Genomic DNA, 55587 nt, shown 5'->3' with positions numbered 1-55587 from the left:
CGCCGACATCGAGGCCGAAAGCAGCACCTGCTGCAACGCCGGAAAGCCGGAATAGCCCAGCGTCCGCGCCAGCCGGGTCAGGGTCGAGGGGTTCACCCGCAGCGCCTCGGCCAGGGTGGTGATCGACAAAAGCGCCGGATCGCCCACCATCTCGAGCAATTGCGACAGCGCGGCAGCGGCCTTGGCGCCCAGCGAGACCGGCGCGCTGCCGCGCGCGATCTCGAGCGCAAGGCCGCGCAGCCCGATCAGCGTGTCAGGCGGTGCCGCAATAGGCCGGTTCGCCGTCGGCGCGGTCATGGATGCTCCAGTTCAGCCGGCCTTCGGCCAGCGCCAGAATGGCAGTGCCCAGAGTGTTTTCCTCGTCCGGATCATCCGAAGTGTCGCGCCGGATCGGCAGGCCGGTGGGGGCCACGTCGCGCAGGATGTCCAGCGGCGCGACACGCTGGGCCACCAGCGCGTCGCCGCGCAGCTGGCGGTCGCCCGAGGATTGGGTGATGATCTGCGCCGCCAGCCCGCGCGGCAGGTGCAGCGCGTGGTTGGCATGCGCGGTGTCGCTGGTGATCTCGCGCACCGACCGCTCACCGCCGCCGAATTCGACCGATACGATGCGCGGGTCGCGCCGATGCATCAGCGCGAAATGAAAGCCGCCCGAGGGCGCATCGGCCAGCACCGCCAGCGCCTGATCCAGCGTGTCCGTGCCCAGCACCGCACGGCCCAGGACCATGCGCGGGATCTCGGCCTCGACCCCGGTCAGGCGCATGTTGTTGACGGTCTGCGCCAGCCCCGCCTCGGTAAAGGCAAAGGTATGGCCGGGGATCGAGCCTGGATAGCAGAAGGCGTGAAAGCCCGGGCCGTCCTGCGGCGCGGCCTCGGCGATGAAACAGGCGCCGCGAAAGAACGGCAGCCCGTCCTCGTTATGGGCCAGCAGCGGGTTCTTGCCGGGCACCATCACCGTGGTGCAGCCGTCGGGAACCGAGGCCAGCAGGTCGCCCCGGCAGTTCCAGGCAAAGACCGCCATCTCGGGCAGATCGAGGCCCAGCGCCAGCCCCTGGATTTCCGCCCAGATCGCCGGGAACCGCGCCTGCGTCGCCTGCGCCATGCGCGCCACGCGGGCGGCGTGGCGGGCCGAGGTGAGTTCGGCCCAAAGCGGATGCGCGATCAGGTGGCGGTGCACCGCCTCGCGCCCCGCCTGCCCGATGGCAAGGCCCATCTCGCGCGGGGCGCCCGAGACGCGCCGCCAGCCCAGATCGTGGTACATGCGGTCATTCGACATGTTGCAGAAAGTCCTTCAGCCGGTCGTTGGGTGGATTGGCGATCATCTCGCGCGGGTCGCCGTCCACCGAGATCTTGCCATGTTCCATGAAGATCAGCCGCGTGCCGACCTGGCGGGCAAAGCCCATCTCATGCGTGACGACGACCATGGTCATGCCCTCTTGCGCCACGGCGCGCATGACCGAGAGCACCTCCTGCTTCAGCTCGGGGTCAAGCGCCGAGGTCGGCTCATCGAACAGCATCACCTTGGGCCGGATGGCCAGGGCGCGGGCGATCGCCACGCGCTGCTGCTGCCCGCCCGACAGGGCCGAGGGCAGGTGGTGCGCCCGCTCCTTCAGGCCGACCTTGTCGAGCAGGTCCATCGCCTGCGCCTCGGCCTCGGCACGCGAGGCGCCGCGCACCTTGCGCGGACCGAAGGCCACGTTCTGCAAGGCGGTCATCTGCGGAAACAGGTTGAACTGCTGAAACACCATGCCGGCCTCCTGCCGGATGCGGCGCAATTGCCGCCCCCCGGCGGTGACCGAGATGCCATCGACGATCAGATCGCCGCCCGAGATCTCCTCGAGCCCGTTGATGCAGCGCAAGAGCGTCGACTTGCCCGAGCCAGAGGGCCCGATCAGCACCACGACCTCGCCCGCGTCGATGGACAGATCGACCTGGTCCAGCACCTTCAGATCGCCGAAATGCTTCGAGGTCTGGCGGAATTCGATGATGCTCACAGGATCCTCATGCGTTTTTCAAGCAGCCGCAGGGCCAGCGACAGCGCGCCGGTCATGACGAGATAGATCACCGCGACGGCGGTCCAGGTTTCCACGGCGCGAAAGCTCGAAGCCATGATCTCTTGCCCGGTGCGGGTCAGCTCGCCCACCCCGATGACGATGAAAAGCGAGGTGTCCTTGAGCGAGACGATGAACTGGTTGCCCAGGGGCGGGATCAGCCGGCGAAAGGCCAGAGGGCCGACGATATGGGTCAGCACCTTCCAGTGTGGCAGGCCCATGGCCAACCCCGCCTCGGTCAGCCCGCGCGGGATCGACAGGAAGGCGCCGCGCACGATCTCGGCGATATAGGCGCCGGCGTTCACGACGATCGCCAGGCAGGCGGCGCTCATCGGGTCCATGCGGATGCCCAGCAGCACCGGCATGGCGAAATACAGAAACATCACCTGCACCACGATCGGCGTGCCGCGGATCAGCTCGATATAGATCAGCGCGATCCCGTTCAGCACCGGCCCGCCATAGGCCCGCATCAAGCCGGCGATCAGGCCCAGAAGGGTGCCGCCGATCAGCCCGACCAGGGCGATGAAGATGGTGACCCGCGCACCCGCAAGCAGTTGCGGCATGATGCCGGGGATGATGGACCAGTCGATTTCCACGGGCGATCCTCTGATGGTTCGGAAAGGGGAAGGGCGCGGGTCAACTTGCCCGCGCCGGCAGTCGTTCAGCCGGGGATCACTTCGCCGGCTTGGTGCCGAACCATTTCTCGTAGATGGCGTCGTAGCGGCCGTCTTCCTTCATCTTGGCCAGCGCGGCATTGACCCTGGCGGTCAGCTCGCTGCCCTTGGGAAAGCCGATGCCGTATTGGTGGCCCATCATCTGTTCGCCCACCGCCTTGACCTGGCCGTTGCCGGCGGTCTTGATGTAGTAAAGCACGTTCGGCGTGTCATGCATCGCCGCCTCGACGCCGCCGGTGCGCAATTCCAGATAGGCGTTGTCGATATTGGGGAACTTGCGCAGCGTGGTTTCCTTGAAATTCTCCTCGGCATAGTCCGAGGACGAGGTGCCGGTCTTGACCGCCAGCGTCTTGCCCTTCAGATCGTCCGGGCCCTGGATCTCGCTGTCGGTGGGCACCATCAGCAGCAGGCCGCTGTCGTAATATCCGTCCGAGAAGTCGATGGCCTGCTGGCGCTCGGGCTTGATGGTGATGCCGGCCAGCGCCACATCGACCTGATTGGTCTGCAGGGCCGGGATGATGCCGGCGAAATCCATCGGGCGCAGCTCATAGCTCACGCCCAGATCCTTGGCGATGGCGTCCCACATGTCGATGTCGAAGCCGACGTATTTGTCGCCCTCCTTGAACTCGAAGGGCACGAAGGCGGTGTCGGTCGCAACGATCAGATCCTCGGCCCAGGCGGCAGCGGCGCAAGGCAAAGGGCGGGTTTTCCGGGCATGCCCCCCTGCCCGCCCGCAACCCGGACCGGTCAGAGCGGCTTGCGCGCCATTTCCGCCGCGACATCGGGATCCAGCGGCGTGTCATAGGTCATCAGCAGATAGCCCAGCACGGAATAGAAGCCGACCGTGGCGATCAGGTCAAAGACCGCCTCGCGGCCCAGCGCCCCGGCCAGCGCCTGCTCCAAACCCGGGCTCAGCCGGCGCTGGTCGAACAGCTCGTCCACCGCCCGGGCGATCAGCCCGTCCTCGCCCCCGGGCGTGCCGCGCATGGACAGGATGCGCGCGTCATCCATGCCCAGCGCCCGCGCCCGGCTGACATGATGCGCCCATTCATAGGCCGAGCCCATGCGATGCGCCGCCCGCAGGATCACGATTTCCGAGCGGACCTGCCCCAGCGCGCTGTCCTTGACCACATGCTGACGCAGTGGCGCCCAGGCGCGCAGCAGCGCCGGGTGATGCGCCATGGTGCGATAGACGTTCAGCGCGCCGGCAAATCCGTCCCGCAGATCGGCGATCCCGGGCGGCCATTCGGCGTCGGACAGCGGTGGGCAGGGCGAGATCATGGCAGGCTCCGGTCAGGGGAAATGTGTCGCAGGGGCTTTGAACGCCGCCCGGCCATCCCGCCCGTCAAGCGTGACGGACCTGGCCCGCGGTCGCGGCGACGATGGCGCCGGCCAGGCGTTCGGTGATCTGGTCGATCTCGGCGGGTTCGATGATATAGGGCGGCGCCAGCAGCACATGGTCGCCGCGCACCCCGTCGATGGTGCCGCCCATCGGATAGCACATCAGGCCGCGCGCCATCGCCTCGCGCTTGATGCGGGCGTGCAGGCGCAGGCCGGGGTCGAAGGGTTCCTTGCTGTCGCGGTCGGCGACCAGTTCGATGCCGCGAAACAGGCCGCGCCCCCGGATGTCACCGACGAAGGGCGACGCACCCAGGGCGAATTCCAGCCCGGCCTGCAGCCGCTCGCCCATCGCCACGACATGCTCCATCATCCCGGGGCGCGCGAGGATCTCGACCACCTTGCCGGCGGCAGCGGCGGCAACCGGATGGCAGATATAGGTATGGCCGTGCTGAAAAAGGCCCGAGCCCTGCGCAAAGGCCTGATAGATCGCATCCGACAGCATCACCGCGCCGATGGGCTGATAGCCGCCGCCCAGACCCTTGGCGATGGTCAGCAGATCGGGGCGCACCCCCTCGGCGGCGCAGGCGAACAGCGACCCCGTCCGCCCCATGCCGCACATCACCTCGTCGAGGATCAGCAGTACGCCATGGCGGTCGCAGACCTCGCGGATGCGGCGGAAATAGGCCGGCACCGCGGGCACCGCCCCCATGGTCGCGCCGACCACCGGCTCGGCCACGAAGGCGATGACCTGATCGGCACCCAGTTCGCGGATCTTCGCGTCCAGTTCATCGGCCAGACGCTGGGCATAGTCGTCGGCGGATTCGTCCGGGCGCTGGTCGCGATAGGCATAGCACGGAGAGACGTGATGCGTTTCCGGCAGGATCGGCTGGAACTGCGCCCGCCGCCAGGCATTGCCGCCGGTCGCCAGCGCGCCGATGGTATTGCCGTGATAGCTTTGCCGCCGGGCGATGATATGGCGCCGCTGCGGCTGGCCGATCTCGACGAAATACTGCCGCGCCATCTTCAGCGCCGCCTCGACCGCCTCGGACCCGCCCGAGACCAGATAGACATAATCCAGCCCCTCGGGCGCCAGATCCACCAGCCGGGTGGCCAGATCCTCGGCCGCCTCGGTGGTGAAAAACGACGTATGCGCATAGGCGATGCGGTCCATCTGCGCCCGCATCGCATCCAGCACCTCGGCATTGCCATGCCCCAGACAGCTGACCGCGGCGCCGCCCGAGCCGTCGATATAGCTGCGACCTTCGGCGTCCTGGATGTGGACGCCCTGCCCGCCGACGGCATAGGGCAGCGTCGCCGCGATCGAGCGGTGGAGGATTCTGGTCATTGGCTTGCCCCGCGCTGATGAAGGGGAATCATTTTCCCCCGCTTGCGATCCGTTTGTGCCATAAAATTGCTATAAGTGCAACATTTGTTTCTTCCGTGCCGGAATGAAACACTTGTGCCGCTGCGCCGGCCATTGCATCTTCGGGGTGATCTGCCGATCCTGGCTGCGCATGATCCAGAGGTCTGAAACGGATGTCTCATCAGGATGCCCTGCGTGCCCGGCTGGTCGCCGCCCTGGATGGCATGGCGCCGCAACTGCAGCAGGCGGCGCGCCATATCCTGGCGCATCCCGATGAGGTGGCGCTGGTCTCGATGCGGCAACTGGCGCGCAGCGCCGGGGTGCAGCCCTCGACCATGACGCGACTGGCGAAATCTCTTGGCCTGGCGGGCTACGAGGAAATTCGCGCCCATCACGCCCAGGCGATCCGGCTGCGGGTCGAGGGCTTTGCCGCCCAGCAGGAACGGGCAACCGCCAGCGACGAGGGGCTGGCGCAGCAGATGCTGCGCAACCTTTCCCTGCAGATCACCCGGCTGGGCGAGCCGGACTCGATCGCCCGGCTCAAGGCTGCAGCCGAACGGCTGGCGCGGGCGCGGCGGATCTATGTGCTGGGCCTGCGCTCATGCCATCTGGTAGCCTGGCATTTTCACTATGTGATGACGCTGCTGGGCGAGCGGACCGAGCATCTCGACGGGCCTGCCGGCACGGCGGGCGACGGGCTGATGCACGCCGGCAAGGACGATGTGCTGCTGGCCATCTCGATCAGCCCCTATGCCCGGCACAGCCTGGAACTGGCCCGGCTGGCGCGCGCAAAGGCCATGGGCATCGTCGCGATCACCGACAGCGAGCTCTCGCCGCTGAACGCCCTTGCCGATGCGGTCATCCTTTGCCCGACGGAAAGCCCGACCTTCTTTCACACTCTCGCGCCGGCGCTGGCGGTATCCGAGGCGCTTTGCGGCCTGCTGGCGAGCCGCGACCGCGAGGCGGCGCTTGCGGCGCTGCAAAAGGCCGATCATCATCTGCTGGGGCTGAACACCTATTGCGCCGCCCCCGACCGCCGCCCGCCGGCCGCAACCCCGGACCCGGGCGTATCCGACCGGTCAGATCGCGCGGCATCAGCTGATGGCAAGTCCCCTCGGCGCATTCGGCGGCATGACCCGCAAACCCGCGGCACACCGCCTGCGACAAAGTGACCAGACCGGGCGAATTGTCCGAATCGCCGGCACGCAGCTAGGCTTGATATATCTTGCCCCTGCCCCGCAGCGCCGTCGCGCAGGCAGCCTTGCCACCCCGTGGCGGATCGCCCTGCCGGGCTGACAAAGAGTTGCGACATGACCCACCTACCCAGCACCAACTGGTGCAAGGCAGTGGCCAATCTGGCGGCAGCGCTGTGCCTGACCGCCCTGACCGTCCTGCCTGCATCCGCCCAGACCCCGCCGCCAGCCCGGCCGCCCGATAGCGCCCAGGGCGCGCCGGCGGATATGATGGTCCCTGCCGATCGCGTGCCCTTCCTGCATGACTGGCTGGCCTCGCCACACGCAAAGGCGGACGCGCCGGCCTTCAACAACTGGAACGCCGAGGGCGAGATCCCCAAGACCTGCGCCCGTTGTCACTCGGCGCCGGGCTTTCTGGACTATATCGGCGCCGATGGCAGCGCCGCGGGCGTGGTGGACCGGCCCGCGCCCACCGGCTCGCTGATCGGCTGCACGACCTGCCACAACCCGACCACCCGGCAGATGAGCGGCGTCACCTTCCCATCGGGCCTGCGCGTCGAGGGCTTGGGCGCCGAGGCGCGCTGCATGACCTGCCATCAGGGCCGCGAATCGGGCGCCAGCGTCGATCGCGCCGTGGCCGGGCGCGACGAGGATGCCGTCGATCCGGCGCTGGAATTCATCAACATCCACTACCGCCAGGCCGGGGCGACCCTGATGGGCATGCTGGCCGGCGGCGGCTATCAGTATCCGGGCCGCGCCTATGCCTCGCAGCGCCGCCATGCCGCGCCCTTCAACCGCTGCACCACCTGCCACGATTTGCACACCGTCGCGCCGCAGACCGAGCCCTGCGCCGCCTGCCATCAGGGCGTCACCGACCGCGATTCCCTGCGCCTGATCCGCAAGAGCCCGGTCGATTTCGACGGCAATGGCAACGTGACCGAGGGCATCGCCGCCGAGATCGCCAGCCTGCATGGCCGGCTGCTGCAAAGGATGCAGGCCTATTCCCGCGACGTGGCAGGAAATCCCTTCGGCTATGCGCCGCGCTTTCCCTATTTCTTCAACGACACGGATGGCGACGGCAGCATCGGCGACAGCGAGGCCACGATGCCCAACAAGTTCGCCGCCTGGACGCCGCGGCTGCTGAAGGCGGCCTACAACTATCAGTTCGCGGCCGAGGATCCCGGCGCCTATGCCCATAACGCGCCCTATGTCCTGCAATTGCTGCATGATTCGCTGGCCGACCTGTCGCAGGCCAATGTCGAGGGGCTGACCCGGCCCTGAGCCGTATCGCCGGCGTTTGACGCAAGCCCCGGGGCGGCGTATAAGTTGGTGACCAATCACTAACTGATGAACCAGCCGATGCGCAAACCCGCCGACCTGCGCAAGGCCGAGATCATCGAGACGGTTCTCGACCTTGCCGACAGGATCGGGCCGGACCGGGTGACGACCGGGGCGGTGGCCGCGGTGATCGGGCTGACCCAGGCGGCGCTGTTTCGGCATTTCCCGAGCAAGGCCGCGCTTTGGCAGGCGGTGGCCGGGCATGTGGCCGAGGCGATGGACGCGGCCTGGGACAAGGCCCTGGGCGACAGCGGCGACCCGCTTGCCCGGCTGCGGGCGCTGATTGCGGCGCAATTTGGCCAGATCAACGCCACGCCGGCGCTGCCGATGCTGCTTTTCTCGCGCGAGTTGAATGTGAGCGACCCGGACCTGCGCGCGGCGTTCCACGACCGGCTGACGGCGTTTCGCGCCCTGCTGGCGCGCGAGGTCGGCGCCGGGCAGCAGGCCGGGCTTTTGCGCGGCGATGTCGCGTCGGCCGATGCGGCGGTGCTGCTGGCGGCGCTGGTGCAGGGGGTGGCGATCCGCTGGGCGCTGGGCGCGCGCGATTTCGACCTGCCGGGCGAAGGGTTGCGGCCTTATGACGTGCAATTGCGGCTGCTGGCGGCGAAAGGGGACTAGGCGATGCGGCGCATCTGGCTCTCCGTGGCGTTTCTGGCGGTGCTGGCCGGCACCGCCTTCCTGTTCCTGACCGAGCGCCCGCTGACGGTCGCGGTCGTTCAGCCCGAAGCGGACGTGGCCTTACGAATCTACGGGTTGGGCACGGTCGAGGCGCGCATCCTCAGCCGCGTGGGCTTCGAGGTGGGCGCGGCGCTGACCGGGCTGGCCGCGGATGCCGGGGACCGCGTGGGCAAGGGCCAGGAACTTGCCAGCCTGCACGCGGCCGAGCAGGAGGCGCGCGTCGCCCGCATCGGTCTGGAAAGCGACCGCGTGAACGAGGAGCGCCGCGTCTGGTTGGCCTGCGCCGACTGCCCGACCGAGATGTTCCTTGGCGAACAGGCCGAAGTGCGCATCCTGACCGGGACGCGCGCGCAGGCGCTGATGGTGCCGGAACTGGCGATCACCGGCTTTGACGGGCATCGCGGCACGGTCTGGACGCTTGCGGAGGGCCGGCTTGCCCGCGCCGACCTGACCTTCGGCGCCCGCGACGACCGCGGCCGGGTCGAAGTCACGGGCGGCTTGCCGGACGGCGCCGCGATCGTGGCCAGGGTGCCGAAAGGCGCGGCCGAGGGACGGCGGGCGCGCATCGGGGCCGGACCATGAACCTTGCGCTGAGGGACATTCGCCACGGGTTGTTTCGCTTCGTGCTGACCTGCCTCGGGCTGGGGCTGCTGATGACCGTCGTGCTGGCGATGATCGGCATCTATAACGGCCTCGTCTCGGATGCGCTGGCGGTGGTGAAGGCTCCGGCTGCCGATGTCTGGGTGGTCGAGGCTGGCACCAAGGGCCCCTTCGCCGAAGCCTCCAGCATTCCCACTGACACCCGCGACGCGGTGGCGCGCATGCCCGGCGTCACCGAGGCCGGCGCGGTCAATTACCAGAATATCGAGGCCGCGCATGGCGGGCGCACCTTGCGGCTTTACGTCATCGGCTCGGAACCGGGGCGTCCGGGCGGGCCGCAGACCATCGCCGAGGGGCGCGGCATCGGCGCCAGCCATTTCGAACTGGTCGCCGACCGCAAGACCGGCCTTCAGCCCGGCGAGACCATCCGGCTTGGCCGCAACCGCTTTACCGTCGTCGGGCTGGTCGAGGGGGCGATGAATTCGGGCGGCGATCCAGCGGTGCATGTGACGCTCTCTGACGCGATGGCGCTGCAGACCGAGCTTGACCCCGCCGCGCAGCGGGTGCAGGCGGCGCGCGGGGCAGTTTCGGTCAAGTCGGCCTCGGTCGCCGCCGTCATCGCCCGCATGGCGCCGGGGGCGGATGTGGAACTGCTGACCGCGACCGTGCGCCAGTGGAAGCACCTCGCCGCGATGACCCAGGGCGAACAGGAGGAGTTGCTGCTGGCCTCGGTGGTGGACAAGGCGCGGCGCCAGATCGGGCTGTTCCTTGGCATCCTGCTTTCCGTCAGCGCCGTGGTGATCGCCCTGATCATCTACACGATGACCATGGAAAAGCTGAAACAGATCGCCACCTTGAAGCTGATCGGCGCGCCTGACCGGACCATCATCGGGCTGATCGTGCAGCAGGCGTTGATCCTCGGCGCCGCGGGCTGGGGGATCGGGCTGGCGCTGATCCTGACGGTGAAGGATTATTTCCCCCGCCGCGTGGTGCTGGAGCCGTTCAACGTCATGGTGCTGGCCGGGATTGTCGCCGTGGTCTGCCTGCTTGCCTCGGCGCTTGGCGTGCGGGCGGCGATGCGGGTCGATCCGGCGACCGCCTTGGGAAGCTGACATGGCGACGGGCGATCTGCTCATCGAAGTCTCGGGCGTGGCCAGGCATTTCGGCGAGGGGCCGACCCGCGTCGATGCCCTGCGCGAGATCGACCTGAGCGTGCACGCCGGCGAGGTCATCGCGCTGCTTGGCCCCTCCGGCTCGGGCAAGACCACGCTTCTCAACATCATCGGCTGCATCCTTGCGCCCTCGGCGGGGCGGGTGGCGCTGGAGGGCGAGGCAGTCTTTGACGGCAGATGGCTGCGCCGCGACCTGCGGCGGCTGCGGCTGGACAAGATCGGCTTCATCTTTCAGGCGCATAACCTGCTGCCTTTCCTGACAGCGCAGGAAAACGTCGCCCTCGTGCCGGATCTGGCCGGCTGGCCGCAGGGCAAGGGCCGGGCGCGGGCGCGCGAATTGCTGGACTATCTGGAGGTCGGCCACCGCGCTGCGGTCAAGCCGGCGCTACTCTCGGGCGGCGAGGCGCAGCGCGTGGCCATCGCCCGCGCGCTCGCCAACCGGCCACGCATCATCCTGGCGGACGAACCCACCGCGGCGCTGGACGGCGCCCGCGCCGGGCTGGTGATGGACCTGTTGCGCAAGCTTGCCGTCGAGCAGGAAGCCTGCATCGTCACCGTCACCCATGACGAGAAGATCTTCGACCGTTTCGACCGCCTGATCCATCTGCGCGACGGCCGCCTTGCCGACGCCTGACCCCAAAGCCATGCGGGCGGCAGGGCGGGGCTTGCGCCAGGACCTGACTGACCGGGACTCGGCAGGCGATCCGACGCCTTTGCCGCAGCACGATCCCTCGCGCCATGAGGATGGGATGGTACCGCCTCCCCGGCTCGAACGGGGGACCTCTAGATCCACAATCTAGCGCTCTAACCAACTGAGCTAAGGCGGCACTGGCGTGGTATCTAACGCCAGCCGCGCCGGCGCACAAGCCCGACTTGCCGGTTTTTCCCATGCGCGCTATGCAAAAAACACCCGACCCACGCCCGCCGACAGGAGAGCCTGCATGAGCATCAACAGCCAAAGCGACATCGCCGCGAATCTGCAGATCGGACCGACGGATCAGGGCATGGTCCGCATCTATGTCGAGGCCGAAGGCGTCGATCTGCCGCTGGATTTCGACCCCGAGGAAGCCGAGGAAATCGCCGAGGAACTGCTGGCCGCCGCCGAAGCCGCGCGCAACAGCGGCCCGATCGGCGGCGACAGGGGCATCAGGAAGCCGCGCCGCTGACCCCCAGCGGATCGCCAAGCGCCCAAAGCCGCGCCGCCGCGGTGCGGGCGATGTCGCGGGTCAGCCGGCTGCGCCGCGCGCCGGCCAGCCGGGTCCGCGGGCCCATGCGCATCAGCTCGGCCCCCCAGGCGTCGGCGCGGATCAGCCCGGCGCCGGCGGGCAGCAGCTCCTCGGGAAAATCCGCGGCCACCGCCCAGAGGAAACGGTCGCAGAATTCCAGATAGCCCTGCCACTTGCGGTCCGAAAGAAAGTCGGCGCGGCTGCTCTTGCATTCCACCACCCAGATCTCGCCATCGGCGGCGACCGAGATCAGGTCGACGCGCAGCCCGGCCCGGGGCACGAACTCGGCCAGCGTCGCATGGCCGAGGCCGGCCAGCATCCGGGCCACGCCGCGCGCCAGCAACTGGCCCGGCCGCAGGGCATCGGATGGCGGTCGCACTTCCATGCCGTGACCATGAACGAAAGGGAAACGTCTGGCAAGCGACCCTTGCAGCGGGGCGGGCGCTGCCCTATCTTTCCTGACTGGCGGGTTTCTGCTCTTCGCGTGTGTGGCCTCTTTTTCCACTGGCCTATAATTTCACCGAGGGGGCTGGCTCTGTCGGGGCCCCGGTCCCGTTATCTGGCTCCCACCTGGACCTCCAGGCTTTCGGGGAAACTAGCGCTGCCACGGTTGCTGCGGTTCCCGCCGCCCCCTGCCCCTCAGTTGCGCGTCAGCGGCGCCGTGCCGCGGCTTCGGCGCGGGCCGACAGATGCAGGCGGATGCGCTGGCGCTTGCCGCCGGCGGGGGTGTCGCGCTGGGCCATCAGCATGATGCGGATGGCGAATTGCACGCCCGAAAACAGCACCGCGTGAAAGAACGCCAGCATGAACACGGCGATCCAGCCGCCACGGGTCGCGCTGACCAGATGCCACAGCCCGGCCACGTCCAGGACCAGCAGCAGCGCGGTAAAGACCAGCCCCAGCGCCAGGCCGATGACAGTGCTGAACAGGTAAAGCCGGACAAGCTGCGGCATGATGTCTTTTCCGGATGCGGATGCGTGGCGCCAGTGTAACCCCGGGCGGCACAAAACCGAAGCCCGAAATTCCGCGCCTCAGAAGGCGTCGGGCCGGGCCTCGCGCGCCATGTGGTCGAGCACGGCATTGACGAATTTCGACTCGCGGCCCTCGGCGAAGAAGGCCTGCGAGATGCGGACATATTCCGCGATCACCACCCTGGGCGGAGTCCGGGGGGTGACCAACTCGGCCCCCGCGGCGCGAAACAGCGCCCGCAGCACCGGGTCGATGCGTTGGATCGGCCATTTCGCCACCAGCGCCCGGTCGGTCATCTGGTCGATCCGGCCCTGCCAGGTCACCGCGTCGTCGACGATGCGGGTGAACAGCGCGTCATCGGCCTCGGCCGAGACCATGTCGGCGTCCTCGCCCTCGCGGCCAATGCGCCAGTGCAGGAATTCGCGCTGCACGCGGTCGGCGGATTGACCGGCGGCTTCCATCTGGAACAGCGCCTGCACGGCGTAAAGCCGGGCCGCAGCGGCGCGGGCCTGGCGTTCCTCGCGGCCAGGTTGCGGGGTGTCGCGCTTGCTGCTCATGCGCCCTTGTGTCCTTCCGGCTTGCCGGCCGCCGCCGCGTCCCAGCCGCGCCGCAGCGCGATCAGGTGCAGCGCCGCCGCCGCCGCGCCGCCGCCCTTGTTCTGGCCCGCGGCCTCGGCGCGCACCTCGGCCTGTGCGTAATTCTCGACCGTCAGGATGCCGTTGCCGATGCAATGGCCCTGCAGCCCCAGCAGGGTGATGCCGCGCGAACTGTCGTTGCAGACGGTGTCGTAATGCGTCGTCTCGCCCCGGATGACGCAACCGAGCGCCACATAGCCGTCGTAAAGCCCGCGCGAGGCCGCCAAGCCGATCGCCGTCGGCACCTCGAGCGCGCCCGGAACCTCGACCAGATCGGCGCCGGCCCCGGCGGCGGCAGTGACCGCGCGCGCCCCCGCCACCAGCTGATCGGCGATCTGGCGGTAATAGGGGGCGACCACGATCAGCAGGCGCGCGCCCGCCACCCGCGGCAGCGGCAACTGGTAATGTTCGATGCTGGCGGCCATGGCGTCACCCTTTGGGAATCGGACGGGTGGAATGGATCGAAAGCCCGTAGGCGTCAAGCCCGACCACCTTGACCGGCGCCGAATTCGTCAGAAGCACCAGCTCCGACAGGCCCAGCGAGGACAGGATCTGCGCCCCCAGCCCGTATTGGCGCAGCACATGCCCCGAGATCTCGCCCTGGCGCGGCAGGCGCTGTTCCAGATCGCGAAACAGCACCACGACGCCGCGGCCCTCGCCGGCGATGATGCGCATGGCCGCGCCCAGCGTGCCCGCATCCTCGCGGCCGATGCCCAGCACATCGTGCAGCGGGTCCAGCACATGCATGCGCACCGTGACCGGGCCGGGCGCGGTCAGGTCGCCCTTGGTCAGCACGATATGCTCGGCCCCCGAGGTCTCGTCGGCAAAAATCCGCATCATCCAGTCGCCGCCATGCGCCGATGTCACCGGGCGCTGACCGCGTTCGGCGATCAGGTTGTCGTGGCGGCGGCGATAGGCGATCAGGTCGCTGATCGTGCCGATCTTCAACCCGTGCTTTTGCGCAAAGGCCACCAGGTCGGGCAGCCGCGCCATGGTGCCGTCCTCGTTCATGATCTCGCAGATCACCCCGGCCGGGTTCAGCCCGGCAAGGCGCGAGATGTCCACCGCCGCCTCGGTATGGCCGGCGCGCACCAGCACGCCGCCGTCGCGGGCGCGCAGCGGAAAGACATGGCCCGGGGTGGCGATGTCGGCGGCGCCCTTGGTCGGGTCGATGGCCACCGCCACGGTGCGCGCGCGGTCATGGGCCGAGATGCCGGTGGTCACACCCTCGCGCGCCTCGATCGACATGGTGAAGGCGGTCTCGTGCCGGCTGGAGTTCTTCGGGCTCATCAGCGGCAGGCCCAGCGCATCGACGCGCGCCGCCGGCAGCGACAGGCAGATCAGCCCGCGACCGTGCATGGCCATGAAATTGATCGCATCCGGCGTCGCCATCTGCGCCGGGATCACCAGATCGCCCTCGTTCTCGCGGTCCTCGTGATCGACCAGCACGAACATCCGGCCGTTGCGGGCCTCCTCGATGATCTCCTCGATCGTGGAAATCGCATCCGACCAGTCGCGCTCGACCGGTCCCGGTTCTTCATACTGCATCCGCCGCTCCCGCATGGTTATGCGCGCCGGGTGCGACCTGCGCCGCCCCTGGCCTGTTCCGTCCCGTGCCGGTCCTGCCGGCCATCTGCACTGCCGGGCGCCGGCGCGCAAGCCCCGCCGGCATCAGCCCGCCTCGGCCAGGCGCGCGACATAGCGCGCCAGCGTATCGATCTCGAGGTTGACGCGGTCGCCTTCCCTGGCCTCGCCCCAGGTGGTGACGGCCTGGGTATGCGGGATCAGGTTCACCCCGAACAGATCGCCCGCGACCTCGTTCACCGTCAGCGAGGTGCCGTTCAGCGCCACCGACCCTTTCGGCGCGATGAACCGCGCCAGCGCCGCGGGGGCGCGAAAGGTGACGCGGGTGCTGTCGCCCTGGGGCTGCAGGGTCTCGATCAGCGCCGTGCCGTCGACATGGCCCGAGACGATATGCCCGCCCAGCTCGTCACCCACGCGCAGCGCGCGCTCGAGGTTCAGCCGCCGTCCGGCCGCCCAGCCATTGGCGCCGATATTGGTCTTCGAGACGGTCTCGGCCGAGACATCGACATCGAACCAGTCCGCGCCCTTGTCCACCACCGTCAGGCAGATGCCGTCGCAGGCGATCGAGGCGCCCAGCTCGACCCCCGCCATGTCATAGTCGCAGCCGATCCGCGCCCGCAGGTCGCCACGCATCTCGATGCGCAAGATCGTGCCGATATCGGTGATGATCCCCGTAAACATTGCCGCCCCCAGACATTTCCGCCGTGCGAGACTTAGAGCCTGGCGCCGGTTTCTTCAAGCAAGGCGGCGGATCGGTCAGGATTGCGTTAAGCAAAAGCCGGGAAAGGGCGTGACAGCGGCAGGAAATGATGCGATTCCGGCATGGCACCTGAATGTCAGATGCCTGAATGTCAGATGAACGACAGACGACCCGCGATGATCGGACTGCGCCCCATTCCCGCCCCGGCCGGCCATGACCCGCGCCAGACCCCGCCCATCCCCGGCGGCGTCACGCTGAACGCCGTCGCCACGACCGCGGCGCTTCCTGCCGCCCGGCGGGTGTTTTTGCTCTTGCAGGGGCCGCACGGGCCGTTCTTCGACCGCGTCGGCGCGCTGCTGCGCGACGCGGGCGCGCAGGTCTGGCGCGTCGGCTTCAACGCCGGCGACGAATTCTTCTGGTCCGACCGCGCCCGCCTCATCCGCCACAGCGCCGCGCCCGAGGACTGGCCCGCGCATCTGGCGCGCATCATCGCAGAAAAGGACGTGACCGACATCGTGCTTTACGGCGATGTCCGCCCGGTCCATGCCGCGGCCCAGGCGGCGGCGCAGCAGCACGGCCTGGTGCTGCATGTGTTCGAGGAAGGCTATTTGCGCCCGTTCTGGATCACCTATGAACGCGGCGGCTCGAACGGCAATTCGGCGCTGATGCGCATTCCCCTGCGCGACATGCGCAACGCCCTGCGCCAGCGCCCGGGCGAGATCCGGCGCCCGCCGGCGCGCTGGGGCGACATGCGCCAGCACAAGTTCTACGGCGCGCTCTATCACTTCTTCGTGCTGGCGGCGAACCGGCGCTATCCGGGCTACCGCACCCACCGCCAGATCGGCGTGTTCGATGAATTCGTGCTGAACCTGCGCCGGCTGCTGCGCACGCCCTTCGACGCGGTCGCGCGCATGCGCGAGACCCGGGCGGTGCGCCGCGGCGGCTTTCCCTATGTGCTGGTGCTGATGCAGCTCGAGCACGATTCGAACTTCGTCGCGCATTCGCCCTATGCGCGGATGTCGGATTTCACCGACGAGGTGCTGGCCGGTTTTGCGCAATCGGCGCCGCGCCATCACCGCATCGTCTTCAAGGCCCACCCGCTTGAGGATGGCCGCGGCGGCATCCATGCGGCGATCCTGTCCCAGGCCCGGGAACTGGGCATCGAGGAGCGGGTGCATTTCGTGCGCGGCGGCAAGCTGGCGCGGCTCTTGGCGCAGGCGCGCGCGGCGGTGACGGTGAACTCGACCTCGGCGCAGCAGGCGCTGTGGCGCGGCCTGCCGGTCAAGGCCATGGGCCGGGCGGTGTTTTGCAAGCCCGGCCTCGTCTCGGAACAAAACCTGGGCGAATTCCTCGCCGATCCGCAGCCGCCGCAGGCCGCCTCCTATCGCCGCTACCGCGATTTCCTGCTGGAAAGCAGCCAGGTGCCGGGCGGGTTCTATGCCGCGCATTCGCGCGCGCATGCGCTGCGCATCGTCGTGGACATGATGCTGGCGCCCGAGGACCCCTATCAGGCGCTGTTTGCCGGGCGTGGCACCTTCCGGCAACAGATGGCCCCCGCAGAGGAATGAACCGCCGAAACCATGGAAAACCCGGACAGGCTGGGCTAACCTGCCGCCATCACGGTCGACGATCCGGGAATCGCACGAGTGGACAGGAGTAATAGTTTGATCCAGCAGATTTATTCGCCCGTTCAACCCGGGGTGGCAAGTCCCCGTCCGCGCATGACGCGGGCGGCGCGGGCGGCCATTTTGGGTGTGGCACTCGTGGTTTCGGCCTGCGGCTTGCCGCGCTCGGGCCCGACCAAGGGGCAGATCGCCGCGGGTTCGGTTGAAAAGGGTGGCAGTTCGCATATCGTGCATGTCGACGACCGGGTGAACCGCGCGGCGAATTTCTCGCCCGCCTACGGTTTCTCGGCGGATTTCCGCGCCGCCGGCCAGGTCGGCGCCGACGAGGTCCGGCCGGGCGATGTCCTTGGCCTGTCGATCTGGGAGAACGTCGATGACGGGCTGCTGGCCTCGCTCGGGCAAAGCTCGACCCAGCTCACCCAGTTGCAGGTGGACAGCCAAGGCTATATCTTCGTGCCCTATGCCGGGCGCATCAAGGCGGCGGGCAACAGTCCCGACGAGCTGCGCCGCATCATCACCCAGAAGCTTGAAACCCAGACCCCCGATCCGCAGGTCATGGTGACGCGGGTGGCCGGCGACGGCGCCACGGTCTCGGTGCTCGGCAAGGTCGGCGCCCAGGGCGTCTTCCCGATCGAGCGTCCGACGCGCACGCTTTCGGCCATGCTCTCCAAGGCCGGCGGCGTCGCCATCGAACCCGAGGTGGCGGTGGTCACGGTCAAGCGCGGCAATTCCTCGGGCAAGGTCTGGCTGCGCGATCTCTATTCGAACGCCCGCAACGACATCGCGCTGCGCCCCGGCGACGTGATCCTGGTCGAGGAGGACCAGCGCAGCTTCACCGCCCTCGGCGCGCTGGGCGGCCAGACCAAGGTGCCGCTGGGCAACGAGCAGATCGACGCCATCGAGGCGGTGGCCATGGTGGGCGGGCTTTCGACGACCCTGGCCGACCCCAAGGGCGTGTTCATCCTGCGCGACGAACCCCAAGAGGTCGCCCGCGGCGTGCTGGGCCGCAACGACATCTACGGCAACCAGCGCGTCGCCTATGTGCTGGACCTGACCAAGCCCGATGGGCTGTTCCTGGCCCGCGATTTCGTGATCCGCGACGAGGACACCGTCTATGTCACCGAGGCGCCCTTCGTGCAGTGGCAAAAGACACTCAACGCGATCCTGTCGCCGGTCACCCAAATCGGAGCCGCCGACAGCGCCTTCCGCTAGTTGGGCATGACGGCCAAGAATGCCAGTGCCGCCGGGGACGATCCCCGGCGGCTTTTCGTTTGCAACGCCGGCTTTTTCACCGCGCCGCGCCTGCGCCGCATCCTGACGCTGGCGGGGTGGTCGCCGCGCGTCGGCCTGCCCGGCGCCGGGGACTGGGTCGGCGTCTGGGGCGACAGCCCGACCGCCTGGCGCGGCAGGGCGCTGGCCGCCCGGTGCGGCGCCAGCCTGCTGCATGTCGAGGACACCTTCCTGCGCTCGGTCCTGCCCGGCCGCGGCAGGGGCAGGGTCGCGCGGCGCGGCCCGATCGGCCTGCTGATCGACCCGGTCGGGCTGCATTTCGACCCCGCGGCCCCCTCGCTGATCGAGAGGCTGGTGCTGGACGGCCAGGGCGCCGACATGCAGGGCGCCGCGCGCGAGGGCATGGCGCGGCTCATCGCCGCCGGGCTGTCGAAATACAACGCCCATCTGCCCGGCACGCCGCTGCCGCCCCCGGGCCATGTGCTGGTGATCGACCAGACGCGGGGCGACGCCTCGCTGCTGGGCGCCGGACGGGCCGAGTTCCTGCAGATGCTGGCGGCGGCGCGCGCCGAGAACCCCGGCCTGCCGCTGGTGATCCGCGCACATCCCGAGACCAGCGCCGGGTTGCGCCACGGCCATTTCACCCGCGCGGACCTCCTGCCGGGCGAGGTCTTCTGCGACCAGCCGGTGCCGCCCTGGGCGCTGCTGGCGGCGGCCGGGCGCGTCTATGCCATGTCCTCGCAACTGGGCTATGAGGCGATGCTGGCCGGCCACCGCCCGCGCGTCTTTGGCCGCCCCTTCTATGCTGGCTGGGGGCTTTCTGACGACCGGCACGGCTTTGCCCGCCGCCGCCCCGCGCCGATCGAGGCGCTGTTCGCCGCCAGCCATCTGCGCGCCCCGGTCTGGTACGACCCCTGCCGCGACTGCCTGACCGATTTCGAGGGGGCGCTGCGCCAGATCGAGGCCGAGGCCCGCGCCTGGCGCCAGGACCGCGCCGGGCATCTGGCCCTGGGCATCCGGCTGTGGAAACGCACCACCCTGTCGCGGTTCTTTGGCAGCGGGTCCGGCATGCGCTTTGCCGACCGGCCCTCGCCGCGGGTGACCATGGCCTGGGCCAACCGCTGCGACGCCCCGCCCGGCGCCCTGCGTATCGAGGACGGCTTCCTGCGCTCACGCGGGCTGGGGGCGGCGCTGGTGCCGCCGCTGTCGCTGGTCGCCGACGATCTTGGCATCTATTACGACCCCGGCCGGGAAAGCCGGTTCGAGCGGCTGATGGCGCAGCCGCTGCCCCCCGGCGGCCGGGCGCGCGCCCTGGATATGGCGCGGGCGCTGGTGACGCAGGGGGTGACGAAATACAATCTTGCCGGGCCGCCGCCGCCGCTGCCGGCCGGGCACCGCATCCTCGTGCCCGGCCAGGTCGAGGACGACGCCTCGGTGCTGCTGGGCGCCGGGGCCGAGCGCAGCAACCGCGCGCTGCTGGCCCGCGTGCGGGCCGAAAACCCCGGGGCGGTGCTGATCTACAAGCCCCATCCCGATGTCGAGGCCGGGCTGCGCCCCGGCCGGATCCCCGAAGCCGAGCTGGCGCTGCTGGCCGATGTCACCGCGCGCGGCTCCGGCGCGGCGCAACTGCTGGCCGGGATCGACGAGATCTGGACCATCACCTCGACCATGGGTTTCGAGGGCCTGCTGCGCGGCATCCCGGTGACCACGCTTGGCGCGCCCTTCTATGCCGGCTGGGGTCTGACGCGCGATCTGGGCCCCGTTCCCGCGCGGCGGCGAACGCAGGCCGATCTGGCGATGCTGGTCCATGCTGCGCTGATCGCCTATCCGCGCTATTTCGACCCGGTCACGCGCCTGCCCTGCCCGCCCGAGGTGGCGCTGCAACGGCTGGCGGATCCGCAATTCTCCGGCGGCGCCGGGCCGGCGATCCGGCTGCTGGCCAAGGCGCAGGGGCTGCTCAGCACCCATGCCTGGCTGTGGCGTCCCCGCGGCTGAGCCGGCACCTCAGGTCCCGGGCGCGGGATCGCGCAGCCAGCGGTGCATCAGGTCATTGCCGATGCGCCGGGTCTCGACCAGCCGAAAGCCCGGCGCGTCGCCAAGATGCCGCAGGCCCAGCGGGCCGATGCCGGCCAGGCCCTCGGCGCCCAGCACGATCCCGGCGGTAAAGCCCACAAGCTGATCGACCAGGCCGGCGCGCAGCAGGCTGGCGGCCAGCAGACCGCCGCCCTCGCACAGCACGCGGGTCAACCCGCGCTGGCCCAACTCGCGCATGATCGCCTCGGGCGGGCCGGAAAGCTGCCACAGCGGGCCATAAGCCGGACCCTCGGGCGGCAGTTCGGGAAGATCGCCCGCCGACAGCACGATGCGCACCGGCTGGCGCACCGCACCAAAGCCGCGCACGTTCAGCGCCGGGCGATCGGCGCGCGCGGTGCCGCCGCCGACCATGACCGCATCATGGCCAAGGCGCAGCGCATGCACATGCCGGCGCGCCGCCTCGCCGGTGATCCACTGGCTTTCGCCGGAACCGGTGGCGATGCGCCCGTCGAAGCTGCTGGCCAGCTTCAGCGTCAGCATCGGCCGGCCCAGCGCCTGCCGGGTCAGGAAGCCGCGCTGCAAGTCGCGCGCCTCGTCGGCGCAGACCCCCTCGCGCAGGGCGACGCCGGCGGCGCGCAGCAGCGCATGGCCGCGCCCGGCCACGCGCGGGTCGGGATCGGTCAGGGCGCTGACCACGCGGCTGACGCCGGCCTGCAGCAGCGCCTCGGCACAGGGCGGGGTGCGGCCGTGATGCGCGCAGGGCTCGAGCGTGACATAGGCGGTGGCGCCGCGCGCTGCATCGCCCGCCTGCGCCAGGGCCATGGTTTCGGCATGCGGGCGCCCGCCGGACTGGGTCCAGCCGCGCCCGACCACCCGCCCGTCGCGCGCCAGCACGCAGCCGACGGCGGGATTGGGCCAGCAATTGCCCAGACCGCGCCGCGCCAGCGCCAGCGCATGGCGCATCTGGGCCTCGTCGCTCATTCTCCGGCGGCGCCGGGGCGCAGCTCGGCCACGAAGCGGTCGAAATCGTCCGCCGCCTGGAAGTTCTTGTAGACGCTGGCGAAGCGCACATAGGACACGGTGTCGATACGCGCCAGGGTCTCCATGACGATCTCGCCGATGACCTTCGAGGGGATGTCGGTGTCGCCCATGCTTTCCAGCCGCCGCACGATGCCCGAGATCATCTGGTCGATGCGCTCGGGCTCGATCGGGCGCTTCTGCATGGCGATGCGGATCGAGCGTTCCAGCTTGGCGCGGTCGAAATCCTCGCGCCGGCCGCTGGATTTCACCACCACCAGATCGCGCAACTGCACGCGTTCATAGGTGGTGAAGCGGCCGCCGCAGGCCGGACAGAAGCGGCGGCGACGGATCGCCACGTTATCCTCGGCCGGACGCGAGTCCTTGACCTGGGTATCGACATTTCCGCAGAACGGGCAGCGCATCCCTAGTTCCCCTGAAGCCTTGGACCGCAGTCACTATAGGAAACCCCGGACAGCTTGGGTAGCCCGTTGCTGCAGCCACAAGATCGGCGTGGCGCCTGCGGTGCACAGGTGACGCAGCGGCACCCGGGGCGCCGCCTCGCAGCGGCGGATTCGCGGCGCTGCGCCCTCGACAGGGGCGCGGACCCATGCAACATTTCCCGCAGTCGGCTGCCAGCAGAAGGCCGATCCACGCGGAGGAAGACATGAACGATTCCAACCAGCTTGACCGGCGCAGGTTCCTGACCCGCGCCACGATCGGCGGCGCCACCGCCGCCGCCGGCGCGGCCCTTGCCGCACCCGCCATTGCCCAGGACATGCCCGATGTGAAATGGCGCCTGACCTCGGCCTTTCCGAAATCGCTCGACACCATCTATCGCGGCGCCGAGGTGATGGCCGACTATGTGTCCGCGGCGACCGGCGGCAAGTTCCAGATCCAGGTCTTTGCCGGCGGCGAGATCGTGCCCGGCCTGCAGGCCCAGGACGCGGTGACCGATGGCACGGTCGAGGTCGCCCATACCGTGGGCTATTACAGCTGGGGCAAGGATCCGACCTTTGCGCTGGGCTCGGCCGTGCCCTTCGCGCTGTCGGCGCGGGCGATGAACGCCTGGACCTATCACGGCGGGGGCTTTGACCTCTATAACGAATTCCTGGCCAAATACAACATCTACGGCCTGCCCGGCGGCAATACCGGCGCGCAGATGGGCGGCTGGTTCCGCAAGGAGGTCAATTCGGTCGCGGACCTCAAAGGGCTGAAGATCCGCGTCGGCGGCTTTGCCGGCAAGGTGCTGGAGCGCCTGGGCGCGGTGCCGCAGCAGATCGCCGGCGGCGATGTCTATCCGGCGCTGGAAAAGGGCACGATCGACGCCGCCGAATGGGTCGGCCCGCATGACGACCTGAAGCTGGGCTTCTACAAGGTCGCGCCCTATTACTATTACCCCGGCTGGTGGGAAGGCGGGCCAATGGTGCATTTCTTCTTCAACAAGGAGAAATTCGAGGGCCTGCCCGAGAATTACAAGGCGCTCCTTCGCGCCGCTGCGCGCGCCACAGATGCCGACATGCTGCAGCGCTATGACCACCTGAACCCGATCGCGCTGAAGGAACTGGTCGGGGTGGGCGCGCAGCTGCGTCCCTTCAGCGCCGAGATCCTCGACGCCTGTTTCAAGGCCTCGAACGAGGTCTATGCCGAGATCGAGAAGGACAACGCCGGCTTCAAGAAGATCTGGGATTCGATCAAGGTGGCCCGCAACGACTGGTATCTTTACAACCAGACCGCCGAATATACCTTCGACACCTTCATGATGATCCAGCAGCGCAACGGCACGCTCTGAGCGCCGCGCCAGCAAGACCGGGCCGCCGCAATCGCTTGCGGCGGCCCTTTTCCATTCCCTTGCCGTCAGTCCCCGGGCTTTGCCGGGGCGGCAAGACTTGGCGGCGGGCCGGCCAGCGGGTCAAGCCCGCCCGAGGGCGCCGGGGCCGGGGTCGGCGCCGGCGTTCCGAAATTCGGCACCCCGCCCAGCCCGCCGGGCGCGGGAATGCCGCCAGGCGCCGCCGGCTGGCCGAATGGCGCCGGTGCACCACCCAGACCGCCATCCAGCCCGCCAAGTCCGCCGACCGCCGGGATCTCGACCTGGATATTCGAGGTGTCGACCGGGGCGCCCTTGTAATGCATGACCAGGCCCGGGAACAGCATGACCACGCCGACCATGACCATCTGGATGACCACGAAGGGCACCGCCCCCCAATAGATCTGGCCCGTGGTCACCGGCTGCATCATCTTGCCCGTCACCTTGTCGGCATAGGGCACCTTGGGCGCCACCGAACGCAGGAAGAACAGCGAAAATCCAAAGGGCGGATGCATGAAGCTGGTCTGCATGTTCACCCCCAGCAGCACGCCGAACCAGATCAGGTCGATTCCCATGGCCTCGGCCGCGGGCGCCAGCAGCGGCACGATGATGAAGGCCAGTTCGAAGAAGTCGAGAAAGAAGGCCAACAGGAACACCAGCAGCGACACCGCCAGCAGGAAGCCGTATTCGCCCCCCGGCAGCGAGGTCAGCAGATGCTCGACCCAGACATGGCCGTTCACGCCGTAGAAGGTCAGCGAGAACACCCGCGCCCCGATCAGGATGAACATGACGAAGGCCGAAAGCCGCGTCGTCGCCAAGAGCGCCTGGCGGATCACGTCATAGTTCAGCCGCCCCTTGACCCCGGCCAGCAGCAGAGCGCCGACCGCACCCATGGCGCCGCCCTCGGTGGGGGTGGCGATGCCCAGGAATATCGTGCCCAGCACCAGAAAGATCAGCGCCAGAGGCGGGATCAGCACGATGATCACCTGCTGCGCCAGCCGCGACATCAGGTTGACGCGCAGCCCCTTGTCCAGCAGCGCAAGCACATAGATCACCACGATGGCCAGCGCCGGCGCCAGGATGTCGGCGTCCTTGCCATGCGTCGGATGCAGCCAGCCAAACGCCAGCCAGGTCATCGCCCCGGTCAGCGCCAGCGCCAGCAAGAGCGAGGTCACGCCCGAGCCCAGGGTGCGCGCCTCCTTGGGCAGCGCCGGGAGGGCGTTCGGCCGCAGGATCGACATGACAAAGACATAGGCCATGTAGATGCCGGTCAGCACCAGACCCGGGATCAGCGCGCCCTTGTACATGTCGCCGACCGAGCGGCCCAGCTGGTCGGCCAGCACGATCAGCACCAGCGAGGGCGGGATGATCTGCGCCAGCGTTCCCGAGGCGGCGATGGTGCCCGCGGCAATGCGCCGGTCATAGCCGTAACGCAGCATGATCGGCAGCGAGATCAGCCCCATGGCGATGACCGAGGCCGCGACCACCCCGGTCGTCGCCGCCAAGAGCGCGCCGACGATGATCACCGCATAGGCCAGGCCGCCGCGGATCGGGCCGAACAGCTGACCCACGGTGTCCAGCAGGTCCTCGGCCATGCCCGATTTCTCAAGCACGATGCCCATGAAGGTGAAGAAGGGCACCGCCAGCAGGGTCTCGTTCGCCAGCACCCCCCAGAAGCGTTCCGGCATCGCGTTCAGCAGCGGCCAGCTGAGGTTGATCGAGCCACCCGAGAGCGGTGCCAGTTCGACCCCGATGACAAAGAACATCAGCCCGTTCGCGGCCAGCGCGAAAGCGACCGGATAGCCGTAAAGCAGGAAGACGACCAGCGAGGCGAACATGATCGGTGCCATGTTCAGCGCGATGAATTCCATCATTTGCGCGCGTCCCCGTCCTTCGCATCCCCGTCCTTTGCGTCATCATCCTGCAGCGCGCGCATCTCGCGCATCATGGTGTCGCCCTCAAGCGCCGCGGCCTCGTGCTGCGAGACGAAGGGGTTGGGGTCCTCGATCAGGCCGCGCATGACCGCGATCTTCTTGATGATCTCGGAAATGCCCTGAAAGAACAGCAGCACAAAGCCGGTCAGCAACAACAGCTTGGCCGGCCACAGCGCCAACCCGCCGGAATTGGTCGAGACCTCGCCGCTGCGGATCGAATCCAGCGCCCAGGGGAACAGGAACCACAGCATCACCGTGACAAAGGGCATCAGAAAGAACAGATGCCCGATCAGGTCGATCCAGTGCTGGCCGCGCCGGCTCCACATGCCGTAGATGATGTCGATGCGGATATGTTCGTTTTCCTTCAGCGTATAGGCGGCGGCGCCCAGGAATGCGGCACCGTAGAGATACCATTGCAACTCCAGCCAGGCGTTGGACGACACGCTCAGCACCTTGCGCACCACGGCATTGCCGGCGCTGATCAGCACCGCGGCCAGGATCAGCCAGCTGGCGCTGCGCCCGATGAATGTGTTCATGCGATCAATGCCGCGCGAAAGCCCCAGCAGGGCAAGCATGAGACGACCCTCCCCCGTTTCGTCCGCCCGTTGCGCCGGGCGTCTGGCCGTTGGTGCCGGCCCCTGTGTTCAGGCGTCCGCTATGAACGAAGCGCCCGGCGCGTTCAAGAAAAACCCGGGCCCTGTGCCGTAACGGCCTGAATCAGAACCAGCAACGCCAGGTGGCCTGCCGCCTCTCCGACCTGCTGCAGCGCGCCCAGCACGTCGCCGGTCTGCCCGCCCAGAGCCCGCCCGGCCCGGCGCGCCAGCCAGGCCTGTGCCGCCGCGACCGCGGCAATCAGCCCCATCCAGCCCGGCAGGCCCAGCCAGCACGAGGGCAAGAGCAGCGCCGCCGCCCCGAAGCACAGCGCCACCGCCAGCGCGCCGCCGCCGGGGCGCCCGGCCGCCCGGCCCAGCCCGTCGGCGCGCGCCGGCCGCATGACCGCCAGCGCCACGACCACCCCCGCGCGCGAGGCCATGGCCATGCCGACCAGCGCCGCCTGCGCCAGCAGCGCATCCCGCGCCATCAGCGCCGCCACCGCCATGACCCGCAGCCCGGTCACCATGATCAGCGCCAGCACGCCGTAGCTGCCGATGCGGGAATCGCGCATGATCTCAAGACGCCGCTCGGGGGTGCGGGCACCGGCGGCATCGGCCAGATCGGCCAGCCCGTCCTCGTGCAGCGCCCCGGTGGTCCAGATCATCGCGCCCACGGCCAACAGCGCGGCCAGTCCCGGCGGCAGATGCAGCACTGCCGCCAGCGCCAGCACCAGCGCCGCCAGCAGCCCCACCGCCAGCCCGGCCAGCGGGAATGCCCAGGCCGCCTGCGCCAGCACCGGCGCCGGCGTGCCGATCAGCCGCCCCGCGGGCAGCCGCGTCAGCCAGACCAGCGCCGTGGCGGCCTCGGCCAGGCGCCTAGCCAATCCCCGCCTCGGCGAAGGTCGCCATGCCGTTGTGGCATTCCAGCGCCGCGCGCAGGATCAGCAGCGCCACCGCCGCGCCCGAGCCCTCGCCCAGGCGCATGTCCAGCGTCACCACCGGCGTCTTGCCGAGGCAGGCGATCAGGCGGCGATGCCCCGGCTCGGCGCTTTCATGGCCGATCAGGCAATGGTCCAGCGCCTGGCGGTCGTTGACCAGCAGCACGCCCGCCGCGGCCGAGCAGATGAACCCGTCGAGGATGACCGGGATGCCCAGTTCGCGCGCCCGGATCACCGCGCCGCAGATCGCCGCCTGCTCGCGCCCGCCAAAGCTGCCCAGGATCGAGGCGGCGGTGGCCGCGCCCTTGTGCCGGGCAAGGCCCTGATCGACGGCGCGCAGCTTGTTGGCCATCACCTGCCCGTCGGCGCCGGTGCCGGGGCCGACCCAATCCGCGGCGGTGCCGCCGAAGGTCGCCGCCGCCAGCGCCGCGGCAACGGTCGAGTTGCCGATGCCCATCTCGCCCAGCAAGATCACATCCGCCTGCGGGTCCACCGCGTCCTTGCCGGTCTGGATCGAGGCGATCAGATCCGCCGTCTCAAGCGCCATGCCGCGGGTGAAATCGCCGGTCGGGCGCGCCAGATCCAGCGCGATCACCTGCAGATCGGCCCCGGCCAGGCGGCAAAGCTGGTTGATCGCCGCGCCGCCATGGTGAAAATTCTCGACCATCTGCGCCGTCACCTCGACCGGGAAGGGGTTCACCCCCTGCGCGGTCACGCCGTGATTGCCGGCAAAGACCAAGGCCTGGGCGCGGGCGATCTGCGGCCGCTCGCGGCCCTGCCAGCCGGCCATGAAGATCGCCAGTTCCTCGAGCCGGCCCAGCGACCCCGGCGGCTTGGTCAGTTCGGCCTGACGGGCGCGGGCGGCGGCGGCGGCGGATTCGTCATAAGCTTTCACGGCACTCTCTTTCCGGTTTCAGGCGCAGGGGCAGGCCGCTGACGGCCATCCAGACCTCATGGGCAAGGGCGGCGACGGTCTGGTTCATCCAGCCATGCTCATCGCGGAAGCGGCGCGCAAGTGCATTTTCAGGCACGATGCCCAGACCCAGTTCATTCGTGACCAGAACCACCGGCGATCGCTGCGCCCGCAGCGCCGCGTCCAGCGCCTGCAGCCGCGGCCCGGGATCGCCCGCCATCATCGCATTCGACAGCCACAGCGTCAGGCAGTCGACCAGCCGCACCCCCTGCCCGTCGCTGCGCGCCAATGCGCCGGCCAGGTCCAGCGGTTCCTCGATCGTCTGCCAGCCCGCGCCGCGGCGGGCGCGGTGGCCGGCGATTCGCTGCGTCATCTCGTCGTCGCGCGCCTCGGCGGTGGCCAGGTAAAGCCGCGGGCCGGCAAAGCGCGCCGCAAGGCGCTCCGCCAGCGCCGACTTGCCCGAGCGGGCGCCGCCGGTGACCAGGATGATGCGGGATGCAAGGCTCATGCCTGCGGTTCTGGCACATGACCTGCGGTTGTGAAAGCGGCAAATGCCCCCTTGCCGGATGCGGGGTTTGCGGTCAGCCTCCGGCAATCCACATGCCCGCGGAAGGCATGGCCCAGACCAGAGAGGTGCCCCGATGACCCGTTTCCTGCTGACCACCGCGCTTGCCGCGGCGATCGCCCTGCCCGCCATGGCCGTCCAGCCCGCCGAGGGCGAGAAGCTGGCGGAAAAACAGAACTATACCTTCTGGCTGCTCGACGCGATCAAGACCGTCGATCCGCAGAAGAACACCGATGTCGAGGGTTCGGACATCATCCGCCAGCTTTTTGAGGGGCTGTTGAACGAGGACGCCAAGGGCGCGCCGATTCCCGGCGTCGCCACGGGATTCGATGTTTCGGACGACAAGCTGACCTATACGTTCCATCTGCGCCCCGAGGCGAAATGGTCGAATGGCGATCCGGTCACTGCAGGCGATTTCGTCTATGCCTGGCGCCGCCTGGCCGATCCGGCCACCGCCTCGGAATACGCCTGGTACATGGAGCTGATGAACGTCGAGAACGCCCCCGCCGTGGTCAAGGGCGAGAAGAAGCCCGAGGAACTGGGCGTCAAGGCGCTGGACGACCACACGCTTGAGGTCCGCCTGACCACCCCCACGCCCTATTTCCCCAAGATGGTCACGCATGGCTCGACCTTCCCGGTGAACCCCAAGGTCGTCGCGGCCGAGGGCGACAACTGGACCCAGCCCGGCAAGCTGGTCGGCAACGGCGCCTTCGTGCTGACCGGCCACGACCTGGGCGTGCAGATCAGCATGGAGAAGAACCCCGCCTACTGGGACGCGGCCAATGTCGTGATGCAGCAGATCAAGGGGCTGACGGTCAATGACAACAATATCGCCCTGACCCGCTATCAGGCGGGCGAACTGGACCGCGTGCAGATCCCGGCCGGCCAGTATCCGCGCCTCAAGCAGGAATTTCCCGACCAGGCGGTGTCGATTCCCTATGCCTGCACCTATGCCTATCTGATGAACGTCGGCGAAAAGGGGCCGCAGGCGCTGAAGGATCCGCGGGTGCGCAAGGCGCTGTCCTATGCCATGCAGCGCGACATCGTGGTGGACCAGATCCTGCAAGGCGGGCAGAAGCCGGCCTATAACTGGACGCATTGGGCCATCGAGGGCTTCAAGATGCCCGAGATCGACTATGCCGGCTGGACCCAGGCCGAGCGCATGGAAAAGGCCAGGGCGCTGCTGGCCGAGGCCGGCTATGGCCCGGACAACCCGCTGAAGCTGACGCTGCAATACAACACCGACGAGAACCACAAGAAGATCGCCGTCGCCGCGCAGCAGTTCTACAAGCAACTGGGCGTCGAGATCACGCTCAACAATGTCGAATGGAAGGTGCACACCGACCGCATGCAGGCCGGCGATTTCGAACTGGCGCGCTATGCCTGGTGCGCCGACTACAACGAGGCCTCGACCTTTCTCGATTACTTCCGCACCACGGGGATGAACTACGGCAAATATTCCAGCCCCGAGTTCGACAAGCTGATGGACGCCTCGAAGGTCTCGGCCGATCCGAACGTGGAATACAGCGCCGCCGAAAAGATCCTGGCTGAGGACATGCCGCTGGTGCCGGTCTATCAATATGCCAAGGTCGACATGATCCGCGACGACATCAAGGGCCTGCCAACGGAAAACGTGATGAACGACTGGCTGGCCAAGGACATCTACCGCATCCAGAAATGACCGCCGGGGGGCGGCCCTGCCGGGTCGCCCCCCAGCCCGGCCCGAGTTCCCGCCATGATCGCCTTCATTCTGCGCCGCCTTGCCGTCGCCATTCCGACGCTGCTCTTGCTGATCGTCGTCTCGTTTCTTCTGATGCATGCCGCCCCCGGCGGACCCTTTACCCAGGAACGCGCCCTGCCGCCGCAGGTGCTGGCCAACCTGAACGCGAAATACGGCCTCGACCTGCCGCTGTGGCAGCAGATCGCCCGCTATGTCTGGGGGATCGTGGCGCATTTCGATTTCGGCCCCAGTTTCGTCTATCCCGACCGCACGGTGAACCAGATCATCGCCGCCGGTTTTCCGGTGACGCTGACCTATGGCGGCATCGCCTTTGTCATCGCGGTTGCGGTGGGCGTATCCCTGGGCGTCGCCGCGGCGATCCGGCACAACACCGGGATCGACTATCTGGCCATCGGCGTCTCGATCGGGGCGCAGGTGCTGCCGAATTTCGTCATGGCGCCGATCCTGGTGCTGATTTTCACCCTGTGGCTGGGCTGGCTGCCGGGCGGAGGCTGGGGCGGGCCGATCTACTGGATCATGCCGGTGGTGGCGCTCTCGACGCATTTCATGGCCTCGATCGCGCGCATCACCCGGTCCTCGATGCTGGAGGTGCTGGGCTCGAACCATATCCGCACCGCCCGTGCCAAGGGCCTGCCGGAACGCGCGGTGATCCTGCGCCATGCGCTGAAACCCGCGATGCTGCCGGTAATCAGCTATCTGGGCCCGGCTTTTGTCACCATGATCACCGGCTCGGTGGTGGTGGACATGTATTTCTCGACCGGCGGCATCGGCCGCAGTTTCGTCGATTCGGCGCTGAACCGCGACTATGCGGTGATGATGGGCATCACCATTCTGGTCGGCGCGCTGACCATCCTGTTCAACCTTGTCGTCGATGTGCTTTACGCATGGATCGACCCCAAGATCAGGTATTGACCGATGATCGACAGTCAACAGATGCAGTCGCTGGCCGCGCGCCTCGCCGCCCCCGAGGTCAGGGGCCGCAGCCCCTGGGCCGACGCCCGCCGCCGCTTTCGCCGCAACAAGGCCGCCATGGTCGGGCTGGTGGTCCTGGTGCTGGTCGGGCTGTTTGCCATCTTCGGCAACCAGATCGCCGTCTGGTCGAACGAGGAGATGGATTTTTCCGTCATGGGACAGGCGGCGCAGCTGGGCGCGCCCAACTGGGCGAACGGGCATTATTTCGGCACCGACGATCTGGGGCGCGACCTGTTTTCGCGCACCGTGCAGGGCACGCAGGTCAGCCTTGCCGTCGGGCTGATCGGCGCCGCCATCGCCGTCATCGTGGGCACGCTTTACGGCGCCACCTCGGGCTATGTCGGCGGGCGCACGGACGCGCTGATGATGCGCGCCGTGGATATCCTGATGTCCATTCCCTACATGTTCGTGCTGATCCTTCTGCTGGTCATGTTCGGGCGATCCATGTCGATGCTGTTTCTGGGCATCGGGCTGATTTCCTGGCTGGACATGTCGCGCATCGTGCGCGGCCAGACGCTAAGCCTGAAACATCGCGAATTCATCGAGGCCGCGCGCGCGACCGGCGTTCCGGCCTGGCGCATCGTGCTGCGCCATATCGTGCCGAACCTGCTGGGCGTGGTCGCCGTCTATGCCACGCTTCTGGTGCCGCTGATGATCCTGTCGGAAAGCTTCATCAGTTTCCTGGGCCTTGGCGTGCAGGAGCCGCTGACCTCATGGGGGGCGCTGATCTCCGAGGGCGCGGGCACGATGAACTATGGCACCTTGTGGCAGCTGGCCTTTCCGCTGTTCTTCTTCTGCATCACGCTGTTTGCCTTCTTCTTTGTCGGAGACGGCCTGCGCGATGCCCTTGACCCCAAGGACCGCTGACATGGCCCTGCTTTCCATCCGCGACCTGAACGTGCGCTTTGCCACCACCGACGGCGAGGTGGCGGCGGTGAACGGCATCAGCCTTGATCTCGACCGCGGCGAGACCCTGGGCATCGTCGGGGAATCCGGCTCGGGCAAGTCGCAGCTGGCCTTTGCGATCATGGGGCTGCTGGCCAGGAACGGCCGCGCCACGGGCTCGGTCCGCTTCGAGGACACCGAGATCCTGAATGCGCCGCCGGCGGTGCTGAACCGCATCCGCGCCCGGCGCATCTCCATGGTGTTTCAGGACCCGATGACCAGCCTGAACCCCTATATGCGCGTCTCGGACCAGATGGCAGAGGTCCTGATGCTGCACAAGGACATGGGCAAATCTGATGCCGTGACCGAGGCGGCGCGCATGCTGGACGCGGTGAAGATCCCCGACGCGCGCGGCCGCATCCGGCTTTACCCGCACGAATTTTCCGGCGGCATGCGCCAGCGGGTGATGATCGCCATGGCGCTGCTCTGCCGCCCGGCACTGCTGATCGCCGATGAGCCGACGACGGCGCTGGACGTGACCGTGCAGGCGCAGATCATGGAACTGCTGGCCGGGCTGCGCCGCGAATTCGGCATGGCGCTGGTGCTGATCACCCATGACCTTGGCGTGGTCGCCGGGTCATGCGAACGCGTCATGGTCATGTATGGCGGCCGGGTGATGGAGCGCGCGCCGGTCGATCCGATCTTTGCCGACCCGGCGCATCCCTATACAAGCGGCTTGCTGGCGGCGATCCCGCGCGTCGATCACGGCGACGATCCCCTTTCGGCGATTCCCGGCAGCCCGCCCAACATGACCAACCCGCCGCCCGGCTGCCCCTTTGCCCCGCGCTGCGCCTATGTCATGCCCGCCTGCGAGGTGATGCCGCCGCTGCTGGGCTTTGCCCCCGGGCGCGAGCGCGCCTGCCACGCCAGCCTTGACGCGCTGCGCGCCCCACCCGCACATGAGGTCGCACATGCCTGAGCCGCTGCTTTCGGTGCGCGATCTGCGCGTCAGCTTTCCCATCCCCGCCCCCGGCGCCCTGCCCTGGACGCCGCCGCGCCAGCTTCAGGCGGTGGGCGGGGTCGATTTCGACCTGATGCCGGGCGAGACCCTGGGCATCGTCGGCGAATCCGGCTCGGGCAAGTCCACCCTGGCGCGGGCGCTGATCGGGCTGGTGCCGGCCACCGGCCGTGCCATCTGGCAGGACGGCAATAATCTGGTCGGGCTTTCGCCGCGGCGGATGCTGAAATACCGCAGCCAGATCCAGATGGTGTTCCAGGACCCGCTGGCCAGCCTCAACCCGCGCATGACCGTGGGCCAGATCATCGCCGAGCCGCTGACCACGCATCACAAGGGCCTCAGCCGCGACGAGGTGAAATCCCGCGTCAAGGACATGATGGACCGCGTGGGCCTGCTTCCGAACCAGATCAACCGCTATCCGCATGAATTCTCGGGCGGGCAATGCCAGCGCATCGGCATCGCCCGGGCGCTGATCGTGGCGCCGAAACTGGTGATCTGCGACGAGCCGGTTTCGGCGCTGGACGTGTCGATCCAGGCGCAGGTGATCAACCTGCTGGCCGAGTTGCAGCGCGACCTGGGCCTGGCGCTGATCTTCATCGCTCATGACCTGTCGGTGGTGAAGCATATCAGCGACCGCGTGCTGGTGATGTATCTGGGCCGGGTGATGGAACTGGCGGCGGCAGAGGCGCTTTACGCCGGGCCGCAGCACCCCTATACCCAGGCGCTGCTCTCGGCGGTGCCGATCCCCGACCCGCAGCTGGAACGCCAGAAGCGCATCATTCCGCTGGGGGGCGAGCTGCCCTCGCCGATGAACCCGCCCTCGGGCTGCGTCTTTCGCACCCGCTGCCCGCGCGCCCAGGCGCTGTGCGCCAGCGAGGTGCCCGCGCTGACGGGCGGCGCGCATCTGACCGCCTGCCATTTCCCCGGGCCGCTGACCGCGGCGGAACTGGCGGCCTGCGCCTGAATGGAAGAAGGGCCGCCCTTTCAGGCGGCCCCCAGAAGCCGGGCCAGTTCGGCCCTGAGCTCGGCCAGTTCAAAGGGCTTGGCGATGAAACCATCCGCCCCCAGCGCCAGCCCCTTGCGCTTTTCGACCACCGAACCGCGCGCCGTCATCATCAGCACCCGCACATCGCGCAGGCCCGGATCGGCGCGCATGCCCTCGACGATCTCATAGCCCGAGATGTCGGGCAGCATGATGTCGAGCAGCACCAGGTCGGGACGCTCGCTGCGGATCCGCTCGAGCGCGCCCCTGCCGCTGGCCAGCCTGTGGTGGCTGTGGCCGGCGCGCGACAGCAGGAACTCCAGCACGGTGGCGATATTGTCCTCGTCCTCGACGATCAGGATGCGAGCCATGGGTTCAGCCCCCGCCTTGCCGGATGACGGCCCGCCCATGACAGGCGGGCCGATGCGGTCAGTGTGCCGAGGCTTCGGCCGCACCGATCCCGGTTTCCGAGCGCACCTGCTGGGCCAGATAGCCCGCGCGGTCCTTGCGCGCCCGTTCGCTGTTGTCCATCTTCGACACCAGCCAGATGCCGAGGAAGGCCAGCGGCATCGAGAACAGCGCCGGCGAGGTGAACGGGAAGGGCGAGGAACCTTCGGGATTGCCCAGCGTCGCTTCCCAGACCGAGGGCGAGAGCACCGTCAGGATCACCGAGGACGCAAGGCCCAGGAAACCGCCGACGACCGCGCCCTTGGTGGTGCAGTCCTTCCACAGCACCGACATGAACAGCACCGGGAAGTTCGCCGAAGCCGCCACCGCGAAGGCCAGCGAGACCATGAAGGCGATGTTCTGCTTTTCAAAGGCGATGCCAAGGATCACCGCAAGGATGCCCAGAGCGATGGTGGTGATGCGCGAGACGCGCAGCTCGCTGCCCGGAGGCGGGTTGCCGTTCTTGATCACCGTCGAGTAGAGGTCATGGCTGACCGCCGAGGCGCCCGAGAGCGTCAGGCCGGCAACCACCGCCAGGATGGTGGCGAAGGCCACGGCCGAGATGAAGCCGAGGAAGATGTTGCCACCCACGGCGCTGGCCAGATGCACGGCGGCCATGTTGACGCCGCCCACCAGCTTGCCTTCGGCATCGAGGAAGCTCGAGTCGGTCAGCACCAGCGTGATGGCGCCAAAGCCGATGATGAAGGTCAACAGGTAGAAATAGCCGATCCAGGTGGTCGCCCACATCACCGACTTGCGCGCTTCCTTGGCCGAAGGCACGGTGAAGAAGCGCATCAGGATATGCGGCAGACCGGCGGTGCCGAACATCAGCGCCATACCGAAGCTGATGGCCGAGATCGGATCCTTGATGAACTTGCCCGGACCCATGATCGACTGACCGGCCGCGGCAGCATCCTCGGCGCTGGCGCCGCCTGCCGTGGCGATCTCGGCCTTGACGCGGACGGCATCGGCAAACATGCGCTCGGGCGAGAAGCCGTATTTCCACATCACCATGAAGGCCATGAAGCTGGCGCCGCCCAGCAGCAGGCAGGCCTTGATGATCTGCACCCAGGTGGTGGCGGTCATGCCGCCGAACAGGACATAGACCATCATCAGGATGCCGACGATCACCACGGCGATCCAGTAGTCCAGACCGAACAGCAACTGGATCAGCGCGCCGGCGCCGACCATCTGCGCGATCAGGTAGAAGGCCACGACGACCAGCGTGCCCGAGGCGGCGAAGATGCGCACCGGGGTCTGGGCAAAGCGGAACGCGGCCACATCGGCAAAGGTGAACTTGCCCAGGTTGCGCAGCCGCTCGGCCATCAGGAAGGTCAGGATCGGCCAGCCGACCAGGAAGCCGATCGAATAGATCAACCCGTCATAGCCGTTCGACATCACCGCCGCCGAAATCCCCAGGAACGAGGCCGCCGACATGTAGTCCCCGGCGATCGCCAGGCCGTTCTGAAAGCCGGTAATGCCACCGCCGGCGGTATAGAAATCCGCCGCCGACTTGGTCTGGGCCGCGGCCCATTTGGTGATGAACAGCGTCATCACCACGAAGGCGGCGAACATGATGATCGCGGTCCAGTTGGTCGCCTGCTTTTCGGCGCCCTGGATGGCCTCGGCGGCCATCGCCAGGCCCGGCAGGGCCATCAGCCCGGCCGCAAGGCCAGCGGGCAGAATCTTGCGGCTCATTTCAGGGCCTCCTGCTTGATCTTCTCGTTCAGCGCGTCGAATTCGCTATTGGCGCGCCGCACATAGACACCAGTGATGAGAATGGTGAAGATGATGACGCCAAAGCCGATCGGAATGCCCAGCGTCGTCACGCCGTCACCCAGGCGCGTCGCCAGCAGTTCCTTGTCGAAGGCGATCATGATGATGTAGCCGTAATAGACGACCAGCATCAGGATGGTCAGGATCCAGCCGAAACGGGACCTCTTGCTTCTGAGTTCTTGATAATTCGGATCTGCGGCGATCCGGTCCACCAATGATTTTTCCATTGGGTCAGGCTCCTCCTCTGTCATCTGGGGGCTGTCCCACCCGGCTCCTCGACGTTGCGGCGGGACAGCATCTCTGTCGGGTCACGGCCCCGGGCCGGCGACGGGTGCCAAGCCGGGGCCGGCCCGCGGGCGAAGGCAGCGCCCGCGGTCGGCTTCAGGGCGGGGGCGGCGGGCGCCGCCCGGCCGGGTCTCAGCTGCGGTTCATGCGGTTGGCGATCAGCTCGTCCACGACACTGGGATCGGCCAGGGTCGAGATATCGCCCAGACTGCCGAAATCATCCTCGGCGATCTTGCGCAGGATACGGCGCATGATCTTGCCCGAGCGGGTCTTGGGCAGGCCCGGCGCCCATTGGATCAGGTCCGGCTTGGCGATCGGGCCGATCTCGGTGCGGACCCATTTCTCAAGCTCGGCGCGCAGCTCGTCCGTGGGCTCGACGCCGTTCATCAGCGTGACATAGGCGTAGATACCCTGCCCCTTCAGCGCATGCGGATAGCCGACGACGGCGGCCTCGGCCACCTTCACATGCGCGACCAGCGCCGATTCCACCTCGGCCGTGCCCATGCGGTGCCCCGAGACGTTGATCACGTCATCGACGCGGCCGGTGATCCAGTAATAGCCGTCCTCGTCGCGGCGGCAGCCGTCGCCGGTGAAGTAATAGCCCGGATACTGCTGGAAATAGGCCTCCATGAAGCGCTGGTGATCGCCCCAGAGGGTGCGCATCTGCCCCGGCCAGCTGTCGGCCACGCACAGCACGCCCTCGGCGGGGTTGCCGGCCTCGACCACGCCGCTGGTGGCATCAAGAACCACCGGCGCCACGCCGAAGAAGGGCAGCGTCGCCGAGCCGGGCTTCGCCTCGATGGCGCCGGGGATCGAGGTGATCATGTGGCCGCCAGTCTCGGTCTGCCACCAGGTGTCGACGATCGGGCAGCGGCCCTTGCCGACATGCTTGTTGTACCAGTTCCAGGCCTCGGGGTTGATCGGCTCGCCCACGGTGCCAAGGACGCGCAGGCTGCTCAGGTCGTGCTTCTCGACCCATTCCGGCCCCTGCGAGATCAGCGAGCGGATGGCGGTCGGCGCGGTATAGAACTGCGTCACCTTGTGCTTGGCGCAGGCCTCCCAGAAACGCCCGGCGTCGGGATAGGTCGGCACGCCCTCGAACATGATGGTGGTGGCGCCATTGGCCAGCGGGCCATAGACGATATAGCTGTGGCCGGTGACCCAGCCCACGTCGGCCGTGCACCAGAACACATCGCCGTCCTTGTAGTCGAAGACGTATTTATGCGTCATCGCCGCGAACAGCAGATAGCCGCCCGAGCTGTGCACCACGCCCTTCGGCTTGCCGGTCGAACCCGAGGTATAAAGGATGAACAGCGGATCCTCGGCCCCCATCGGACGCGGCGGGCATTCGGGGCTGACCTCTTCCATCATCTTCAGCACGTCCACGTCGCGGCCGTCGACCCAGGTGGTCTGGTCGCCGGTGTGCTTGACCACCAGGCAGCGCACCCGGTCGGAACAATGCAGAAGCGCCGCATCGGTGTTCGACTTCAGCGCCGTGCGGCGGCCACCGCGCGGGGCGGTGTCGGCGGTGATGACCAGCTTGGCGCCGGAATCGTTGATGCGGTTGGCCAGCGCGTCCGGCGAGAAGCCGGCGAAGACGATGGAATGGATGGCGCCGATACGCGCACAGGCCAGCATGGCATAGGCGGCCTCGGGGATCATCGGCAGATAGATCACCACCCGGTCGCCGCGCATCACGCCCTGCGACAGCAGCACGTTGGCAAAGCGGTTCACCTTCTCGGAGAGCTGGGCATAGGTGATGTGGCGGGCCGGGGTCTTGGGATCATCCGGCTCGAAGATGATCGCGGTCTGATCGGCGCGGGTGGCCAGATGGCGGTCGACACAGTTGACCGAGACGTTCAGCACCCCGTCCTCGAACCACTTGATCGACACCTTGCCCAGCGAGAAATCGGTGTTCTTCACCTTGGTATAGGGCACGATCCAGTCCAGCCGCTTGCCTTCGCGGCCCCAGAACCCGTCGGGGTCCGACAGCGATTCGGCATACATGCTCTGATAGCCGGCCGCGTCCAGAAGCGCGTCCTCGAACCCGGGCGGAATGGGGTGTTTCGCAACATTATCAACAGACATAACGCTTCTCCTCTGGTCGCGATCCGATGCCCCGCGATGCCCGCACCCTCCTCATGGTGCTGTGTCAGGCGCGCGGGGCTGACTGGGCGCAAGTTAATCCAAGTTTCTATTTCGCGCAAACCCTTTTCACACAACAAGAATTCTGTAAATTGATTGACGAACTTGCCGACAGATTTGTAAACAATTCACAAACCCGTCACCGGCCCGTTTCCCTTGCCGCCGTGGCAGGCAAACATCGCGCCATGCCCAGACAGACCATCCGCAACACCACCCGCGAGGCACCCGCCCTCGCCCGCAGGCCGCCGGCCGCGACCAGGCTTTCCGGCCCTTGCCACCGGACATGCTGAAACCCCGGCGGAGTGAACCGCCGGGGGTGATGCAAGGCCCAGGGGTGCGGGCTCAGTCGGGATTGTCCATCCTGACCCGCAGGCCGATCGAACCCTTGGTCGGCACGCCCCAGTTGATCGCGATCTGCTTGCGCGTGGTGCCCAGCTCCGTCTGCACCCAGGGCATCTCGCTGACGCGGCCATTGGCCGAGTTGGTCAGCTGACTGGTCGCCACCAGCGATTCCACCTTGCGCGCCCAGCCGTTGAAGGGCAGCGCGGCATTGATCGTCAGCAGCCAGCGGTTGCTGACCGTGGCCTGGCTGTGCGTCAGGTCCACCGGATTCGCGACATAGGTCAGCACGCCGTTGAACATGTTGCCCTGAAACTGGATGTTGCGCATGCGCCGATAGTCCAGATCGGCAAAGGTCGTGTCCACCCGGTCGATGCGGTTGATCTTGTTGTAAAGTGATTTGAACACATTGCCCATCACCGCCAGCCCGTGGATGAACTGCCCGGTGCCGTAGGGCTTCACCACCAGCCAGTTGAAGCCCAGCGTCGTGTTCGAGGTCAGGAAGGTGTTGCCGGTGACGGTCAGCCCGCCAAAGGAATATTCGTCGCCCTCGAAATTCGGCCGTGCGTCATGTTCGTTGGTCCATTCGATCGAGCAGTTGTCGATATAGTTCCCGGTCACCGTCGTCTGCGCATTGGTCTGGGTCAGGATCAGCCCGCCAAAACGTACGCCATTCTGGGCATTATCGCCCTGGAACCAGTGGTTGCCCTCGATCATGTGGCCGCCGCCGTTCATCACCGCGAAATGCGCGAATCGGATGAAACGGCTGTGGCGGATCTTGGCGTCGTTGTTGTTGACGTTCAGCGCGATGGTGGTGCGGTTCTGCGCCAGATCGCTCATCTCGTTCGACAGGAACTCGCAGCGGTCGATCAGCATCCCCTGGCAGGCGGATCCGATCGAGGTCACGCCGCGGTCCTTCGGCCGGGTGAAATAGCAGTCGCGAAAGCAGTTCATCGTGCCGGTCCGGGCCAGCATGACGCCGCTGGCATTGCCTTCCAGCAGGAACTCGATGTCGTCGAAATTGAACCGGCTCAGATGCTCCATGTCCGAAAAGTCGATGGCATAGCGATAGCGGATGAAATTGTAGCTGCGCGTCCCGGCCCCGCCATAAAGCGGCTGCGACAGCGTCAGCGTGCCGGCGGCGATGTTCTTGCCCAGGACATAGACCTCGCGCCCGACGCCACTGCCGCTCAGCCGCGAACCGATCTCGACATTGGCGACATTGGCGACCGCGCTCAGCACCAGCGGCTGGCTGGGGTTGTAGGTGCCGACCGAACTGACCATGGTGGTGTTCCAGGCCGGGCCGGGGGTGATGGCGATCTGGCCGTTGCTGATGACGCGGCGATTGGCAAAACTGGTCAGGCCCGGCGCCACGCCCGCCATGGTGATCGGCTCGGACAGGTGGACCATGCGCCCGCACAGATCCAGCACCGCATGGTCGGTATAGCCCAACAGCGCCTGCAGCGCCCGCTTCAGCCCTTCGGTCTCGCTGCCAAAGGCCGAGGCATAGGTCGGGAAATCGAAACGCCCGGTCAGCGCCAGCCGTGCCGCCCGCGGCATCTTCAGCGTGCCGACGAAACGCACCCGCGACGACAGGCTCAGGTCCGAACCGATGTAATAGTTCCCCTCGGGCACCAGCAACTCGTTGGCGCCGGCGGCCTGGTCGGCGGCAATGAAGGCGGCGCGGTCATCGACGATACCATTGCCCACGGCACCGAAATCGCGCACGTCCACCCAGTCCAGCATCCCCGGCAGGAAAGCCCCAGTGACATCCTCGATCACCATGTTCTCGATGCGGATGGCGCCATTGTTGTCGCCCAGCAGATCCAGGCCGAAATGACCGAAGGTGGCGCTGCGCCCCCAGGCCATGTCCACACCGTCGCGCCGGCCGCTGCCGACGATGGCCGAGACCTCGACCACCTCGTTATAGCCGCTCGGCGTGACGATGGGCCCGGTCTGGACCACGCCCGCGACATTGTCGCCCGCGGCATTGCCGGCAAAACCTGCGATGCGCAGCTGCGGCAGGTTGCCGCTGATCACCTTGACCCTGGCCGAGACGCGCAGATAGTTCCCGGGGTTCATCGGCGTGCGCCGCATGTGGCGGATCTGCGTCAGCGTCTGCTGCTTGAGGATCTCAAGGCAACTGCCAAAGTCCTGGTCTGCCGGCACGATGGCCGCATTCGCCGCACCCGCCCAGGTGGGCGAACCCGCCCGGCCATCCGTCTGCGACCAGAGATTCAGCCCCAGATGAAAGGCGCGCGGCATCAGCGACTGGTTCCCGATGATCGCAATGGCCATGCCAGTTCTCCTTGTTCCAGATCATGCAAGGCCATGGGCCCGCGGTCTGGAAGGAATGTGGCAATGGCGCGTTAACCGGTCGTTAACCATGCGCGCGCGGCAACGACGCCGCGCGCAACGGCCGGCCTCAGGCGGCGGGCTCGGCCAGCAGTTCGCCCGCCAGCGCGCGTCCGATCAGGGCGCGGGTCTCGGCAATGCCGTAAAGCGCGATGAAGCCGCCGAACCGCGGCCCCTGATCGGCGCCCAGCAGCACCTGGTAAAGCCCCTGGAACCAGTCTTTCATCGGCTCGAACCCGTGCTCGCGGCCAACGGCAAAGACCATGGTCTGCAGCGCCTCGGCATCCGCCGGCTGCTCCCATGCCGCCAGCCGCCCGGCCAGATCCTCCAGCGCGCGGCGCTCGATCTCGCTGGGCGCGCGGAACACCCGCGTCGGCGCCACGAAATCGTTGAAATAGCGCAGGGCGAATTCCGCCGCCTGATCCAGCGCCGGGTTTGCCTCGGGGCTGGCCTCGGGGGCATAGCGGCGGATAAAGCCCCACAACCCCGAGCGATCCTTGGCCCCGGCGACCGAGGCAAGGTTCAGCAGCATCTGGAACGGCACCACCATGTCCGATTGCGGCACCGCGCCACCATGGATGTGCCAGACCGGGTTCGCCAACTGCTGTTCCGGCGTCTGGTCGGGATAGGCGCGCAGCTGCTGGTGGTATTCGTCCACCGCCTTGGGGATGACATCGAAATACATGCGCTTGGCGGTTTTCGGCTTCTGGAACATGAAATAGCTCAGGCTCTCGGTCGCCGCATAGGTCAGCCACTCGTCGATCGACAGCCCGTTGCCCTTGGATTTGCTGATCTTCTGCCCGTCCTGGTCCAGAAACAGCTCATAGGTGAAATGCTCGGGCTTTCTGCCGCCGAGAATCTCGCAGATGCCGTCATAGATCGGCGTGTTCGTCGAGTGGTCCTTGCCATACATCTCGAAATCCACGTCCAGCGCCGCCCAGCGGGCGCCGAAATCGGGCTTCCATTGCAGCTTCACCTGGCCGCCGGTGACCGGCAGGGTCAGCTCCTGCCCGTCCTCGTCGTCGAAAGTGATGGTGCCGGTCTTCGCATCGACATGTTTCAGCGGCACATAAAGCACCTTGCCGGTCTTGGGGCTGATCGGCAGGAAGCAGGAATAGGTCTGCTGGCGCTCCTCGCGCAAGCTGGCCAGCATGAGCTTCATGATCGCGTCATAGCGTTCCGCGGCCAGCAGCAGCGTCGCATCGAACCGGCCCGACTTGTAGAACTCGGTGGCGCTGATGAACTCATACTCAAAGCCGAACGTGTCCAGAAAGCGGCGCAGCATGGCGTTGTTGTGATCGCCAAAGCTTGCGAATTCGCCGAACGGGTCGGGCACCGTGGTCAGCGGCTCTTGCAGATGTTCGCGCAGCATCTCCTGCTGGGGGACGTTCTCGGGCACCTTGCGCATGCCGTCCATGTCGTCGGAAAAGCAAAACAGCCGCGTCGGGATGTCGCTGATCATCTCGAAGGCGCGGCGGATCATCGTCGTGCGCGCCACCTCGCCGAAGGTGCCGATATGGGGCAGGCCCGAGGGACCATAGCCGGTCTCGAACAGCACATAGCCCTTTTCGGGATCCTTCTTCTCATAGCGTTTCAGCACGCGGCGGGCCTCCTCGAAGGGCCAGGCCTTGGATTTCATCGCGGCGTCACGCAGGGTGGTCATCTTGCTCTCCATCTTTCGTGGCTTTCCCCGTATTGAAAGCCGTCGCGATGGTCAATAATTTGCCCCTGCCGCAACGGAGATATGCCATGACCGACAACCTGCCCTCCTTCTCGCCCTGCGACGCGCTGGTCGCGGTGATGGTGGCGGTCTCGGCCTCGGACCAGAACCTGCGCACCGCGGAACTGGTCGCCATCGAGCGCGCGGTGAACCACACGCCGGTTTTCGCCAGCTATGACATCGACCGCATCCGCGCCGTGTCGCAGACCGTCATCACGCTCTTCGAGGAAGAGGACGGGCTGGACGCGCTCTTTGGCCTCGTGCGCGCGGCGCTGCCCGAAAAGATGTTCGACACCGCCTATCTGCTGGCTTGCGACGTGGCCGCCTCCGACGGCAAGCTGGGCGAGATCGAGGCCGAGATGCTGGCCGAGATCCGCGAGCAGCTGGAAATCCAGCGCCTGCACGCCGCCGCGATCGAACTGGCCGCCCGCGCCCGTCACCGGCTGCTCTGAACGCCCCCGGCCGCGGGTGCCAGCCAGCCCTCGATCAGCGCCTGCTGCAGCGCGCGGGCACGTTTCGTCCAGCCGATGACGCCCTCGGGCAGTTCCTCGCCCTCGCTGGCGGCGCGCCGCGCCTCGTCCGCGCTCAGGATCGCGAAGGCCAGCGGCGCCCCGCCGTCTGACGCCGCATAACCCGCCAGGTTCGAGACAAAGTTCAGCGTCCCGGTCTTGGCCCTGATCTCGACCTGGCCCTGCCTGACCCTGCCGCGGGCGTCGCGCAGCTCGATGGTCTTCATCAGCCCGGCCAGATCGCGCGCCTGTCCCGGCCCGGCCATTACCTGCGCCAGCATGCGCGCGCTGACCCGGCTTTCGGCCGAAAGCCCGGAGTGGTCGTGAAAGGCAAAGCCGCCGTCGATGCCCTGCCCGCGCAGCCACCCCGCCATGGCCGCGCCCGAGCCCGCCAGATCGCCGGCGCCGCTGGCGGCCAGCCCGATCGCCTCGGCAGTCAGATTGGTCGAATAATCCAGCATGTCCTGCACGATCCCGGCCAGCGGCGGGCTTTCCTCGCGCGCCAGCTCATGGCCCTCGGGCAGGATCTCGATCACCTCCGGCATTGGCAGCACCAGGCCACGCGCCCGACACAGGGTCTGGAACACGTCGCCGGCATAAAGCTCGGGCCGGCGCACCGGCAACCAGCGGCTGCCCGGCTTGCCCAGCGAACCGCGGGCGATGGTCCAGCTTTCCAGCTTGCCGCTGTCGTCGAAGGTGAACAGCGGCGCCCGGCGGTCGGCCGCCGCGATGCCGATGGTATAGGCGCGCGGCGACAGCTTGCGCCCGCGCGCCTGCAGCGACAGTTGCAGCCCCTTGCCGGTGCCCCGCCAGTCCAGATGCACGCGGTTGAAATTCAGCATCATGCCCGAGAGTGTCGGATTGTAGGGCAGATATTCGTCCTGCGCCGGGTCCAGCCGCGCGATGCGCGGCAGCGCGCCGCCCCAGACGGCAAAACTGGTGGGCACCTCGCCGCCGGCGGATTTTTCCGCCGTCACCGTGGCCGCCGCCAGCCGGTCCAGCGCATCGGTATCCAGCACCGGATCGCCGCCGCCCGCCAGCACCAGCATGTTGCCGGCGCGGATAACGCGGGTGGCGAAACGGTGCCCGGCGCCCAGCCGGTCCAGCGCATAAAGCGCCGTCACCGCTTTCAGGGTGCTGGCCGGCGGCAGGGGCAGGTCGGCCTGCCGCTCGGCCAGCAGCGCGCCGCTGGCCGGGTCGATGACGGCATAGGCGGTGCTGCCGCCCAGCCGCGCCTCGTCGATGCGCGCCGCGGTATCGACGCCACCCGCCGGTGCCGCCGCCAGCATGCGCGGCGCCATGGCGCCCAGCGCCAGCCCCGCCAGAAATCCGCGCCGCGAGAGTATGTTCATTCCGTCCCGTCCTTCTGCATCCGGGCGCGGATCGCGCTCGAACTCTGCCTGTTCAGCGGCACGTTGATCATCACCCATGCCGGAGGCCGCGCCATCGCCAGATCCCGCGCCCGCGCCTCGGGCAGGCGCGCCGCGGCCAGAATGCGCGCCGCGCGCGAGAAACGGGCCGCCATGCGCCAGCCCGGCCGGGCGATGACGCCGAGCGGCACCCGCGCGGCAATGTCCTGCCAGTTCTCCCAGCGGTCAAACTGCACCAGGTTGTCCGCGCCCATCAGCCAGACAAGGCGCACGCCGGGATACAGCTGCTGCAGGGCAGCGATGGTGTCGCAGGTCATGCGCGTGCCCAGCCTGGCCTCGATGCCGGTGACGATCACGCGCGGGTCGCGCAGGATCGCCCGCGCCGCGGCGATGCGGCGCACCAGAGGCGCCGGGCCATGCGGCTTCAGCGGATTGCCGGGACTGACCAGCCACCAGACACGGTCAAGGTCAAAGCGGCGCAGCGCCATCTCGGTGATATGGACATGACCCTCATGTGCCGGATCGAACGACCCGCCCAGCAGCCCGACCCGCAGGCCCGGCGGTGCATGTGGCAGGCCCGCGCGCATCAGAACAGCCCTTGAACCCGTCCGGCCGCATCCAGCCCGATGCGCAGCGCCGAGGGCTCGCGCGGCAGGCCGGGCATGGTCATGATGTCGCCGCAGATCGCCACGACAAACCCCGCCCCGGCCGCCAGCCGAACCTCGCGCACCGGGATCGAGAACCCCTCGGGCGCGCCCAGCACCGTGGGATCGGCGGTGAAGGAATATTGCGTCTTGGCGATGCAGACCGGCAGATGCCCGTGCCCGGCGGCCTGCCATTCCTGCAGCCGCTCCATGATATGGGGGGTGAACTCGACCTCGCCGGCGCGATAGATGCGCTTGCAGATGGTCTCGATCTTTTGCCACAGCGGCATGTCGTCGGGATAAAGCGGGGTGAAACCCGCGCCGGTCTCGCTCAGCGTGACCACGGCGCGGGCCAGATCCTCGGCGCCGGCGCCGCCCTCGGCCCAGTGCCGGCAGACTACCGCCTCGACGGCGTGGGCGCGGCAATAGTCCTGCAGCGCCGCGATCTCGGCCGCGGTGTCGCCGGTGAAATGGTTGATCGCCACCACCACCGGCAGGCCAAAGCCGCGCAGGTTCTCGATATGGCGGCCCAGGTTGACGCAGCCGGCGCGCAGCGCCGCGACATCCTCGGCCGCCAGCCCGGCGCGAGGGACGCCGCCGTTCATCTTCAGCGCCCGCACCGTGGCCACCAGCACCGCCGCATGCGGCTGCAGCCCGGCCAGACGGCATTTGATGTCGAGAAACTTCTCGGCCCCCAGATCGGCGCCGAATCCGGCCTCGGTCACCACGTAATCCGACAGCGCCAGCGCCGTGCGCGTGGCCATCACCGAATTGCAGCCATGCGCGATATTGGCAAAGGGCCCGCCATGCACCAGCGCCGGGTTGTTCTCCAGCGTCTGCACCAGGTTCGGCTGCAGCGCGTCGCGCAACAGCACCGTCATCGCCCCCTCGGCCCCCAGATCATGCGCCGTCACCGGCTGGCGGCCAAAGGTCTGGCCGATGACGATGCGGCCCAGCCGTTCCTGCAGGTCACCCAGGTCCGAGGCCAGGCACAGGATCGCCATGACCTCCGAGGCCACGGTGATGTCGAAGCCGCTTTCGCGCGGCACGCCGTTCGCCGGCCCGCCCAGCGCGAACACCGCCTGGCGCAGCGCGCGGTCGTTCATGTCCATGACCCGGCGCCAGGTCACCCGCCGCGGGTCGATCTGCAGCGCATTGCCCCAGTGGATGTGGTTGTCGATCATCGCCGAAAGCAGGTTGTGGGCGCTGGTCACCGCGTGGAAATCGCCGGTGAAATGCAGGTTCATCTCCTCCATCGGCACGATCTGGGCCATGCCGCCGCCGGCCGCCCCGCCCTTCATGCCGAAATTCGGCCCCAGCGAGGCCTCGCGGATGCAGACCGTGGCGCGCTGGCCGATGCGGTTCAGCGCATCGCCCAGGCCGACGGTAGTGGTGGTCTTGCCCTCGCCCGCCGGGGTCGGGTTGATGGCAGTGACCAGCACCAGCCGCCCATGTGCGCGCCCCGCCAGGCCGCGGATGCAATCATGCGAGATCTTGGCCTTGTCATGGCCATAGGGCAGGACATCGGCCTCGCCGAGGCCCAGGCGCGCGGCGATGCGGGCGATGGGCTGCTTGCTGGCCTCGCGGGCGATCTCGATATCCGATTTCATCACGACTCCTTGGTTATGCACTGGTCGGTCGAACGTGGCGGGCTGTCCCCGGGCAAGGCCGCGCTATAGCCCCAGCCTGGCGCGCAGGGGCGGCAGCCAGCCCTCGCGCCTCATCCAGACCGCGGCGATCGCCCAGAAGGTCGCGATCAGCCACAGGTCGATCGCCAGGCGCACGAAGATGCCCAGCGTACCGCCCGGCGCCGTCATGTCCAGCGCATCACCCCAGATCGACAGCATCACGCAGACGATGAAGGAAAACAGCCCGCCCCGGCCGATCTCGGCCAGCGCCCGGCCCGGCGCGGTGCCAGCCATCCAGGAAAACTGCCGCTCCAGCGGCACGGCGACCATCCAGCTGGCCGCGAGGATGGCGATCAGGCGCATGCCGTCCAGCGACCATTTGTCGATCGGACCGGTGATCTGGCGCAGGAACAGGCTGACCGGCTTGGCCGGGACGCCGATGCGCCAGCTGATCACCACCGCAAGGCTGAGCAGCAATATCCCGGCCGAGACCAGCGTCAGCAGCCGCCCGTGCCGGCGCAGCACCGGCATGATGCGGTCGCGAAACGCCCCCATCGCCACGCCAAGAAAGAACAGCAGCTGCCAGCCGAAGGGGTTGAACAGCAGCCCCGGCCCCGGCCGCTGGTTCGGGATCAGCGCGTTCAGCGGTTCGGCAAAGGCCCAGATCGCCAGCGACAGCGCCAGCGCCGGCAGCGGAAAGCGCAGCAGAAAGGGCACGGTCAGCGGCACGGTGACGATCAGCAGCACATATAGCGCCAGCACATCCAGCAGGTTCGGCTGCATCCACATCAGCGCCACCGTCGCCATATAGCCCAGCGGATGCTCAAAGACCCAGACCGCGTATTTGAACCAGACCGCGGTATGGTTCATCTGCAGCCGGAACAGCAGCGCCGAGAACAGCGCCAGCAGCACCGCGCCGACGACCAGCGCCAGCCAGACCTGCAGCGCGCGCTTGACAAAGCGCTTCTGTGCCGCAAAGCGCCCGTGCCGCTCCTCGACCTTGATCCAGACCATGCCGACCAGAAAACCCGAGAGCAGCACGAACAGTTCGGCCGCGTCGAAGACGGTGAAATTCGCCAGCGTCACATTGCGCAGCAGGCCGATGGGCATGTGGTCCAGCATGATGCAGACCAGCGCATAGCCGCGCAGCATGTCCAAAGCCGCGATGCGCTTCATTGCGGCAGCTTCGCGAACGCCTCGACCAGCGCCCGGTTCTCGAGCAGCGCCAGTTTCTCGGGCGCGGAGAGAAAGCCCAGCGCCTCGACCTGCGCGCCGGCATGGGCGATCTTGGCCTCGGCGGCGATGGCGTCCAGCCGCTCCGAGACGCGGCCCTGCGGCGCCTCGGGCAGCAGGCCCAGGATGCGCGTGCGCAGCGTCGCATCCCGGCCCAGTTCACGCAGCCCGCCCTCGGGCACATGCGCGGCGATGCGGAAATCCAGCGCATTGCCCGCGGTCAGCAGTTCGGGGACATTGCGCTCCTCGGGGGTGACCAGCAGGCCCTGGCGCCGCGCCCAGCGGCCGAACACCGGGCTGCCCGACCAGCGTGAGATCAGCGGCGACAGGATCAGCCCGGCCAGGATCGGCGAGAGCCAGATCAGCTGCCAGGGCGAGAGATAGGCCATGGCCACCAGCGTCGCGACCCCCGAGACGACATGGATCGCATGGCGGCGCAAGACCAGCGACCAGGGCGGCATCTGCCCGGCGCGCACCTGCGCCTCCCAGCCGGAATCGCGGCCGCGCAGGATCTCGATGATCTGCCGGGTCTGGATCAGCATCTGCACCGGCGCGATCAGCGCCGACAGCACGATCTCGAACAGCGCCGAAGCCAGCAGCCGCACATTCCCGCCCGAGTTCCGCGCCAGCGGCCGCAGCCAGGCGCGCAGGATGGCGATGAACTTGGGCAGCAGCAGAAAGGCCATGGCGGTGACGAACAGCCATAGCATGCGCACCGGATCGAAGGTCGGCCATTCCGGGAACAGCTGATAGGTCTGCGGGAAATAATCCGGCCGCGACAGCAGCACATTGGCCGAAAGCGCCAGGCCCACCAGGATCATCGCCAGCCAGATCGGCGACATCAGGAAACCGAGGATGCCGATGACGAAATGCACCCGGCTGATCCAGGCGAACCCGCGCGAGAAGATCAGCCGCGAATGCTGCAGGTTGCCCTGCGCCCAGCGGCGTTCGCGCACGGCCATGTCCAGCAGCGTCGGCGGGCTGCCCTCGAAGCTTTCGCGCAGGTCGTGGTCGAGGCGCACCTTCCAGCCGGCGCGGCGCATCAGCGCCGCCTCGACGAAATCATGGCTCAGCACATGGCCGCCGAAGGGCGGCTTGCCCGACAGTTCCGGCAGGCCGCAGCATTGCGCAAAGGCGCTGACCCGGATGATGGCGTTGTGGCCCCAGAAATTGCCGCTGTCGCCCGACCAGGCGGCCACGCCGCGGGCGATGGCCGGGCCATAGACGCGGCCGGCGAATTGCGTCAGCCGGGCAAAGATGGTCTGGCCGCCGACCAGCATCGGCATGGTCTGGATCAGGCCGATCTCGGGGTCGGCGTTCATCCGCGCCGAAAGCGCCCGGATCGTGCCGGCGCCCAGCAGACTGTCGGCGTCCAGTACCACCATCTGGTCATAGCGCCCGCCCCAGCGGCGCACGAATTCCCCGACATTGCCGGCCTTGCGCCCGCGATTGCCGCGCCGGCGGCGATACCAGACCGGCACCGGCGCAATCTCGCGCAGCCGGCTGATCGCCGCCATCTCGGCCAGGACGGCGCCCGGCTCGCGGCTGTCCGAAAGCACGAAGATCTCGGCCCGCCCGCCCAGGCCCACGCGGTAAAGGTCGCGCGCCAGCGCCGCCAGCAGGCCAGCGGTCGCGGCCGCGTCCTCGTGATAGACCGGCATGACCACGGCGATGCGCGCCGCGTTCGACCCCTCGGGCGTGCGCAGCCGGCGCGCGAACAGCCCCGAGATCATCGAGCAGAAGGAAAACCCGACCCAGGTGAAGGTGATGGCGAACAGCACCAGCAGCAGCATCTGCATCAGCGTCATCTGCGCGCCCAGCGCCCGCGCCATCTGCGTCCAGCCGATCCAGGCGATACCGGCGGCGCCGCCAAAGGCGACGATGCGCGCCAGGATCGTGCCGGGGGACGGAAAGCGCCAGTCCGGCCCCCGCGGCGGGCGGCCGCGGAAATCCTGCTCGGGCATGTCGAGCGGCGCCTCGGGCGGCACGGCCGGGCCACCCTCTTCGGGCAGCGCCAGCCCCTGCCAGGCCTCCTCGGCCGCCAGCGGCAGGGGATCTTGCAGACTGGCGTGCTGACTGGCCGGCGTGATGCCCGGCTGGCCCTGATCGGTCATCGCCGTCACTCGCGCGTCCAGCGTGCGATCCAGGTCTCGCTCAGCGGTCCCTCGGGTCCGTTCAGCACCGCCGAGAGATCGGCCAGCTTGGCGCCCTCGGGCAGGTATTCAAAGGCCAGCCGCATGCGCTGCTGTTCGGGCAGGCGCAGCAGATAGCTGTGCCCGATCCGCCCGGCCGAGGCGCGCAGCTGCGGCACCGGATCGTCCGAGCCGAACAGGCCAAGATCGAAATCGACGATGAAGGTGCGGGCATTGGCATTGTTGATCGCCTTGCCGGACATCGTCTCGATGACGCGCGAAATCGGCGCCGTATCAGGGATTTCCGCGGCAAATGTCAGAATATAGTTGAAGTCATAGCGTTCGCCCGCTGTCAGGACCTGCCCCGGCTGCCAGAAGGACACGATATTGTCGTTGAACTCGTTCTCGACCGGGATCTCGATCAGGGTGACGCTGCCCTTGCCCCAGCCGTCCTGCGGCGCGATCCAGGCCGAGGGACGGCGTTCATAGCGCGCCTCGGCATCCTTGTAGGATTCGAAATCGCGCGCGCGCTGCACCAGGCCAAAGCCCAGCGGATCCTTGTCCATGAAGGCCGAGACCTGCAGCGTGCTGTGCCCCGACAGCACCCGCCAAAGCCGCTGCTCGTCCCCGGTCAGCATCTGCAGCCCGTCGCTGTCATGCACCGCCGGGCGGTAGTCGTCGACGCGCGAACGGTCGGTCGGCCCGAACCAGTACATCGAGGTCAGCGGCGCCACGCCACAATTTTTCATGTCGCTGCGCGGGAACAGTGCCGCGCGGGTGTCGAATACCGTCTCGGCGCCCGGGGTGATGCGGAATTCGAAGGCGGCCGAGACTGATTTGCTGTCCAGAAGCGCATGCACCAGCACCGAGCGGTCCTGCTCGCCCGGCTTGTGGATCCAGAAGCCGCGGAACATCGGAAATTCCTCGCCCTCGGCGCTGCCGGTGCCGATGGCAAGGCCGCGCGCCGACAGGCCGTAAAGCGTGCCGCGCGCCACGGCGCGGAAATAGCTCGCGCCCTGGAACACCGCGAACTCGTCCATCACGTCGGGCCGGTTCAGCGGCGTGCGCAGGCGAAAACCCGACCAGCCCATGTTGCCCAGGGTCTCGTAATCGACGCCGTCGGGGAATTGCGCCGGATCGAAATCGAACATGTGCGGGTCGAACTTGACCGGAATGACCACGCCATCGTTGACCAGGCTGATGTCCACCGGTTCATGGAAGATGGCGCCGGGCGGCAGCAGGTCCAGGGCGAAATCGCGGCTGCCCACCCAGGGGTCGCGGTCGCGGCGAAAGCGGATGCCGCGATACTGGTCATAGGTCAGGTTGCCGAAACTGCCGATCAGCTCGGCATCGCGGTATTCGAAGGGTTTCGAGGCCATGTCGCGGGCGATTTCCGCCACATCCTCAAAGCCGAAGGGCTTGGGCGCCGCCACCTCGGCCGGCTCGGCCGCGGCCTTGGGCGTGGCGGTCGTCGGGCTTTCCTGCGCCAGCGCCGCCCCCAGCGAGGAGGCAAGCGTGCCGACGGCCGTCATGGCCGCACCGGCAGAGATGACAAATTCGCGACGATGCATCGGCCGACCCCTTCTGCGGGCAGAAACGCCCGGATTTTCCAAGCGGATTTCGCATTGACGCGCCGATCAGGCAAGCCTTTTTGCACCCGTTGGCAGGGTCTTGCCAAGAGTTGATCGCATTTGCGCAGCAAAACGGCGGCGCGGGTGTTGCTCCCGCGCCGCCGCCATGCCGGCCCCGGGGTCAGCGGTTGATTTCGCGCGTCACCTGCGCCTGGGCGTTCAACTCCAGCTTCACCGGCTCGCCCTCGGGGTTGACGGCCAGCGCCACGATGCGCGCGCCCTCGCGGGTGATGCCGCCGATCTGGTCATAGCCCGCGCCGGCCAGCGCCTGGCGCACCTTGCGCTGGTCGGGCATCAGCGCGCCCTGCTGCTGCGGCGCCTTGCCGGCGCCGCCCGGGCCGCGGCGGTCGTGGCGTTCGCCGCCGCGCTTGCCGGGGCCCCAGTCGCGCCCGGGCCGCGCCCGGTCATGCTCGCCGCGGTCAAAGCGCACCAGCGTGCCATCGGGCGAGAATACCGCGCGCAGATGCTTCTTTTCGCCGTCCTGGCCGGCCACCATGATGCCGCGCTCGCCGGTAAAGACCGCGAACAGGCTCTCGATCTCGCCGAAGACGGCGTTCTCGCGCACAGACAGCGGCAGCAGCTTGTCGGTCAGCGCAAAGGGTAGCACACCATCCTTGCCGGCACGCAGCGCCCGCAGCTTGCCCTTGTCGTCGACCAGCGCGCCGATGCTGGTGCCGTCGGGCAGCTTGCCCTCGATGCGGGTGCCGCCATGATGGCCGGGCTTGCTGGTCACGTCGGTCAGCCCGGCCGACTGCAGTTCGGCCGGCAGGGTCACAGGCGCCGTGGCCGCGGGTGCGGTGGTGGTCGCCGGAGCCGTCTCTTGCGCCAGCGCCGGCCCGGCCAGCAGCGCCAGCATCGCGGTCATGGCAATCGAAGTCTTAAGCGTTCTGCTCATCCGAGGTTCCTCTGGTTTCATTGGTTCCGGGGCGTGGCTGCCCCTTGCGAATCACTTCTAGCGCAGGTCGCATCAACCAAAGCCGAACAGCCCGTTTGGTTTTCGTTTGGGTCTTGGGTATTACAGGGGCAAGATGATCCGCACCCTGACCCTTGCAGCCCTGACCTGCCTGGCCGCGACCCTTCCGGTCCGCGCCGACGACCACATCCATTCCGATCACGACGACCCCGCCGCGGAATGGTCGCCCGAGTTCCAGGACCTCGGCCAGCAGGATTTCCGCATCATCTCGCTGCACCGCGCCGCCGAGATTGTGCAGACGCGCTATCGTGGCCGGCTGGTGGCGGCGCGGCTGGTGGCGCCATTTCCCGAGGAACGCGCCCGCGGCGTGGTGCTGGTCCACGAATTGCGCCTGCTGACGCCGGCCCGCGACGTGCTGGTGATCCGGCTGGACGCGCGCAGCGGCGCATTCCTTGAAACCGCCGGCGCCGGCCTGACCGCGGCACGCCGGAGCGGAGGCCGCAAATGAGATGCCTGATCGTCGAGGACGACCCCACCCTTTCGGCGCAGCTTGCCCAGGCCCTGCAGGACGGCGGCTTTGCCTGCGACATCGCCGCTGACGGGCTGCAGGGCGAATTTCTCGGCGCGACCGAGACCTATGACCTCGCCATACTCGATCTTGGCCTGCCCGGCCTGCCGGGGATCGAGGTGCTGACGCGCTGGCGCGAATCCGGCGTGACCATGCCGGTGCTGATCCTGACCGCGCGCGGCGACTGGACCGACAAGGTGGTGGGCTTTCGCGCCGGGGCGGACGATTATGCGGTGAAACCCTTCCGCCTGGAGGAGGTGGTGATCCGCGCCCAGACGCTGGTGCGCCGCGCCGCCGGCCATGCGCAGGCGGTGATCAAGGCCGGGCCCCTGCGGCTGGACACGCAACTGGGCGTGATCAGCCGCAACGGCCTGGCGCTGAAGCTGACCGGATTCGAGACCCGGATCCTGTCCTATCTGATCCATCACCAGAACCGCATCGTCAGCCGCAGCGAACTGTCCGAACATCTCTACGACGCCGCCGCCGACCGCGACTTCAAGTCGATCGAGGTGGTCATCGGCCGGCTGCGCCGCAAGATCGGCGACGGTCTGATCGAGACCCGGCGTGGCGAGGGCTATGTGCTCAGATGCGCCGCCTGATCCTGCCCGGCGATTCCATCCGCCTGCGGCTGCTGGGCCTTGCCGCCGCCATGACCGGGATCGCGCTTTTGGCCGGCTATGTCGCCATTGCCGCCATCCTCGAGGATTTCATCAGCCAGCGCTTTGACGCCGAGACCGGCGCCGTGGCCGATGCGCTGATCGCCGGCGCCGAGATCGACGCCGACGGGCGTCTGACCGCCGGTCCCGCCCCGGCCGATCCGCGTTTCGAGATGCCGCTCTCGGGCTGGTTCTGGCAGCTTGCGCAGGATGGGCGCGTGGTGGCGAAATCGCCCTCGCTGTTTGACAATGTGCTGCACCCGCCGGATGCGGATTTCGAGGGCGGCCGCGGGCTTGGCCCCGGCGACGAGCCGCTGCGCGTCATGCACCAGCGCTTTACCCTGCCCGGCAGCGACTCCGTGCTGTCGGTGACCGTCACCGCCCCCAGCGCCGAGATCCAGGCCAGCATGGCGCGGCTGCGCCGGCCGCTGTCGATCTCGCTTGCCGTGCTGGGCCTGGCGCTGGCGGCGGCCAGCATCCTGCAGGTCACCGCGGGGCTGCGCAGCCTCGACCGGCTGGGCCGTGACATCCGCGACATCCGCGCCGGCCGCGCCGAGGCCCTGCCCCTGCCCGCCGTGGCCGAGTTGCGCCCCATCGCCGCCGAGATGAACGCCCTGCTGGAACAGAACCGCGCCGTGCTGGCGCGGGCGCGCGAACATGTGGGCAATCTGGCGCATTCGCTGAAGACGCCGCTGGCCGCGCTTGGCAATACCCTGCCCGGCGATCACCCCGGCCATGCGCTGATCGCGCGCATGGACCGCCAGATCGGCTGGCATCTGCGGCGCGCACGCAGCTCGGCCGCGCCGCGGCTGCTGGGCCAAAGCACCGCCGTGGCCGCAGTGGTCGAGGACATCCTGCTGGTGCTGCGCGGCCCGATCCGCGACAACGGGCTTGCCCTCCGGGTCGATGCCTCCCCCGGCCTGATGTTCGCCGGCGAACGCCAGGATCTCGAGGAAATGCTGGGCAACCTGCTGGAAAACGCGGTGAAATGGAGCTCGCGACAGGTGGACATCGCGGCGCGACGCGAAGGCGACGGGCAGTTGCGGATCGCCATCGAAGACGACGGCCCCGGCATGTCCGACGCGGATCGCGCCCTGGCGCTGACGCGCGGCGTGCGGCTGGACGAGGCCGGCCCGCCCGGCTCGGGTCTGGGCCTCGCGATCGCCGCCGATCTCTGCGCCCTGCACGGCGGCCGCCTGACGCTGGCGCGCGCGCGTCTCGGCGGCCTGCGCGCCGAACTGCACCTGCCCGCGACACCCCCCACCCCCTGAGCGGCCCGAGATTTCGCTTGCCCCTGCCCCCGCCTGCGCTTATCCCAAGGCGACTTCGCGCGACCCCTGCGCTTTTGCGGGACGGATCCCGAAACCGGAAGCGTGGCCGAGCGGTTTAAGGCTCTGGTCTTGAAAACCAGCGTGCGGGAAACCGCACCGTGGGTTCGAATCCCACCGCTTCCGCCACTTG

Annotated in this window: 54 protein-coding genes and 2 tRNA genes (1 of these 56 only partly in view); 22 read left to right on the top strand and 34 right to left on the bottom strand. The window is 68.0% G+C overall.

From position 1 onward, the window contains the following. The 7 genes from WMK75_RS08835 to WMK75_RS08805 all read right to left on the bottom strand — a co-directional run. On the bottom strand, positions 1–297 hold the beginning of the coding sequence (locus WMK75_RS08835) for a MurR/RpiR family transcriptional regulator (protein WP_347267310.1). 627 nt of this gene lie to the left of the window's left edge; only the first 297 of its 924 coding nucleotides appear in the window; the start codon lies at positions 295–297; the stop codon falls past the left edge of the window. Continuing rightward, positions 254–1273 carry a C45 family peptidase gene (locus WMK75_RS08830; RefSeq protein ID WP_347267309.1) on the bottom strand — a complete coding sequence of 340 codons (1020 nt, stop codon included), beginning with the start codon at positions 1271–1273 and terminating at the stop codon, positions 254–256. Before WMK75_RS08830 ends, WMK75_RS08835 begins: the two co-directional genes overlap by 44 nt. Next, positions 1263–1991: a glutamine ABC transporter ATP-binding protein GlnQ gene (gene glnQ, locus WMK75_RS08825; protein WP_347267308.1), complete on the bottom strand. Its 729-nt coding sequence runs from the start codon at positions 1989–1991 to the stop codon at positions 1263–1265. The genes WMK75_RS08830 and glnQ overlap by 11 nt, the downstream gene beginning before the upstream one ends. Then, positions 1988–2644 carry a glutamine ABC transporter permease GlnP gene (gene glnP / locus WMK75_RS08820; protein WP_347267307.1) on the bottom strand — a complete coding sequence of 219 codons (657 nt, stop codon included), beginning with the start codon at positions 2642–2644 and terminating at the stop codon, positions 1988–1990. Before glnP ends, glnQ begins: the two co-directional genes overlap by 4 nt. A 76-nt stretch (positions 2645–2720) precedes the next feature. After that, positions 2721–3419 (bottom strand): glutamine ABC transporter substrate-binding protein GlnH, encoded by a 699-nt coding sequence (glnH, locus tag WMK75_RS08815; RefSeq protein ID WP_347267306.1) that lies wholly within the window; start codon positions 3417–3419, stop codon positions 2721–2723. Between the two features lie 50 nt (positions 3420–3469). Next, on the bottom strand, positions 3470–4003 hold the full coding sequence (locus WMK75_RS08810) for a carboxymuconolactone decarboxylase family protein (RefSeq protein ID WP_347267305.1): 534 nt from the start codon (positions 4001–4003) through the stop codon (positions 3470–3472). A gap of 64 nt (positions 4004–4067) precedes the next feature. Next, entirely contained in the window at positions 4068–5408 is a 1341-nt protein-coding gene (locus WMK75_RS08805; protein ID WP_347267304.1) for an aspartate aminotransferase family protein, read from the bottom strand. A gap of 191 nt (positions 5409–5599) precedes the next feature. On the opposite strand from WMK75_RS08805, the gene WMK75_RS08800 reads away from it, so the two are divergent. The 6 genes from WMK75_RS08800 to WMK75_RS08775 all read left to right on the top strand — a co-directional run bounded on the left by WMK75_RS08800 (position 5600) and on the right by WMK75_RS08775 (position 11041). Beyond that, complete coding sequence (locus WMK75_RS08800; protein ID WP_347267303.1) at positions 5600–6598, top strand: MurR/RpiR family transcriptional regulator; 999 nt, start codon at positions 5600–5602, stop codon at positions 6596–6598. A gap of 138 nt (positions 6599–6736) precedes the next feature. Next, positions 6737–7900 (top strand): polyheme membrane-associated cytochrome C, encoded by a 1164-nt coding sequence (locus tag WMK75_RS08795; RefSeq protein ID WP_347267302.1) that lies wholly within the window; start codon positions 6737–6739, stop codon positions 7898–7900. 78 nt (positions 7901–7978) lie between these two features. Next, entirely contained in the window at positions 7979–8575 is a 597-nt protein-coding gene (locus WMK75_RS08790) for a TetR/AcrR family transcriptional regulator (RefSeq protein WP_347267301.1), read from the top strand. Positions 8576–8578: 3 nt separating this feature from the next. Beyond that, positions 8579–9217, top strand: coding sequence for a hypothetical protein (locus WMK75_RS08785; RefSeq protein WP_347267300.1), 639 nt, complete (start codon positions 8579–8581; stop codon positions 9215–9217). After that, on the top strand, positions 9214–10347 hold the full coding sequence (locus tag WMK75_RS08780; RefSeq protein WP_347267299.1) for an ABC transporter permease: 1134 nt from the start codon (positions 9214–9216) through the stop codon (positions 10345–10347). Before WMK75_RS08785 ends, WMK75_RS08780 begins: the two co-directional genes overlap by 4 nt. Before the next feature lies 1 nt (position 10348). Next, positions 10349–11041: an ABC transporter ATP-binding protein gene (locus WMK75_RS08775; protein WP_347267298.1), complete on the top strand. Its 693-nt coding sequence runs from the start codon at positions 10349–10351 to the stop codon at positions 11039–11041. 116 nt (positions 11042–11157) lie between these two features. Here WMK75_RS08775 and WMK75_RS08770 read toward each other — a convergent pair. Beyond that, positions 11158–11234, bottom strand: a tRNA-His gene (locus WMK75_RS08770). 114 nt (positions 11235–11348) lie between these two features. Between WMK75_RS08770 and WMK75_RS08765 the strand changes: the two genes are divergently transcribed. After that, complete coding sequence (locus WMK75_RS08765; protein ID WP_347267297.1) at positions 11349–11573, top strand: DUF6324 family protein; 225 nt, start codon at positions 11349–11351, stop codon at positions 11571–11573. On the opposite strand, the gene WMK75_RS08760 is transcribed toward WMK75_RS08765, so the two are convergent. From WMK75_RS08760 to WMK75_RS08735, 6 genes are all read right to left on the bottom strand, one after another. Next, entirely contained in the window at positions 11554–12018 is a 465-nt protein-coding gene (locus WMK75_RS08760) for an MmcB family DNA repair protein (protein WP_347267296.1), read from the bottom strand. The two genes, WMK75_RS08765 and WMK75_RS08760, sit on opposite strands and share 20 nt — an antisense overlap. 265 nt (positions 12019–12283) lie before the next feature. After that, positions 12284–12586 (bottom strand): hypothetical protein, encoded by a 303-nt coding sequence (locus WMK75_RS08755; protein ID WP_347267295.1) that lies wholly within the window; start codon positions 12584–12586, stop codon positions 12284–12286. 78 nt (positions 12587–12664) lie between these two features. After that, positions 12665–13159: a transcription antitermination factor NusB gene (nusB, locus tag WMK75_RS08750; protein ID WP_347267294.1), complete on the bottom strand. Its 495-nt coding sequence runs from the start codon at positions 13157–13159 to the stop codon at positions 12665–12667. Next, positions 13156–13662, bottom strand: coding sequence for a 6,7-dimethyl-8-ribityllumazine synthase (locus tag WMK75_RS08745; protein WP_347267293.1), 507 nt, complete (start codon positions 13660–13662; stop codon positions 13156–13158). The genes nusB and WMK75_RS08745 overlap by 4 nt, the downstream gene beginning before the upstream one ends. A gap of 4 nt (positions 13663–13666) precedes the next feature. Continuing rightward, on the bottom strand, positions 13667–14785 hold the full coding sequence (gene ribB / locus WMK75_RS08740) for a 3,4-dihydroxy-2-butanone-4-phosphate synthase (RefSeq protein ID WP_347267292.1): 1119 nt from the start codon (positions 14783–14785) through the stop codon (positions 13667–13669). A 123-nt stretch (positions 14786–14908) separates the two neighbouring features. Continuing rightward, complete coding sequence (locus tag WMK75_RS08735; protein ID WP_347267291.1) at positions 14909–15502, bottom strand: riboflavin synthase; 594 nt, start codon at positions 15500–15502, stop codon at positions 14909–14911. Between the two features lie 174 nt (positions 15503–15676). Between WMK75_RS08735 and WMK75_RS08730 the strand changes: the two genes are divergently transcribed. The 3 genes from WMK75_RS08730 (at position 15677) to WMK75_RS08720 (ending at position 20371) form a co-directional block, all read left to right on the top strand. Then, the gene (locus WMK75_RS08730; RefSeq protein WP_347267290.1) at positions 15677–17089 is read left to right on the top strand and encodes a capsule biosynthesis protein CapA; all 1413 of its coding nucleotides are present in this window, start codon (positions 15677–15679) and stop codon (positions 17087–17089) included. A gap of 153 nt (positions 17090–17242) precedes the next feature. Then, positions 17243–18358 (top strand): polysaccharide biosynthesis/export family protein, encoded by a 1116-nt coding sequence (locus WMK75_RS08725; RefSeq protein WP_347267314.1) that lies wholly within the window; start codon positions 17243–17245, stop codon positions 18356–18358. Between the two features lie 6 nt (positions 18359–18364). Next, positions 18365–20371 (top strand): capsular polysaccharide biosynthesis protein, encoded by a 2007-nt coding sequence (locus tag WMK75_RS08720; RefSeq protein ID WP_347267289.1) that lies wholly within the window; start codon positions 18365–18367, stop codon positions 20369–20371. A 9-nt stretch (positions 20372–20380) separates the two neighbouring features. Here WMK75_RS08720 and ribD read toward each other — a convergent pair whose 3' ends face one another. Next, complete coding sequence (ribD, locus tag WMK75_RS08715; RefSeq protein WP_347267288.1) at positions 20381–21391, bottom strand: bifunctional diaminohydroxyphosphoribosylaminopyrimidine deaminase/5-amino-6-(5-phosphoribosylamino)uracil reductase RibD; 1011 nt, start codon at positions 21389–21391, stop codon at positions 20381–20383. Continuing rightward, positions 21388–21852: a transcriptional regulator NrdR gene (gene nrdR, locus WMK75_RS08710; protein WP_347267287.1), complete on the bottom strand. Its 465-nt coding sequence runs from the start codon at positions 21850–21852 to the stop codon at positions 21388–21390. The genes ribD and nrdR overlap by 4 nt, the downstream gene beginning before the upstream one ends. A 242-nt stretch (positions 21853–22094) precedes the next feature. On the opposite strand from nrdR, the gene WMK75_RS08705 reads away from it, so the two are divergent. Further along, the gene (locus tag WMK75_RS08705) at positions 22095–23219 is read left to right on the top strand and encodes a TRAP transporter substrate-binding protein (RefSeq protein WP_347267286.1); all 1125 of its coding nucleotides are present in this window, start codon (positions 22095–22097) and stop codon (positions 23217–23219) included. A 65-nt stretch (positions 23220–23284) separates the two neighbouring features. Here WMK75_RS08705 and WMK75_RS08700 read toward each other — a convergent pair whose 3' ends face one another. From WMK75_RS08700 to cobU, 5 genes are all read right to left on the bottom strand, one after another. Further along, positions 23285–25108, bottom strand: a complete 1824-nt coding sequence (locus WMK75_RS08700; RefSeq protein WP_347267285.1) for a TRAP transporter large permease subunit — start codon at positions 25106–25108, stop codon at positions 23285–23287. After that, complete coding sequence (locus WMK75_RS08695) at positions 25105–25743, bottom strand: TRAP transporter small permease subunit (protein ID WP_347267284.1); 639 nt, start codon at positions 25741–25743, stop codon at positions 25105–25107. The genes WMK75_RS08700 and WMK75_RS08695 overlap by 4 nt, the downstream gene beginning before the upstream one ends. Positions 25744–25847: 104 nt before the next feature. Further along, positions 25848–26645: an adenosylcobinamide-GDP ribazoletransferase gene (cobS, locus tag WMK75_RS08690; RefSeq protein ID WP_347267283.1), complete on the bottom strand. Its 798-nt coding sequence runs from the start codon at positions 26643–26645 to the stop codon at positions 25848–25850. After that, positions 26638–27594: a nicotinate-nucleotide--dimethylbenzimidazole phosphoribosyltransferase gene (gene cobT, locus WMK75_RS08685; RefSeq protein WP_347267282.1), complete on the bottom strand. Its 957-nt coding sequence runs from the start codon at positions 27592–27594 to the stop codon at positions 26638–26640. The genes cobS and cobT overlap by 8 nt, the downstream gene beginning before the upstream one ends. After that, on the bottom strand, positions 27581–28120 hold the full coding sequence (gene cobU, locus WMK75_RS08680; RefSeq protein ID WP_347267281.1) for a bifunctional adenosylcobinamide kinase/adenosylcobinamide-phosphate guanylyltransferase: 540 nt from the start codon (positions 28118–28120) through the stop codon (positions 27581–27583). Before cobU ends, cobT begins: the two co-directional genes overlap by 14 nt. A 133-nt stretch (positions 28121–28253) precedes the next feature. On the opposite strand from cobU, the gene WMK75_RS08675 reads away from it, so the two are divergent. The 5 genes from WMK75_RS08675 to WMK75_RS08655 are packed head-to-tail and all read left to right on the top strand — an operon-like array spanning position 28254 to position 33757. After that, positions 28254–29858, top strand: a complete 1605-nt coding sequence (locus tag WMK75_RS08675) for a peptide ABC transporter substrate-binding protein (RefSeq protein ID WP_347267280.1) — start codon at positions 28254–28256, stop codon at positions 29856–29858. 54 nt (positions 29859–29912) lie between these two features. Further along, positions 29913–30830 carry an oligopeptide ABC transporter permease OppB gene (gene oppB, locus WMK75_RS08670; RefSeq protein WP_347267279.1) on the top strand — a complete coding sequence of 306 codons (918 nt, stop codon included), beginning with the start codon at positions 29913–29915 and terminating at the stop codon, positions 30828–30830. 3 nt (positions 30831–30833) lie between these two features. Then, positions 30834–31757 (top strand): ABC transporter permease subunit, encoded by a 924-nt coding sequence (locus tag WMK75_RS08665; RefSeq protein WP_347267278.1) that lies wholly within the window; start codon positions 30834–30836, stop codon positions 31755–31757. A gap of 1 nt (position 31758) precedes the next feature. Then, entirely contained in the window at positions 31759–32754 is a 996-nt protein-coding gene (locus WMK75_RS08660) for an oligopeptide/dipeptide ABC transporter ATP-binding protein (protein ID WP_347267277.1), read from the top strand. After that, positions 32747–33757 carry an oligopeptide/dipeptide ABC transporter ATP-binding protein gene (locus WMK75_RS08655; RefSeq protein ID WP_347267276.1) on the top strand — a complete coding sequence of 337 codons (1011 nt, stop codon included), beginning with the start codon at positions 32747–32749 and terminating at the stop codon, positions 33755–33757. The genes WMK75_RS08660 and WMK75_RS08655 overlap by 8 nt, the downstream gene beginning before the upstream one ends. Before the next feature lie 20 nt (positions 33758–33777). On the opposite strand, the gene WMK75_RS08650 is transcribed toward WMK75_RS08655, so the two are convergent. From WMK75_RS08650 to acs, 4 genes are all read right to left on the bottom strand, one after another. Continuing rightward, positions 33778–34146 carry a response regulator gene (locus WMK75_RS08650; RefSeq protein ID WP_347267275.1) on the bottom strand — a complete coding sequence of 123 codons (369 nt, stop codon included), beginning with the start codon at positions 34144–34146 and terminating at the stop codon, positions 33778–33780. A gap of 58 nt (positions 34147–34204) precedes the next feature. Continuing rightward, positions 34205–35878 (bottom strand): cation acetate symporter, encoded by a 1674-nt coding sequence (locus tag WMK75_RS08645; RefSeq protein ID WP_347267313.1) that lies wholly within the window; start codon positions 35876–35878, stop codon positions 34205–34207. 38 nt (positions 35879–35916) lie between these two features. Continuing rightward, positions 35917–36225 (bottom strand): DUF485 domain-containing protein, encoded by a 309-nt coding sequence (locus tag WMK75_RS08640; RefSeq protein ID WP_347267274.1) that lies wholly within the window; start codon positions 36223–36225, stop codon positions 35917–35919. Positions 36226–36415: 190 nt separating this feature from the next. After that, positions 36416–38371: an acetate--CoA ligase gene (gene acs / locus WMK75_RS08635; RefSeq protein WP_347267273.1), complete on the bottom strand. Its 1956-nt coding sequence runs from the start codon at positions 38369–38371 to the stop codon at positions 36416–36418. Between the two features lie 26 nt (positions 38372–38397). Between acs and WMK75_RS08630 the strand changes: the two genes are divergently transcribed. After that, positions 38398–38718 (top strand): hypothetical protein, encoded by a 321-nt coding sequence (locus WMK75_RS08630; protein WP_347267272.1) that lies wholly within the window; start codon positions 38398–38400, stop codon positions 38716–38718. Between the two features lie 52 nt (positions 38719–38770). Here the strand turns inward: WMK75_RS08630 and WMK75_RS08625 are convergent, their stop codons facing one another. Then, the gene (locus WMK75_RS08625) at positions 38771–41065 is read right to left on the bottom strand and encodes a right-handed parallel beta-helix repeat-containing protein (RefSeq protein ID WP_347267271.1); all 2295 of its coding nucleotides are present in this window, start codon (positions 41063–41065) and stop codon (positions 38771–38773) included. Between the two features lie 127 nt (positions 41066–41192). Continuing rightward, positions 41193–42785, bottom strand: a complete 1593-nt coding sequence (locus tag WMK75_RS08620) for a lysine--tRNA ligase (RefSeq protein WP_347267270.1) — start codon at positions 42783–42785, stop codon at positions 41193–41195. Between the two features lie 86 nt (positions 42786–42871). On the opposite strand from WMK75_RS08620, the gene WMK75_RS08615 reads away from it, so the two are divergent. Then, positions 42872–43294, top strand: a complete 423-nt coding sequence (locus WMK75_RS08615) for a tellurite resistance TerB family protein (protein ID WP_347267269.1) — start codon at positions 42872–42874, stop codon at positions 43292–43294. On the opposite strand, the gene dacB is transcribed toward WMK75_RS08615, so the two are convergent. The 7 genes from dacB to WMK75_RS08580 all read right to left on the bottom strand — a co-directional run bounded on the left by dacB (position 43279) and on the right by WMK75_RS08580 (position 52884). Continuing rightward, positions 43279–44703 (bottom strand): D-alanyl-D-alanine carboxypeptidase/D-alanyl-D-alanine-endopeptidase, encoded by a 1425-nt coding sequence (gene dacB, locus WMK75_RS08610; RefSeq protein WP_347267268.1) that lies wholly within the window; start codon positions 44701–44703, stop codon positions 43279–43281. The two genes, WMK75_RS08615 and dacB, sit on opposite strands and share 16 nt — an antisense overlap. Further along, positions 44700–45308 carry a nicotinate-nucleotide adenylyltransferase gene (locus WMK75_RS08605; protein ID WP_347267267.1) on the bottom strand — a complete coding sequence of 203 codons (609 nt, stop codon included), beginning with the start codon at positions 45306–45308 and terminating at the stop codon, positions 44700–44702. Before WMK75_RS08605 ends, dacB begins: the two co-directional genes overlap by 4 nt. Then, positions 45308–46975 carry a formate--tetrahydrofolate ligase gene (locus tag WMK75_RS08600; protein WP_347267266.1) on the bottom strand — a complete coding sequence of 556 codons (1668 nt, stop codon included), beginning with the start codon at positions 46973–46975 and terminating at the stop codon, positions 45308–45310. Before WMK75_RS08600 ends, WMK75_RS08605 begins: the two co-directional genes overlap by 1 nt. Positions 46976–47038: 63 nt before the next feature. Next, positions 47039–48169 (bottom strand): OpgC domain-containing protein, encoded by a 1131-nt coding sequence (locus WMK75_RS08595; RefSeq protein WP_347267265.1) that lies wholly within the window; start codon positions 48167–48169, stop codon positions 47039–47041. Further along, the gene (gene mdoH, locus WMK75_RS08590; protein ID WP_347267312.1) at positions 48166–50340 is read right to left on the bottom strand and encodes a glucans biosynthesis glucosyltransferase MdoH; all 2175 of its coding nucleotides are present in this window, start codon (positions 50338–50340) and stop codon (positions 48166–48168) included. Before mdoH ends, WMK75_RS08595 begins: the two co-directional genes overlap by 4 nt. Before the next feature lie 5 nt (positions 50341–50345). Continuing rightward, a complete protein-coding gene (locus tag WMK75_RS08585; protein WP_347267264.1) occupies positions 50346–51929 on the bottom strand; it encodes a glucan biosynthesis protein G in 1584 nt (527 codons plus the stop codon). Between the two features lie 181 nt (positions 51930–52110). Beyond that, complete coding sequence (locus WMK75_RS08580; RefSeq protein ID WP_347267263.1) at positions 52111–52884, bottom strand: hypothetical protein; 774 nt, start codon at positions 52882–52884, stop codon at positions 52111–52113. Between the two features lie 133 nt (positions 52885–53017). On the opposite strand from WMK75_RS08580, the gene WMK75_RS08575 reads away from it, so the two are divergent. From WMK75_RS08575 to WMK75_RS08560, 4 genes are all read left to right on the top strand, one after another. After that, a complete protein-coding gene (locus WMK75_RS08575; RefSeq protein WP_347267262.1) occupies positions 53018–53410 on the top strand; it encodes a hypothetical protein in 393 nt (130 codons plus the stop codon). Further along, a complete protein-coding gene (locus WMK75_RS08570) occupies positions 53407–54069 on the top strand; it encodes a response regulator transcription factor (protein WP_347267261.1) in 663 nt (220 codons plus the stop codon). Before WMK75_RS08575 ends, WMK75_RS08570 begins: the two co-directional genes overlap by 4 nt. Further along, the gene (locus tag WMK75_RS08565) at positions 54057–55397 is read left to right on the top strand and encodes an ATP-binding protein (protein ID WP_347267260.1); all 1341 of its coding nucleotides are present in this window, start codon (positions 54057–54059) and stop codon (positions 55395–55397) included. Before WMK75_RS08570 ends, WMK75_RS08565 begins: the two co-directional genes overlap by 13 nt. A gap of 96 nt (positions 55398–55493) precedes the next feature. Next, positions 55494–55583 (top strand) — tRNA-Ser (locus tag WMK75_RS08560). Positions 55584–55587: the final 4 nt, after the last annotated feature.

This window comes from Paracoccus sp. (in: a-proteobacteria) (assembly GCF_039808215.1).
GTDB lineage: Bacteria > Pseudomonadota > Alphaproteobacteria > Rhodobacterales > Rhodobacteraceae > Paracoccus.
The sequence above is the reverse complement of the archived record's forward strand: the minus strand, read 5'-3'. Positions and strand labels throughout refer to the sequence as shown.

Bases quoted from the DNA above. Each gene is read 5' to 3' on its own strand.
- WMK75_RS08830 (WP_347267309.1), bottom strand. From the start codon at position 1,273: ATGTCGAATGACCGCATGTACCACGATCTGGGCTGGCGGCGCGTCTCG.
- WMK75_RS08810 (WP_347267305.1), bottom strand. From the start codon at position 4,003: ATGATCTCGCCCTGCCCACCGCTGTCCGACGCCGAATGGCCGCCCGGG.
- WMK75_RS08805 (WP_347267304.1), bottom strand. From the start codon at position 5,408: ATGACCAGAATCCTCCACCGCTCGATCGCGGCGACGCTGCCCTATGCC.
- WMK75_RS08800 (WP_347267303.1), top strand. From the start codon at position 5,600: ATGTCTCATCAGGATGCCCTGCGTGCCCGGCTGGTCGCCGCCCTGGAT.
- WMK75_RS08795 (WP_347267302.1), top strand. From the start codon at position 6,737: ATGACCCACCTACCCAGCACCAACTGGTGCAAGGCAGTGGCCAATCTG.
- WMK75_RS08790 (WP_347267301.1), top strand. From the start codon at position 7,979: ATGCGCAAACCCGCCGACCTGCGCAAGGCCGAGATCATCGAGACGGTT.
- WMK75_RS08785 (WP_347267300.1), top strand. From the start codon at position 8,579: ATGCGGCGCATCTGGCTCTCCGTGGCGTTTCTGGCGGTGCTGGCCGGC.
- WMK75_RS08780 (WP_347267299.1), top strand. From the start codon at position 9,214: ATGAACCTTGCGCTGAGGGACATTCGCCACGGGTTGTTTCGCTTCGTG.
- WMK75_RS08775 (WP_347267298.1), top strand. From the start codon at position 10,349: ATGGCGACGGGCGATCTGCTCATCGAAGTCTCGGGCGTGGCCAGGCAT.
- WMK75_RS08765 (WP_347267297.1), top strand. From the start codon at position 11,349: ATGAGCATCAACAGCCAAAGCGACATCGCCGCGAATCTGCAGATCGGA.
- WMK75_RS08760 (WP_347267296.1), bottom strand. From the start codon at position 12,018: ATGGAAGTGCGACCGCCATCCGATGCCCTGCGGCCGGGCCAGTTGCTG.
- WMK75_RS08755 (WP_347267295.1), bottom strand. From the start codon at position 12,586: ATGCCGCAGCTTGTCCGGCTTTACCTGTTCAGCACTGTCATCGGCCTG.
- nusB (WP_347267294.1), bottom strand. From the start codon at position 13,159: ATGAGCAGCAAGCGCGACACCCCGCAACCTGGCCGCGAGGAACGCCAG.
- WMK75_RS08745 (WP_347267293.1), bottom strand. From the start codon at position 13,662: ATGGCCGCCAGCATCGAACATTACCAGTTGCCGCTGCCGCGGGTGGCG.
- ribB (WP_347267292.1), bottom strand. From the start codon at position 14,785: ATGCAGTATGAAGAACCGGGACCGGTCGAGCGCGACTGGTCGGATGCG.
- WMK75_RS08735 (WP_347267291.1), bottom strand. From the start codon at position 15,502: ATGTTTACGGGGATCATCACCGATATCGGCACGATCTTGCGCATCGAG.
- WMK75_RS08730 (WP_347267290.1), top strand. From the start codon at position 15,677: ATGAACGACAGACGACCCGCGATGATCGGACTGCGCCCCATTCCCGCC.
- WMK75_RS08725 (WP_347267314.1), top strand. From the start codon at position 17,243: ATGACGCGGGCGGCGCGGGCGGCCATTTTGGGTGTGGCACTCGTGGTT.
- WMK75_RS08720 (WP_347267289.1), top strand. From the start codon at position 18,365: ATGACGGCCAAGAATGCCAGTGCCGCCGGGGACGATCCCCGGCGGCTT.
- ribD (WP_347267288.1), bottom strand. From the start codon at position 21,391: ATGAGCGACGAGGCCCAGATGCGCCATGCGCTGGCGCTGGCGCGGCGC.
- nrdR (WP_347267287.1), bottom strand. From the start codon at position 21,852: ATGCGCTGCCCGTTCTGCGGAAATGTCGATACCCAGGTCAAGGACTCG.
- WMK75_RS08705 (WP_347267286.1), top strand. From the start codon at position 22,095: ATGAACGATTCCAACCAGCTTGACCGGCGCAGGTTCCTGACCCGCGCC.
- WMK75_RS08700 (WP_347267285.1), bottom strand. From the start codon at position 25,108: ATGATGGAATTCATCGCGCTGAACATGGCACCGATCATGTTCGCCTCG.
- WMK75_RS08695 (WP_347267284.1), bottom strand. From the start codon at position 25,743: ATGCTTGCCCTGCTGGGGCTTTCGCGCGGCATTGATCGCATGAACACA.
- cobU (WP_347267281.1), bottom strand. From the start codon at position 28,120: ATGAGCCTTGCATCCCGCATCATCCTGGTCACCGGCGGCGCCCGCTCG.
- WMK75_RS08675 (WP_347267280.1), top strand. From the start codon at position 28,254: ATGACCCGTTTCCTGCTGACCACCGCGCTTGCCGCGGCGATCGCCCTG.
- oppB (WP_347267279.1), top strand. From the start codon at position 29,913: ATGATCGCCTTCATTCTGCGCCGCCTTGCCGTCGCCATTCCGACGCTG.
- WMK75_RS08665 (WP_347267278.1), top strand. From the start codon at position 30,834: ATGATCGACAGTCAACAGATGCAGTCGCTGGCCGCGCGCCTCGCCGCC.
- WMK75_RS08660 (WP_347267277.1), top strand. From the start codon at position 31,759: ATGGCCCTGCTTTCCATCCGCGACCTGAACGTGCGCTTTGCCACCACC.
- WMK75_RS08655 (WP_347267276.1), top strand. From the start codon at position 32,747: ATGCCTGAGCCGCTGCTTTCGGTGCGCGATCTGCGCGTCAGCTTTCCC.
- WMK75_RS08650 (WP_347267275.1), bottom strand. From the start codon at position 34,146: ATGGCTCGCATCCTGATCGTCGAGGACGAGGACAATATCGCCACCGTG.
- WMK75_RS08645 (WP_347267313.1), bottom strand. From the start codon at position 35,878: ATGGCCCTGCCGGGCCTGGCGATGGCCGCCGAGGCCATCCAGGGCGCC.
- WMK75_RS08640 (WP_347267274.1), bottom strand. From the start codon at position 36,225: ATGGAAAAATCATTGGTGGACCGGATCGCCGCAGATCCGAATTATCAA.
- acs (WP_347267273.1), bottom strand. From the start codon at position 38,371: ATGTCTGTTGATAATGTTGCGAAACACCCCATTCCGCCCGGGTTCGAG.
- WMK75_RS08630 (WP_347267272.1), top strand. From the start codon at position 38,398: ATGCCCCGCGATGCCCGCACCCTCCTCATGGTGCTGTGTCAGGCGCGC.
- WMK75_RS08625 (WP_347267271.1), bottom strand. From the start codon at position 41,065: ATGGCCATTGCGATCATCGGGAACCAGTCGCTGATGCCGCGCGCCTTT.
- WMK75_RS08620 (WP_347267270.1), bottom strand. From the start codon at position 42,785: ATGACCACCCTGCGTGACGCCGCGATGAAATCCAAGGCCTGGCCCTTC.
- WMK75_RS08615 (WP_347267269.1), top strand. From the start codon at position 42,872: ATGACCGACAACCTGCCCTCCTTCTCGCCCTGCGACGCGCTGGTCGCG.
- dacB (WP_347267268.1), bottom strand. From the start codon at position 44,703: ATGAACATACTCTCGCGGCGCGGATTTCTGGCGGGGCTGGCGCTGGGC.
- WMK75_RS08605 (WP_347267267.1), bottom strand. From the start codon at position 45,308: ATGCGCGCGGGCCTGCCACATGCACCGCCGGGCCTGCGGGTCGGGCTG.
- WMK75_RS08600 (WP_347267266.1), bottom strand. From the start codon at position 46,975: ATGAAATCGGATATCGAGATCGCCCGCGAGGCCAGCAAGCAGCCCATC.
- WMK75_RS08595 (WP_347267265.1), bottom strand. From the start codon at position 48,169: ATGAAGCGCATCGCGGCTTTGGACATGCTGCGCGGCTATGCGCTGGTC.
- mdoH (WP_347267312.1), bottom strand. From the start codon at position 50,340: ATGACCGATCAGGGCCAGCCGGGCATCACGCCGGCCAGTCAGCACGCC.
- WMK75_RS08585 (WP_347267264.1), bottom strand. From the start codon at position 51,929: ATGCATCGTCGCGAATTTGTCATCTCTGCCGGTGCGGCCATGACGGCC.
- WMK75_RS08580 (WP_347267263.1), bottom strand. From the start codon at position 52,884: ATGAGCAGAACGCTTAAGACTTCGATTGCCATGACCGCGATGCTGGCG.
- WMK75_RS08575 (WP_347267262.1), top strand. From the start codon at position 53,018: ATGATCCGCACCCTGACCCTTGCAGCCCTGACCTGCCTGGCCGCGACC.
- WMK75_RS08570 (WP_347267261.1), top strand. From the start codon at position 53,407: ATGAGATGCCTGATCGTCGAGGACGACCCCACCCTTTCGGCGCAGCTT.
- WMK75_RS08565 (WP_347267260.1), top strand. From the start codon at position 54,057: ATGCGCCGCCTGATCCTGCCCGGCGATTCCATCCGCCTGCGGCTGCTG.